The 57,671-nt window shown below is 64.1% G+C and carries 35 protein-coding genes and 1 other RNA gene (2 of these 36 cut by a window edge); 11 read left to right on the top strand and 25 right to left on the bottom strand.

What is annotated here, in order from left to right; all coding sequences use genetic code 11:
• Positions 1–1,019, bottom strand: the 5' portion of a protein-coding gene (locus ABQU90_RS10910; protein WP_323520962.1) for a GDSL-type esterase/lipase family protein. Its footprint begins 106 nt before the window's first position; only the first 1,019 of its 1,125 coding nucleotides appear in the window; the start codon lies at positions 1,017–1,019; its stop codon lies beyond the left edge, outside the window.
• Positions 1,020–1,031: 12 nt separating this feature from the next.
• On the opposite strand from ABQU90_RS10910, the gene ABQU90_RS10905 reads away from it, so the two are divergent.
• The gene (locus tag ABQU90_RS10905) at positions 1,032–1,244 is read left to right on the top strand and encodes a hypothetical protein (protein ID WP_349780857.1); all 213 of its coding nucleotides are present in this window, start codon (positions 1,032–1,034) and stop codon (positions 1,242–1,244) included.
• 521 nt (positions 1,245–1,765) lie between these two features.
• Here ABQU90_RS10905 and ABQU90_RS10900 read toward each other — a convergent pair.
• The 9 genes from ABQU90_RS10900 to ABQU90_RS10860 form a co-directional block, all read right to left on the bottom strand.
• Entirely contained in the window at positions 1,766–2,422 is a 657-nt protein-coding gene (locus ABQU90_RS10900; RefSeq protein ID WP_115552550.1) for an RpiB/LacA/LacB family sugar-phosphate isomerase, read from the bottom strand.
• Between the two features lie 285 nt (positions 2,423–2,707).
• Positions 2,708–3,463, bottom strand: coding sequence for a 2-dehydro-3-deoxy-D-gluconate 5-dehydrogenase KduD (kduD, locus tag ABQU90_RS10895; protein WP_055853846.1), 756 nt, complete (start codon positions 3,461–3,463; stop codon positions 2,708–2,710).
• Positions 3,464–3,644: 181 nt separating this feature from the next.
• A complete protein-coding gene (gene kduI, locus ABQU90_RS10890; RefSeq protein WP_055853850.1) occupies positions 3,645–4,499 on the bottom strand; it encodes a 5-dehydro-4-deoxy-D-glucuronate isomerase in 855 nt (284 codons plus the stop codon).
• Between the two features lie 639 nt (positions 4,500–5,138).
• Positions 5,139–6,197, bottom strand: a complete 1,059-nt coding sequence (locus ABQU90_RS10885) for a LacI family DNA-binding transcriptional regulator (protein WP_055853853.1) — start codon at positions 6,195–6,197, stop codon at positions 5,139–5,141.
• Positions 6,198–6,338: 141 nt separating this feature from the next.
• A complete protein-coding gene (locus ABQU90_RS10880; RefSeq protein WP_323520960.1) occupies positions 6,339–7,922 on the bottom strand; it encodes a family 43 glycosylhydrolase in 1,584 nt (527 codons plus the stop codon).
• Between the two features lie 99 nt (positions 7,923–8,021).
• Positions 8,022–9,305, bottom strand: coding sequence for a TRAP transporter large permease (locus ABQU90_RS10875; protein WP_055853858.1), 1,284 nt, complete (start codon positions 9,303–9,305; stop codon positions 8,022–8,024).
• Positions 9,305–9,826: a TRAP transporter small permease gene (locus tag ABQU90_RS10870; protein ID WP_161963779.1), complete on the bottom strand. Its 522-nt coding sequence runs from the start codon at positions 9,824–9,826 to the stop codon at positions 9,305–9,307. Before ABQU90_RS10870 ends, ABQU90_RS10875 begins: the two co-directional genes overlap by 1 nt.
• 10 nt (positions 9,827–9,836) lie before the next feature.
• Positions 9,837–10,835, bottom strand: coding sequence for a TRAP transporter substrate-binding protein (locus ABQU90_RS10865; protein WP_115526688.1), 999 nt, complete (start codon positions 10,833–10,835; stop codon positions 9,837–9,839).
• Positions 10,836–10,872: 37 nt separating this feature from the next.
• Positions 10,873–11,694, bottom strand: coding sequence for a 2-keto-4-pentenoate hydratase (locus ABQU90_RS10860; protein ID WP_323520959.1), 822 nt, complete (start codon positions 11,692–11,694; stop codon positions 10,873–10,875).
• A gap of 138 nt (positions 11,695–11,832) precedes the next feature.
• Between ABQU90_RS10860 and ABQU90_RS10855 the strand changes: the two genes are divergently transcribed.
• Together ABQU90_RS10855 and ABQU90_RS10850 are read left to right on the top strand one after the other, a co-directional pair.
• Positions 11,833–12,885, top strand: a complete 1,053-nt coding sequence (locus tag ABQU90_RS10855) for an alpha/beta hydrolase (protein ID WP_323520958.1) — start codon at positions 11,833–11,835, stop codon at positions 12,883–12,885.
• On the top strand, positions 12,882–14,501 hold the full coding sequence (locus ABQU90_RS10850) for a carboxylesterase/lipase family protein (RefSeq protein WP_323520957.1): 1,620 nt from the start codon (positions 12,882–12,884) through the stop codon (positions 14,499–14,501). The genes ABQU90_RS10855 and ABQU90_RS10850 overlap by 4 nt, the downstream gene beginning before the upstream one ends.
• Positions 14,502–14,651: 150 nt before the next feature.
• On the opposite strand, the gene ABQU90_RS10845 is transcribed toward ABQU90_RS10850, so the two are convergent.
• Positions 14,652–14,726: non-coding RNA, sX9 sRNA (locus ABQU90_RS10845), on the bottom strand.
• 82 nt (positions 14,727–14,808) lie between these two features.
• Here ABQU90_RS10845 and ABQU90_RS10840 point away from each other — a divergent pair.
• The 4 genes from ABQU90_RS10840 (at position 14,809) to ABQU90_RS10825 (ending at position 20,814) form a co-directional block, all read left to right on the top strand.
• Entirely contained in the window at positions 14,809–15,789 is a 981-nt protein-coding gene (locus tag ABQU90_RS10840) for a rhamnogalacturonan acetylesterase (protein WP_323520956.1), read from the top strand.
• Between the two features lie 250 nt (positions 15,790–16,039).
• On the top strand, positions 16,040–19,123 hold the full coding sequence (locus tag ABQU90_RS10835) for a TonB-dependent receptor (RefSeq protein ID WP_323521135.1): 3,084 nt from the start codon (positions 16,040–16,042) through the stop codon (positions 19,121–19,123).
• A gap of 108 nt (positions 19,124–19,231) precedes the next feature.
• Positions 19,232–19,807: an RNA polymerase sigma factor gene (locus ABQU90_RS10830; protein WP_055853873.1), complete on the top strand. Its 576-nt coding sequence runs from the start codon at positions 19,232–19,234 to the stop codon at positions 19,805–19,807.
• The gene (locus ABQU90_RS10825; RefSeq protein ID WP_323520955.1) at positions 19,804–20,814 is read left to right on the top strand and encodes a FecR family protein; all 1,011 of its coding nucleotides are present in this window, start codon (positions 19,804–19,806) and stop codon (positions 20,812–20,814) included. Before ABQU90_RS10830 ends, ABQU90_RS10825 begins: the two co-directional genes overlap by 4 nt.
• A gap of 409 nt (positions 20,815–21,223) precedes the next feature.
• Here the strand turns inward: ABQU90_RS10825 and ABQU90_RS10820 are convergent, their stop codons facing one another.
• The 12 genes from ABQU90_RS10820 to ABQU90_RS10765 form a co-directional block, all read right to left on the bottom strand.
• On the bottom strand, positions 21,224–24,049 hold the full coding sequence (locus ABQU90_RS10820; RefSeq protein WP_323520954.1) for a M16 family metallopeptidase: 2,826 nt from the start codon (positions 24,047–24,049) through the stop codon (positions 21,224–21,226).
• 211 nt (positions 24,050–24,260) lie between these two features.
• Positions 24,261–26,969 (bottom strand): M16 family metallopeptidase, encoded by a 2,709-nt coding sequence (locus ABQU90_RS10815; protein ID WP_323520953.1) that lies wholly within the window; start codon positions 26,967–26,969, stop codon positions 24,261–24,263.
• 158 nt (positions 26,970–27,127) lie between these two features.
• Entirely contained in the window at positions 27,128–27,502 is a 375-nt protein-coding gene (locus tag ABQU90_RS10810) for an STN domain-containing protein (protein ID WP_323520952.1), read from the bottom strand.
• A gap of 381 nt (positions 27,503–27,883) precedes the next feature.
• The gene (locus tag ABQU90_RS10805) at positions 27,884–28,045 is read right to left on the bottom strand and encodes a hypothetical protein (protein WP_430544350.1); all 162 of its coding nucleotides are present in this window, start codon (positions 28,043–28,045) and stop codon (positions 27,884–27,886) included.
• A 55-nt stretch (positions 28,046–28,100) separates the two neighbouring features.
• Positions 28,101–28,568: a metallophosphoesterase family protein gene (locus ABQU90_RS10800; RefSeq protein ID WP_323520951.1), complete on the bottom strand. Its 468-nt coding sequence runs from the start codon at positions 28,566–28,568 to the stop codon at positions 28,101–28,103.
• A 146-nt stretch (positions 28,569–28,714) separates the two neighbouring features.
• The gene (locus tag ABQU90_RS10795) at positions 28,715–30,277 is read right to left on the bottom strand and encodes a PepSY-associated TM helix domain-containing protein (protein WP_323520950.1); all 1,563 of its coding nucleotides are present in this window, start codon (positions 30,275–30,277) and stop codon (positions 28,715–28,717) included.
• On the bottom strand, positions 30,274–30,546 hold the full coding sequence (locus tag ABQU90_RS10790) for a hypothetical protein (protein ID WP_115514927.1): 273 nt from the start codon (positions 30,544–30,546) through the stop codon (positions 30,274–30,276). The genes ABQU90_RS10795 and ABQU90_RS10790 overlap by 4 nt, the downstream gene beginning before the upstream one ends.
• A complete protein-coding gene (locus ABQU90_RS10785) occupies positions 30,536–30,823 on the bottom strand; it encodes a hypothetical protein (RefSeq protein ID WP_407078645.1) in 288 nt (95 codons plus the stop codon). Before ABQU90_RS10785 ends, ABQU90_RS10790 begins: the two co-directional genes overlap by 11 nt.
• 316 nt (positions 30,824–31,139) lie before the next feature.
• Positions 31,140–33,323, bottom strand: a complete 2,184-nt coding sequence (gene glgB, locus ABQU90_RS10780; protein ID WP_323520949.1) for a 1,4-alpha-glucan branching protein GlgB — start codon at positions 33,321–33,323, stop codon at positions 31,140–31,142.
• Between the two features lie 11 nt (positions 33,324–33,334).
• Positions 33,335–36,685 carry a maltose alpha-D-glucosyltransferase gene (gene treS / locus ABQU90_RS10775; RefSeq protein WP_323520948.1) on the bottom strand — a complete coding sequence of 1,117 codons (3,351 nt, stop codon included), beginning with the start codon at positions 36,683–36,685 and terminating at the stop codon, positions 33,335–33,337.
• On the bottom strand, positions 36,682–39,795 hold the full coding sequence (locus ABQU90_RS10770) for a maltotransferase domain-containing protein (RefSeq protein ID WP_323520947.1): 3,114 nt from the start codon (positions 39,793–39,795) through the stop codon (positions 36,682–36,684). The genes treS and ABQU90_RS10770 overlap by 4 nt, the downstream gene beginning before the upstream one ends.
• Before the next feature lie 728 nt (positions 39,796–40,523).
• On the bottom strand, positions 40,524–40,703 hold the full coding sequence (locus ABQU90_RS10765; RefSeq protein ID WP_323520946.1) for a hypothetical protein: 180 nt from the start codon (positions 40,701–40,703) through the stop codon (positions 40,524–40,526).
• Positions 40,704–40,709: 6 nt separating this feature from the next.
• Here ABQU90_RS10765 and ABQU90_RS10760 point away from each other — a divergent pair, with 6 nt between their 5' ends.
• From ABQU90_RS10760 to ABQU90_RS10750, 3 genes are read left to right on the top strand one after another with little or no spacing between them, the layout of a single operon-like run.
• Positions 40,710–42,452, top strand: a complete 1,743-nt coding sequence (locus ABQU90_RS10760) for a ShlB/FhaC/HecB family hemolysin secretion/activation protein (RefSeq protein ID WP_323520945.1) — start codon at positions 40,710–40,712, stop codon at positions 42,450–42,452.
• A 22-nt stretch (positions 42,453–42,474) separates the two neighbouring features.
• Positions 42,475–55,149 (top strand): hemagglutinin repeat-containing protein, encoded by a 12,675-nt coding sequence (locus ABQU90_RS10755; RefSeq protein ID WP_323520944.1) that lies wholly within the window; start codon positions 42,475–42,477, stop codon positions 55,147–55,149.
• On the top strand, positions 55,136–55,738 hold the full coding sequence (locus tag ABQU90_RS10750) for a hypothetical protein (protein ID WP_323520943.1): 603 nt from the start codon (positions 55,136–55,138) through the stop codon (positions 55,736–55,738). Before ABQU90_RS10755 ends, ABQU90_RS10750 begins: the two co-directional genes overlap by 14 nt.
• A gap of 270 nt (positions 55,739–56,008) precedes the next feature.
• Here the strand turns inward: ABQU90_RS10750 and ABQU90_RS10745 are convergent.
• A protein-coding gene (locus tag ABQU90_RS10745; RefSeq protein WP_323520942.1) for an IS3 family transposase occupies positions 56,009–57,111 on the bottom strand; the annotation gives its coding sequence in 2 pieces (ribosomal slippage) (positions 56,009–56,853 and positions 56,853–57,111; 1,104 coding nt in all).
• Between the two features lie 39 nt (positions 57,112–57,150).
• On the opposite strand from ABQU90_RS10745, the gene ABQU90_RS10740 reads away from it, so the two are divergent.
• Positions 57,151–57,354 carry a hypothetical protein gene (locus ABQU90_RS10740; RefSeq protein WP_323521148.1) on the top strand — a complete coding sequence of 68 codons (204 nt, stop codon included), beginning with the start codon at positions 57,151–57,153 and terminating at the stop codon, positions 57,352–57,354.
• A gap of 95 nt (positions 57,355–57,449) precedes the next feature.
• Here ABQU90_RS10740 and ABQU90_RS10735 read toward each other — a convergent pair whose 3' ends face one another.
• Positions 57,450–57,671, bottom strand: partial view of a hypothetical protein gene (locus ABQU90_RS10735; RefSeq protein ID WP_323520941.1) — the final stretch only. The gene runs 837 nt beyond the window's last position; 222 of the gene's 1,059 nt are visible here — the last part of the coding sequence; its start codon lies off the right edge, out of view; the stop codon is at positions 57,450–57,452.

Below are 57,671 nucleotides of genomic sequence, written 5' to 3'. Positions count from 1 at the left end.
GCTGCGACGTCGTACTGCTTGCCATCCAGCGCGTACAGGCCACGGCCGCTGACGATGTAGTAGACCTCGTCCTTGTCGTGCAGATGCAGGCCGATGCCGGCACCTTTGTGCAGCACGCGTTTGCGCAGTACAAACTTCAACTCCGGCGCGTCTGCGAAAAAGGGATACGCCGTGGTGGGGCCGGCGCCGCCGTGCGGGCCGGGTTGTTCGCGGGCGAGATCGCGCTCGTGCACGACCAGCGACGGATGCGTCTGTGCGACGCGTTGCGCGGCGGTATCGGGGGCTGCGCCGCAATCGGCGTCGCGACGCAGCTGGGGTTTTAACTCAGGCTGTAGATGCACCCAGCCGTGCACGACCAGGCAGGCCACCGCGGTGGCACCGGCGCGGCTGAAATGGGTGCCATCTGCTTTGCCCTGTTCGGGGACGAACAGAAAGTACGGCTTGGCGGCTTGCTCGCCGAGTGCGCGAATCCAGTCGCTGGAACTGGCGTTGAGATCGATCAGGCCGACGTGTTGGTCGGCCGCCACTTGCTGCATGGCCAAGGTGTAGCGGCCATGCGTATCGAGCAATGCGCTGAAGTCGTAGAGCAGGCGTGCGGCCGGCGTGATCAGGATCGGCGTGGCGCCCTTCTCGCGCGCGGTGGCGATGTATTGGCGCAGGAACCGCACGTAGTCGCCTTGCGGGTCGGTATAGCGTGTGGAGTCTTCGCGTTTGGCATCGTTGTGTCCGAACTGGATCAGCAGGATGTCGCCACGTTGCAGCTGCTTGGCGATGGCGTCCAGGCGCCCTTCGGCGATGAAACTGCGGGTACTGCGGCCGCCTTTGGCGTGGTTGTGCACCTGCCACTGGGCGGGGTCGAACCATGCTTGCAACATCTGGCCCCAGCCGGCTTGCGGTGCGCGATCGGCGCCGTACTCGGCCGCGGTGGAATCGCCGGCGATAAAGATGCGATGGGGCGCAGCATGGGCATGGGCGATGCCAGTGCAGAGCAGCAGCATGGCGATGAGCAGTCGACGCATGAGGGGCTCCTGGTGAGTGCGGTGTTTGTTGTTGCTGTTGTTGCTGTTGTTGCTGCTGTTGTTGCTGCTGTTGTTGCTGCTGTTGTTGTTGCTGTTGTTGCTGTTGCTGTTGCTGTTGTTGCTGTTGTTGTTGCTGGTGTTGCTGCTGCTGTTGTTGCTTTTGGATCTGGTCTTGCTGCTATCTGCAGTGCGGTACCGACGTATGGCTGCACGCTTGATGCGTGATTTCGATGCGACTTGCATCCGTACTTCGCGCGTTGGCTGGATCCAGAACGGGTGACGTGATGCTTCGGTGGGTCATCCTCAACATCGGCACTTGCTGATTATTGAGCGGGTCCGATGCCTGCGCTTGACTGCCGGTTGGCTGCCTTCCGCCCTACCCGCGCCCCGAGCCGCGCTTGCGGCACGCGCGCCTATGGCGCGTAAGCCGTGCCTTCTCGCCTCGGTGGGAGAGGGGCTCGATGCATGCGCGCTTTCGATCAAATGCACGAGTGCTTGTGGACGAATGCACACTGCTTCTGCTCGCGTCCACGCACGCTCTCTGTTCGCAACGGATGCACTCACGCTTTTGGGCGCCTGCATCGGAGTCAGTCACAGCAGGGCGTGCAGTGACTGTCACCCACTGCTTGTCTCAGCAGTGGGTGACGCCGTGCGATGCATGACGCGTCAGCGACGTCTCAAGCACTCACCTTGCGGCGCATACCTGCTCCCGGTGCAGGAACACAGGCATGCGCATGCGGCTGCACTCAGGCAGCAGCGGCTTCGCTCTTGCCCAGCAGGCCGGCGACGAAGTTGCGGATCTCCGCATCCTGCGCATTGTCGAAGAAGCACTGCTGGAAGCGCTCGCCGCCGATGGCCTGCTTGATCAGTTCCGGGTCGATGGCGCGCAGGCCGTCGAGGTAGGACTTGGCGGTGGCCTGCTTGACCTGGGTCAGGATGCCGGCGTTGGCGGCCTGCGATTCGCGACGCTCGGCCGGGTAGCCCAGACCGCGCTCGCCGCTGAAGGCCTTTTCGAAGATGTAGCGCACGTTGATTTCCGCGCCCCAGCCGTAGCCCTTGGCGAATGCCAGCGACAGTGCGTTGCCGTTGTTGACCTGCGCAAACAGGTAGGCGTCGGTCGGCTCGATGCAGTAGCCGCAGAACACGCCCGGGTGAGCGTTGAGCGACATCAGCGCGCCCTGGCCGGTGCCGCAGCCGGCGACGACGAAGTCGACCGCCTTCGAGTTCAGCAGCAGGCTGGCGACGATGCCCAGATGGATGTAGGTCAGGCGGTGATCGTTGTCGCCGTCCATGCCGACGTTGAACACGTTGTGGCCTTGTTCGCCGGCGACGTCGTTGAGCTGCTGCAGGATCACCGGGTTCTTGGCGGCCTGACTAAACTCATTCATGAGTGCAATTTTCATGGGAATGCTCCGATTGGTTGGGGAAGAGTGGTTCGGAAAAAGGATGGAGGCTAGGGACTGCCGCGAGGTGCTTTCGATTGCGTTCCCATCCGGGGCTTTCGGCGCGAAACAAACAAGACGTGACCAAGACTCTGCGCACCCCTTGATGAGCGTCCCGGACGAGTTGCTGCCCTCATCCGCCCTGCGGGCACCTTCTCCCGCTCGCGGGAGAAGGACGTGGTATCGCGGGACACCAGGGGCGGCTGCGCGCGTCTGACAGTGCGCGCCATCGCCATGCGATCTGGATCAGCGCGCCAGCCAGCCGCCATCGACCGGGATGATGGCGCCGTTGACGTAGTCAGAGGCGCTGCTGGCCAGGAACACCGCGGTGCCGCCGAGATCGGCCGGCACGCCCCAGCGCGCGGCCGGGATGCGATCCAGGATCGACTTGTTGCGGTCTTCATCGGCACGCAGCTGCGCGGTGTTGTCGGTGGCCATGTAGCCCGGCGCGATGGCGTTGGTGGTCACGCCCTTGCTGGCCCATTCGTTGGCGAGCAGGCGGGTAATGCCGGCGATGCCCGACTTGCTGGCGGTGTACGAGGGCACGCGGATGCCGCCCTGGAACGACAGCATCGAGGCGATGTTGATGATCTTGCCGCGGCCCTGGGCGATGAAATGACGGCCAGCCGCCTGCGCCATGAAGAACGCCGACTTCAGGTTGACGTTGAGCACATCGTCCCAATCCTGCTCGCTGAAATCGACCGCGTCGGTGCGACGGATCAGGCCGGCGTTGTTGACCAAGATGTCCAACCCGCCCAGGCCGGCGATGGTGGCGTCGACGATGCGCTGCACCGGCTCGATGCTGATCAGGTTGGCTTCGATGGCGATAAAACGGCGGCCCAGCGCCTTGACCTTTTCTTCGGTCTCGGTGGGCGCCTGGATGCCGGCGGCGGCGATGTCCGCGCCCGCTTCGGCCAATGCCAGCGCGATGCCCTGGCCCAAGCCGGTGTTGGCACCGGTGACCAATGCGACCTTGCCTTCGAGACTGAACGGATTGCTCATTACCTTATCGCTCCTGCTGGGTGTGCCACGTTGTGATGAGTGAGCCGCGCGAGGCGCGGCAGAGTGCGTTTACGTTGTTTGAACTGGTGCTTCGCCAACGCCGCGTCGGGGCGCGCTGACGTTGCCAGCGCTTGCCTGGAAAAACGGCGTCGCTGGAGCGAACGATGGATCGAAACCGGGCTTACTTGAGCTGGCAGATGTCCAGCACGTGCATGTCGGTGTAATCCAGGTTTTCACCGCCCATCGCCCAGATGAAGGCGTAGTTGCTGGTGCCGGCGCCCATGTGGATGGACCACGGCGGCGACACCACCGCTTCGTTGTTCTGGATCACGATGTGACGCTGCGCTTCGGGCTCGCCCATGAAGTGATAGACGCGGTCGTTGGCGCCGAGGTCGAAATAGAAATACACCTCGCTGCGACGGTCGTGCAGATGCGGCGGCATGGTGTTCCAGACGCTGCCCGGCTTGAGTACGGTCAGGCCTAGCAGCAGCTGCGAGGACTGGCAGGTGGCCGGCACGATGTACTGGTAGATGGTGCGCTCGTTGCTGGTTTCCAGCGCGCCACGATCCAGCGCCACTGCATCCTTGATCGACAGCTGCTTGGTCTCGAAGCGCGCATGCGCCGGTGTCGAGGCCAAATAGAACTTGGCCGGGTTGGCGGCATCGTCCGAGGCGAAGCTGACATCGGTGCTGCCCATCGCCACGTACAGGCCGTCCTTGGGACCGAGCGTGTAGGCGGTGCCATCCACGGTCACGGTGCCGCTACCGGCGCCGACGTTGATGACGCCCAGTTCGCGGCGCTCCAGGAACGGGTGACCGGCGGCGGAGGCCGGCTCGGTCTGCTTGGGCAGTTCCAGCGCAGTGCCAAGCGGTGCGGCGCCACCGAGCACGAAGCGCTCGTAATGGGTGTATTTGAGCGTCACCGCACCATCGACGAACAGGCCGTCGAGCAGATACAGCTCGCGCAGGTCATCGTTGCTGGCGCCCTTGATGGCATCCGGGTGGGTGGCGTAGTGGGTCTTGCAGTACAGGGACATGCGCGATCTCCGTGGCAAGCGGGGGGAAGAGGGCTTGCTCCGTGGGTAGTCTACCGGCTCTGGTTAACCGGTGTCATTGCGCAGTGCACGATAGTGGGAGTGCGTAGGTCTGAGGGACTGCCTGCTTCCTTCTCCCACCGGGAGAAGGTGGCGCGCAGCGCCGGATGAGGGTGCGAGGCGACGCGCAGCGTTGGGGGCGCAGCTTGAGTGGCGAGTGTGTCTTACCGCGTTTTCAGCGCATGCCTCCGTTGTTCTCAGATGCCTGTCTGCCGCCGTGCCCTCACCCCAATCCCCGCTCCGCGCCCTGGCCCGCGCTTGCGGCGCGAGCGCTCCAAGGCACGCCCGACCGCGGCGCGCCTGCCGTGCCTTCTCGCCCCGCAAGCAGGAGAGGGGCTTTGATCCCTTCTCCCACCGGGAGAAGGTGGCGCGCAGCGCCGGATGAGGGTGCGAGGCGGCGCGCAGTGTTTGGAGGCGCGGCCTGAGTGGTAAGTGCTGCCTTCCCCCGCCTGCGGGGGAAGGTGCCCGAAGGGCGGATGGGGGCAAGCCGTTGGCAAGGCAGCTGTTCTCACCTTGACCGGCACAACGTCCTGCAAGGTGGAGCGGAAGGCCCGCGCCGCGTGGGATCGCGGCGCGCGGTGCTCAATCTTCCGGCGGTTGGCAGGAGTCGCGCACGATCAGATGCGGGCGCACGCTGGCGGTGGGCAATTGCGGGGCATTGTCGGGCTGGATCAGCATGGCCGCGGCGGTGCGGCCGGTATCGCGGGTGTGGCGACGCACCGAGGTCAGCGGTGGCCACAGGCGCGAGGCCAGCGAGCTGTCGTCGTAGCCGATCACCGAGAGCTGGCGCGGGATGTTGATGCCGGCGCGCAGGGCGACCTTGTAGATACCCGCAGCCATTTCATCGTTACCGGTGAAGATGGCGGTGGGGCGCTTCTTGCCCAGCAGCAGCTTTTCGGCGGCGGCCACGCCCGATTCGAAGGTGTAGCCGGCTTCGACGATACGCTCGGACGGCAGTTCGATGCCGCGCCGGGTCAGCGCGTCGGCAAATCCCGAGGTGCGTTCGATCGAGGAACGGTAGGCGCTGGGGCCGGTGACCAGGGCGATGTCGCGGTGGCCGAGCGAGAGCAGGTAGTCGGCCGCCTCGGCAGCGCCGTCGCGGTCGTGGGTGATCACCGTTTGCGAGGTGGTATCCAGCGCGACCGAGGCGATGCGGGTGTAGCGGCAGCCGATCTCGGCCAGCATATCGGCCAGCGCCTGATCTTCGGACGCGCGCGGCACCAGGATCACCCCGTGCAGCTTCTGCGCCTGGGCGAAACGACGTACGCCTTCGATGTAGCCGGGGCTACGGCTGTCGCAAGGGTGCACCACCAGCTCGAAACTGGAGCCGCGCAGCGCGTCCAGCGCGCCGTACTGCATGTCCACGATGTATTGCGCGGTGGGATTGTCGTAGACCATGCCGATCAGGAACGAGCGCCGGAACGCCAGCCCGCGCGCGAGCGGGTCGGGCGAGTAGCCAACCTCGCGCATCAACGCCTCGACCTTCTCACGGGTGTCCTGCCGCACCAGCGGCGAGTTGTTGATGATCCGCGAAACGGTCTTCTTGGACACGCCCGACATCCGTGCGATGTCGTTGATCGTGGCTACCTTGCCCTTCGGCAGGCCGGGCATTCCCTCTTCAGGCATCTTGCGGGCGGGCATAGCGGTCAACCAGTGAAGTTGATTGGATTCTACCGGCCAGACGGCCGGCAGACCTGAGCGAAGCCTGCCGCCACCCCGGACCCGCCGCGCAAGGCACGCCGCAGCGGCCATCGCGGCGGCGTGCCCAGCGATGCAGAACGGTCAGTCCAGGGCGCGGTAGCGGAAGTTGCGGAACTCCACCTGGCCCGGGCCGGCGGCATACAGCGCCGGCTTCAATGCCAGGAACTTGCCGGCCACGTTGTGGTGGTAGCCGGACACTTCCATCTGCACCGGGTACTTGGTCCACGTCTTGCCGTCGGTGCTGCTGTGGATGGTGACGATGTGGCGGTTGTTGGTGACCCGCAGCCACAAGGTGCCACCGGTAGCACTGGGGGCCAGCGTGCCGGGGCGTTCTTCGCCATAGCGGTGCATGACGAAGTTTTCGCCATTGCTGCCCACGCCGGCGTAGAGCTTGTCGCTGTAGAACAGCAGCGCCCCGCCCTGCCCGCCCGGTGCCACGGTCATCTGCACTTCGAACTGGTAGGCCTGGTCGGTGGCGATCACCGTCAGCGGCGAGGCGTTGCGCGGGGCGGTGCCCTTGCCCTGCAGGCGCAACACGCCATCGCCCACCTGCAGGCGCTTGGCTTCGTCGGCCGCCGGGTTGAAGAACGCCCACTGCGGGCCGAGCGTCTTGGCGCGGAAGTCGTCCGACAGCGCCAGGCCGTGGGCCAGCGCCTGGCCGCTGGGTTTTTTCAGCGGGGTGCCCAGATCGCCGCCCTTGGCGACGAACCAGCCGTCCGCGGTCCATTCGATCGGGTCCAGCAAGGCCTGCCGGCCCAACGTCCAGAAGCCGTGTTCGTAGCCGTGGTAGAGCATCCACCAGCGTTTGTCGGTGCCTTCCACCAGGGTCGCGTGGCCACGCGACCACCACGGCTCGTCGGCGCTCTTGGTGCGGGTGATCGGGTTGTTGGGCGCGTTCTGCCACGGACCGTGGATGGAGCGCGAACGCGCGGTGATCACCATGTGCCCGGTCGGCGGGCCGGCGGTGCCGCCCACGGCGGTGGTCATGTAGTACCAGCCGTTGTGGCGGGTGATCTTGGGGCCTTCCTGCGCGTAGCCTTCCACGTCCCAGCTTTCCGGGTACTTCCAGCCGTCGTAGACGTGCTTGGGCGTGCCGACCACGGTCAGGCCGTCGTCGGACAACTGCACGTAATCGCCGCCGCTGAGGAACAGATACCGCTTGCCGTCTTCGCCCACCGCATGACCGGGGTCGATGTACTTGCCCAGGCCGATGTCGACCGGTTTACTCCACGGGCCCTTGATGTCATCGGCCCACACCACGAAGTTGCTGCGCTCGGCCTGGTCGCCGCGACGGGCCGGGAAATAGATGTAATAGCGCTTGCCATGCTTGATCAGGTCCGGCGCCCAGATCGCACCGACGTTTTGAGTGATGGCGTGGCCCAGCGGCTGCCAGTTGACCAGATCGCGCGAATGCCAGATCGGCAGGCCCGGATACGCGTCGAACGAGGACAGCGTGAGGTAGTAATCGTCGCCGTCCTTGAGCACCGACGGGTCGGGATGATCGCCGGCCAGCACCGGGTTGAGGAAGGTGCCATTGCCTTGGTCGGCAATGCGCTGATGTTCGATACCGCGCTTCCAGTCGGCGGCCATGCTCAGGCCGGTGCACAGCACCAGCCCGGCGGCCAGCAGCCAACGCAAGCGCGCGGGTGTCATACGGTGACGCATGCTTTCTCCTTGTCCCCGTCGCGCGGGGCGATGCAGGGCCGGCGCCTAGATCGCCGGCTGCTGGATGAAGGCGGGAGACTCCCGCCAGCACCGACGCGCTTACGCGCGCAGTGCCCTCGGCAACCAGAGCGACAGCTCCGGGAAAAACGCCACGATCAACAGCACGCACAGCGCCGCCAGCCAGAACGGCCAGATGGTGCGCATGCTTTGGGCGATGGTGATCTGCCCGATGGAGGTGCCGATAAACAGCACCGACCCGATCGGCGGGGTGATCAGGCCAATACCGCCGGCCAGCACCATCACCAGACCGAAATGGATCGGGTCGATGCCGTAGGCCTTGACCACCGGCAGGAAGATCGGCGTGCAGATCAGGATCTTCGGTGCCAGGTCCATGAACATGCCCAGCAGCAGCAGCATCACCACGATCATCAGCAGCACGGTGTTCTTGCCGTCGGCCACCGACTGTAGCAGTTTCACCGCCGCTGCCGGCACCTGCAGATACGCCAGCAACCAGCCGAACACCGCCGCTGTGGCGATCACGAACAGGATCACGCCAGTGGTGCGGGCGGCATGCGTGACGGCGGCGAAGAACTCGGCCCAGCGCAGCTGGCGATATAGCAATGCCGTGACGATCAACGCGTAGACCACGGCGATCGCGGCGCTTTCCACCGCGGTAAAGATGCCGGCGCGGATTCCGATGAAGATCAACGCCACCAGGCCCAGGCCCGGCAATGCACCGAACAGGCGCAAGGCCACCGCACGCCAGCCGGGGAACGGCTCGGTGCCGTAGCCACGATGGCGCGCCACCACATAGCCGGTGACCATCATTGCCGCGGTCATCAGCAGCGCTGGGAAGATGCCGGCCGCAAACAGATCGGCAATCGACAGGCCGCCACCGGCCGCCGCCGAGAACAGGATCAGGTTGTGCGAGGGCGGCACCAACAGCGCCACCAACGCGGCGGTCATGCTCACGTTCACCGCGTAATCGCGGTCGTAACCGCGTTTGATCATCTGCGGAATCATGGTGCCGCCCACCGCCGACACGTCGGCGATGGCAGAGCCGGACACGCCACCGAAGAACAGCGACGACAGCACGCTGACCTGCCCCAGGCCACCGCGCACGCGCCCGACCAACGAGGACGCCAGCGCGATCAAGCGTTCGGAAATCCCGCCGCGCAGCATCAGCTCGCCGGCAAAGATAAACAGCGGAATCGCGATCAACGATGCCGAGCCGCTGCCTGCGGAAATCTGCTGCACCAGCACCACCGTGGGCAGATCCAGATACAGCAACGTGGCTAGTGCGGCCGCACCCAGTGCATAGGCGACCGGCACGCCGATCAGCAGCAGCACCACGAAGGTTCCCAACAACATGGCGATGCCCATCAGCGCACTCCTCCGGTGTGGATCGGGCGCAGCACACGCCACAACTTGTACAAGGCAAACACCACCATCAGCGCACCGCCAATGGACAGCGGCAGGTAGTTGATGCTCTGCGGCATCTGCGCGCCGGCCATCTTGATGTCCAGGCCATCGATCAGCAGCGCCGCACTCCACCACGCCAGCACGGCGCCGATGGCCATGATCATCAACGGGCGAATCAGATCGAACAGTTTGCGCACCAGCGGTGGCACGTGGTCGCCCAGCAGGTAGAAGCCGAAGTGGCGATTGGTGTGCACACCGGCGGCGGCCGCCAGGCTCAGCGCGGTGCTCAGCAGCAACAGCGTCACCGGCTCGGTCCAGCTCGGGGAATTGTTGAGCACATAGCGGGTGAATACCTGCCAGCCCTGCACAACCACCAGGCCAAGCAGCGCCAGCGACGCCACGCCAATGGCAATATCGGAAACGCGGTCCAGCGCGCGCTGCAACGGCGCGGCCGGGACGGCGACGGTCTCGGGTACGGTCATCGGGATACCTCTATGCGAAATCGCGGATGCGGCGGTACAGCGCTTCGATCTCCGGCTGCTTGCGGTATTCGGCCAGCAGTGGGGCGGCGGCGGCGCGGAACGCCGGCATGTCAACCTGGTTGAGCTTCACGCCGTAATCGATCACCTGCTTGCGTGCGACCACCTCCGAGGCATCCCAGAGGTTGCGCATCACCGGCACCGACGCGCGCGCCAGTTCCACCACCAGGCCGCGATCGGCCGGGCTGAGCGATTCGAAGCTCTTGCGCGACATCACCAGAATGTCCGGCGCGTAGGAATGCTCGCTCTGCGACCAGTAGTGCGCCGCTTCGAAATGACGGCTGGACTGGAAGCTGCGCATGTTGTTTTCCGCACCGTCGATCATGTGCGTTTCCATCGCCGAAAACGTCTCGCCCAACGACATTGGCGTAGGGTTGGCGCCCAGCATGCGCATCAGCTTGAGAAAGATGTCCGACGAGGCCACACGCAATTTCAGGCCCTTGAGATCTTCCGGGCGATGCAGCGGATGCTTGGTGTTGTAGAAGCAGCGCGCACCCGAATCGTAGATCGCAAGACCCACCAGATCGCGCTGTTCGAAGCTGCGCAGAACGCTGTCGCCGACATGGCCGTCGATGGCACGGCGCAGATGCGGCACCGAGTCGAACACGTACGGCAGGCACAGCGCCTGGGTCAGCGGAAAGGCGTTGTTCAACGCACCCGAATACACGCGGGTGATGTCGATGGCGCCGAAGCGCGCCATGTCGATCGCCTCCGACTCGCGGCCCAGCTGGCCGGAGTGGTACTGGCGCAGCTTGAGCCGGCCGTTGGTGCGCGCTTCGAGCTGTTTGCCGAACCACCGCACCGCCTCCACGGTGGGGTAATCGCCGACGTGGACGTCGGTGGCGGTGAGCAACTGCCCGCCGGGAATCGGTGTGGTGGCGCCAGCGCCCAGCCAAGGAGCGGCTGCGGCGGCGCCAAACCCGGCACCGAGGAAATGTCTGCGTGTGATCATTGGCGCCCTCCCAAGCGTCTGGTCACGGGGTCCACCGTTATTTGGCGGACACAGCCGTACAGGAAATGTCGCCGATGCCGGCGAAGCGAATCAGGGCACGCTGTCCCACTTCGATGTCATGGATACCGGTGGCATTGCCCGTGGCAATGAGATCACCGCGCTTGAGCGGACGCCTGCGCTGAGCCGAACGGCTGAGCGCAAATGCGTAGGCCGCGCGCAATCCGCCGGGCAGCGTGGTGGCGCCGCCGGTGCCGACGACCTGGTCGTCGATCAGGGTTTCGGCGCTCAGCGTGGCTTCGTCGCGGGCGAGCCAGTCGGTCACTTCCGGGCCCAGAATCAGCCCGTTGTTGTTGCCGAAATCGGAAATCACCACACGCGGGCCCAGTTTGTTGATGGTCGCCAGCGGGCTGCTGGCAATCTCCACGCCGATGAACAGCGTGGCTGGCAATTGTGCAGCCTGCTCCGGGGTGAAGTGGCTCTGCTCGGCCGGCGCGTCGGCGTCCAGACGCAGCACGTACTCGGCCTCGACCGCACCGAAGCCGCCTTCGTAGATCGGAAACTCGGTTGTTCCACCGGTAGCATTCCAGAGCTTCTGCGAGAAGATCGGGCCGAGCAGACGCTCATCGCCGGAGGCATCGCGGCGTTCGGCGGCGATATAGCCCACTTTCCAGCCGACCACGTGGTCGTGCCACTGGCTGATGGCGATGTCCTGCACCTGGTAAGCGGTGACCAGATCGTCGGGGATTTGCCCGGGAAAGTCGGGAAGCGAGGCCCCTGCACGGCGTGCCTCCACAAAGCGCTGGGCGATGTCGGACAGCGTGGATGTGGACGTTGGCGGGGTGGCGGCGTCGTTGCTCAAGGGTGACTCCCTGATAGGTGTTTTGTTGCACTGCCAATCGACAGCGGCACGGTGTGCTGTATATGGTAAACCGGTGTCATTGGCAATGTGCAGTGCGACATTGTGACCGCGATACCGAAGTGGCCCTGGGAGGGGTAGATGCAGCAGACACGCCAAAAACCTTGTGGAAACCGGGCATTGCAGGCCCTGCGCCGCTGCCTGGCAGTGACCGTCGCCGCCTTTGCACTGGCCAGTGTGCCGGCCTGGTCGGCAGAACGCGCCAGCGCCGATACCGCCGCCGAACAGGCCAGCCGGATCGCCCTCTGGCCGCAGCCAATGGCACCGGGAGACACGCCGTTGCCGCAGCCGCAGCGCATCGTGGACCGCAGCAGCGATGCCGCTCTGCCCGACCGCTATATCCAGAACATCGGCCAACCCTATCTGGTGGTCTACCGCCCCAAGCGGCCCAACGGCACCGCGCTGCTGGTCACGCCCGGCGGCGGCTATCAGCGCATCGTGCTGGACAACGAAGGTAGCGCGCTGGTGCCAAGCTTCGTCGACCAGGCCGGCATCACCTTGTTCGTGCTGCGCTACCGGCTGCCCGGCGAAGGCCACCCGAATGGCGCCGACGTGCCGCTGGCCGATGCGCAACGCGCGCTGCGGCTGATCCGTGCCAATGCGGGCCGCTACGGCATCGATGCGCAGCGGGTCGGGGTGATGGGGTTTTCGGCCGGCGGCCACGTCGCCGCCAGCCTGGACACGCGTTACGCCGCGCAGGTGTACCCGGCGCAGGACGCCGCCGATGCGCTGAGCGCGCGGCCGGACTTCGCGTTGCTGATCTACCCGGTGATCGACATGGACAGCGCCAATGCGCACATGGGCTCGCGCGAGCGCCTGCTCGGCAAAACGCCCAGCGCTGCGCAGGTGAGTGCGTATTCGCCGCAGTTGCACGTGGATGCGCACACCCCGCCGACATTTTTGCTGCACGCGCAGGACGACACCGTGGTGTCGGTGCGTAACAGCTTGCTGATGCACGACGCGTTGCTACGCGCCGGCGTGCCCAGCGAGCTGCATGTCTTTCCGCAGGGCGGGCATGGCTTCGGCACCGCGGCCACCACCGGGTTGACGGTGGCGGTGTGGCCGCAGCTGGCGCAGGCGTGGATTGCGCACGTCAGCAAGCCACCGGCTGCGGCGCAGGACGCGGCGCGATGACGGCGCCATCCACGCCCGACGTGCGCCGACGCACGCTGCTGCGCAGTGGATTGCTCGTCAGTGCTGCCGTCGCGTTACCCGGTGTCGCCAGTGCCGTAGCGCCACCACCGCGCGATGACAGCGCACCGCTGGCACAGGTGCGTAGCGGTGCACTGCGCGGGTATCGCGAGCAGGGCATCTGCGTGTTCAAGGGCATCCCGTACGGCGGCGACACCGCCGCGCGGCGCTTTCAGGCGCCCGTGCCAGAGACAGCGTGGAGCGGCGTGCGCGATGCCACCGGCTTCGGCGCCGCCGCCCCGCAACCCAAGGCCAGCGAACCCACCAGCGAGGACTGCCTGTTCCTCAATGTCTGGACGCCCGGCCTGCGCGATGGCGGCCGGCGGCCGATCCTGTTCTATATCCACGGCGGCGGCTACACCACCGGCTCCGGCAGCGACCCGCTGTACGACGGCGTGCGGCTGTGCCGGCGCGGCGATGTGGTGGTGATCACCGTCAACCACCGGCTCAACCTGTTCGGCTATCTGTCGCTGGCGCAGCTGGGCGATGCCAGCGTTGCCGATTCCGGGAATGCCGGGCAGCTGGATCTGATCCAGGCGCTGCAGTGGGTGCGCCAGCACGCGGCCGAATTCGGCGGCGATGCCGGCAATATCACCGTGTTCGGTCAATCCGGCGGCGGCGCCAAGATCGCCACGCTGATGGCCATGCCCGCCGCGCGCGGCCTGTTCCATCGCGCCTGGACCATGAGCGGGCAGCAGGTCACTGCGGCCGGGCCGCGCGCGGCCACCCAGCGTGCGCAATTGCTGCTGGAGGCGCTGAAGATTGCACCGGCCGATCTCGCACGCCTGCGCAGCGTACCGGTGGCGCAGCTGCTGGCCGCCGCGCAGGTGCGCGACCCGTCGCGGGTGGAAAACAGCGCGTTGTATTTCGGCCCGGTGCTGGATGCGCGCAACCTGCCGGTGCATCCGTTCTGGCCGACCGCGCCGTTGCAGTCGGCGACGATTCCGATGGTGATCGGCAATACCCGCGACGAGACGCGCGCGTTTCTCGGCAACGATGCGGCCAACTTCGCACTCACCTGGGACACGCTGCCGGCCAAGCTGGAAGCGCAGCAATACGTGGACCTGTTGCCGCAGGTGGTGATCGCCGAATACCGCCGCCTGTATCCGCACTACTCGCCATCGGAGGTGTTCTTTGCCGCCACCACCGCCGGGCGCTCGTGGCGCGGCGCGGTGGAAGAAGCCGAAGCGCGCGCACGCCAGGGCGCACCGACCTGGGTGTATCAACTGGACTGGGGCTCGCCGCTGGACGGCGGCAAGTTCGGCGCCTTCCACACGCTGGATATTCCGCTGGTGTTCGACACCATCGGCCAGCCCGGTTCGCGCACCGGCGACAGCGCCGATGCGCAGCGCATGGCCGACCAGATGAGCGCTGCGTTGATCGCGTTTGCGCGGCATGGCGAGCCCACGCATCGCGGCGCCCCCCGCTGGCGGCAGTATTCGTTGCAGCGCCGCGAGACCTTGCTGTTCGATGTGCCGAGCCGGATGGAAAACGACCCGCGCGGTGGCGAACGTCGGCTGTATCAGCAAGCGCCGTTTATCCAACGTGGCACGTTCTGAGCGCTTGTTCTATTGAGCGACGAACAGCACGTGGCAGGCAGTCGCCACTCGGATTCTTATGGCGTGTTCGCTACACCGGGTTCCGAGCGATACAGACCGACGCGGGCACCGGCCGCACGCTTGCTGCGATCGCGCAGCAGTATTTAGAGCGACCAATCAATCGTAGCGAGCAGGTGTCAGGTGCGCGTGGACGGCGCGGAGGAACCGGAGTGTCCGCGTGGTAATGCGCACCGCGCACCAGCTGCGCCTACTTGGCGGTGAGCACAGTCGGTTGGTTAGCCGCACTTATTCGATCTTGAGGTGATCCATGCGTAGGTACTCCGTTGCCCCATCCATGCTGCTGACTGCGCTGGCAGTTGCCTGCCTTGCGTTCGCTGATGCCACCGCTGGCGCCGTGGTCGACACGCCACTCGCCTCCACGGCATCCGCCACCAACAGCGCAAACAGCAGCGCACCGGCCGCGACACGGCCGCTTGCCGCCAGCAAGATCGTGCTGGTGGGCGATTCCACCACCGCCGTACAAGGCGGCTGGGGCCCGAGTTTCTGCGCGCAGCATGTGACCTCGTTCCTGAGCTGCCTCAACCTGGCACGCGGGGGACGCAGCACCTCCAACTATCGCGCCGAAGGCTCGTGGGACATCGCGCTCAAGGAGATGCGCAGCGGCGGCTATCGACAGGTGGTCGTGTTGATCCAGTTCGGTCACAACGATCAACCCGGCAAGCCGGGGCGGTCCACCGACTTGGCCAGCGAATTCCCGGCCAACCTGCGCCGCTACGTGGCCGAAGCGCGCGCCGCCGGCGCGGTGCCGGTGCTGGTGACGCCGTTGACGCGGCGGCAGTTCGAGGCCGGCCAGTTGGTGGATGACCTGGGCCCCTGGGCGCAGGCCACGCGTGCGGTCGCGCGCGAGCTGCAGGTGCCGCTAGTTGATCTGCATGCGCGCAGCCGCGCTCTGGTGCAGGGCATGGGGCCGGTACTGGCGATGCGGCTGGCGCAGCGTCCCGCCGAGCCGGCGCAGATCGTCGCCGCGCAATCGGGCACCACCATCGGCAAAACACCGGCGCAGACGGTTGCGCCATCTCCGGCGTCTGCGTCAACGTCGAAGAACACAGCCACGACCAACGCCGCTGCCACAGCGCAGGACAACGCCAGCGCCGAGCCGATGGGCCAGGCCAAACTCGCGTTCGACTACACCCATCTCGGCCCGGACGGCGCCGATCTGTTCGCCGCCATCGTGGCCGACGAGTTGGCGCAGCAGCTGCCTGCGCTGCGGCCGCTGTTGATTCCCTAGGGCGTGTCACGCAGTTGCCGACCGAGCGGCAACGCGGTAGTTGCAGACGAAATAGATAATTCGCATGCGATTGTCATGCGAATGTAAGGAAGTGTGATGGTGGTTCGTCGGGTCTAGTACGACTGCAACCGCACCTAGGTCAGCGGATGGTCCACGCGCGGCAAGGTTCCACTTCTCACTCGGGGCAAGACTCATGCGATCAGGTGTTCCCGTCGTACCTTACGTGGCCTGCGCCACGTGTGTGGCCGTCATGGTGGTGTCGGGCGCCGCAGCGGCCCAGTCGCACACCTTCGAGGTGGCGGCCCAGCCGGCGCAAAGCGGCATCCGCGCCTTCGGCCAACAAGCCGATGCACAGATCCTGATCAGCGAAAAAACCGCCGCAGCGGTCGACACCGCAGAAGTGAAAGGCACCTACGAGGTCGAGCATGGCCTGGACGTACTGCTGAGCGGCACCCGTCTCAGCTGGCAGCGCACCGGCCCCAACAGCTTCTCGATCGTGGAAAGGAAGTTCCGCGAAGACACCGTCGCCCTGCCCGAAATTACGGTGCAAGGACGCCGGGAGTGGACGCTCAACACGGGCATCAGCCGCTCCGAGGATGACAGTCAGCCCTTCGTGGTGATCGATGGCGAAACCATCCGACGCTCCGGTGCCCCCAATCTCGAAACGTTTCTGCGTAACCAGCTCAGCGTCAATGCATCGCCAGGCACCTCCGACCAGGGAGGCGCATTTGAGACCCGTAACGTCAGCTCTATCAATCTGCGTGGACTGGGCGAACGCGAAACGCTGATCCTGGTCGACGGGCGCCGCATCGCCGGCACCACCAACAGCGACGGCAGCCTGGGGCAGCCATCGCTGTCAGGCATTCCGATGGCGGCGATCGAGCGAATCGAGGTCCTGGCGTCCTCTGCTTCCGGCATCTACGGCAACGGTGCCACCGGCGGGGCGATCAACATCATCATGCGCCGCGATTACGCCGGCAGCGAACTGTCCAGCACCTACAACAACACGTTCGATGGCGGCGGATCAGGCCGGCGCTTCGATCTGACCGGCGGCCGCTCGCTGCAGGATGGACGCACCAACATCACCTTCAATGCAAGCTGGTCCACCGCCAGCCCGATCATGAATCGCGACCGCTCTGCGCTATTGCTGGACAGCAAACGCCGCGGACTTGCCAACAATCCCAACTACTACCGGTTCGCTTCGCCGCTGGGCAACACACCCAATATCCGCTCAACCGACACGCGCAACCCGCTGCAGCTGGATCCGGAATACGGCGGCGCCACCCTCCCCTCGTTCTATACCCACGTGCCAGATGGCTATCGCGGTTTGGCCCAGGACGGGGTGAACCCGCTGATTGCCAATACCGGCACCTATCAACTCGACTTGTCCACGACCGACGCACGCGACGGTGGCCAGCGCGAACTCATCTTCGGCACCGAACAACAGGCCGCCTCGATTGCGCTGCGTCATGACGTCACCGATTGGTTGAAGCTCTACGCAGAGGCCAGCATGACCCGTGCGGTCAGCAAGGCACGCCGCAACTCGATTCCCAACGATCTGGTGCTGGCCGCCGATGCGCCAAACAATCCGTTCGCGCAGGATGTCACGGTCACGGTGCCGTTTTCCGGGGGAAATTCCGTGGTCAACGAGAACATCGCGCAGACCTACCGCGGTGTGTTCGGCGCCATCATGCAGCTGCCCGCCAGCTGGCAGGCGGTGATCGATGTCTCGCGCAGCCAGAGCCGCTTGCGCAACGATGACTTCCCTACCGAGGTCGCCCAGGACACCCTCAACACGTTCCGCAACGGCGAACAGGACATCCTGCGCGACGTGCGACTTGCGCCCAATTTCAACTATGCCTACGAAAACGTGCCTTACGGATCCAGGCAGACGCCCACGCGCAACGACCTGACGGTCGCCTCGTTACGCCTGGCAGGCCCGATCCCGTTCAAGTTGCCGGGCGGCGAACCGACCGCCACGGTCAGCCTGGAGCGCACGCTGCAGAAGCAGGCCGAAAGCATGAACGCACAAAACAGCGCCACCCAGTCGTTGGTCAATATCTCGGCGCCCGGCCGCGAGCAGGTCGACTCGGCCTATGCCGAAATCAACCTGCCGTTGATTGGCAGCGACAACAAGATGCCGCTGGTACGCGAGCTGTTGTTGACCATCGCCGGCAGGTACGAGCGCTCCGAAGAGACCGGCTCACCCAATGCCAACTGCCTGTTCATAGACGGGCCGCTGCCGAGCCTGGACATTCGCTCGCTGTGTCCGCCGTCGCAGCCAGCCTCCAGTGCACGCAATGCCCATTTCAATCCAACCTACAGCGCGCGCTGGCGGATCATCGACAGCATCACCCTGCGCGGCTCCTATGCGACCGGCTATCTGACTCCCAAGCTCAACGAACTGCTCAAGATCAGCAATCCGTTGCTGGTCGTCAGTGCCACCGACCCGCAGCGTGGCAATGAGCAGATCGGATTGCCGAGCCCGCTCTTTCCTGGTTCCTACTACCTCACCGGCTTCAGTGGCGGCAATCCCGATGCCCGGCCGGAAACATCCAAGACCTTCACTGCGGGCATCATCGTGGAGCCCACGTTTGCAGACGGGCTGCGCATGTCGCTGGACTGGACCCGGATCACCAAACGCGACAACTACTACGATCCACTCGAACTGCTGACCCCGGATGGCAACCCGCAGGTGCAGCGTTCCTTCGAAAGCTTCCTGAGCCGCTACCCTGGTCGGGTCACCCGTGGGCCAGCATCGGACGGCTACGCAGTCGGGCCGATCGAGACCATCGACGCTTCGCTGGCCAATCTGGTTGGCTCGGCCAGCGAGTCCTACGATCTTGCGGCCAGTTATTCGCATGATCTGTTCGGCGGCCAGATCGGTGTCGGCCTCAACGCGACCTATGTGGATAGCTTGACCCAACAGAAGGTGCCCGGCGGTGCCAATACCAACTATGCCGGCGTCATCGGGGCCGACTTCTTGTCGCGCCTGAGCGGCATTGGTGGGCTCAGGTGGAAAGGATCCGGCCGAGTGGAATGGACCGGTACGCATCTGGGACTGTCCTGGCAAGCCAGATACTTCGACTCCTACCATCTCAACGAAACCAGGACGGTTGAATTCAGCCAGGGGGCGGCCAAGATCCCCAAACAGATCTACCACGACGTCTCCGGATCCTATGCATTTGCTGACGGCACCACGCTGCGTCTGGGCATCAACAATGTCCTCAACAAGCGCCCGCCGGTCGATTCGGTTTCGCCGGCACGGTATTACAGCACCTTCGGCGACCCGCGATTGGCAAGCTATTATCTGACGCTGATCAAGAGTTTCTGACGCGACAAGATTCATCAGGGGACGGGCCGCGCAGGATTCGACCTGGGGCCATTCGAGCGTATCGGCAGGTCATGCAGTGCGGAGAGTGTCGTAGACGAAACCCGTCCAATGAACGAACGCCGGTCGACGAGCGAGATCGAACGCACGCGGTTAACGCGCTGGGTGGCGAGGGAGATCGTGCCCCACGAGGCGGCGATCCGCAGCTGGCTGCGCCAGCGTGGTCTGAGCCCGGAGGATGTCGACGATCTGGTGCAGGAGGCATATGCCAAACTGGCCGGCCTGCGTCATGCCGAGCAGATCGACAGTCCGGGGGCTTATTTCTTTCAGACGGTGCGTTACCTGATGATCGATCAGATTCGACGCGCGCGCGTCGTGCGCATCGATGCGGTAGGACAGATTGCCGACCTGCCATGCCATGTCGACGAACTGGATCCCGAGCGCGTCACCAACGACAGACATGAGCTTGATCGTGTGCTTCGATTGATCGAAGCCCTGCCCGAGCGTTGCCGGGCAATCATCAAGATGCGCAAGATTCAGGGCTTGTCACAGCGCGATATCGCCGCCCAGTTGGGAGTCAGCGAAAGCATCGTGGAAAATGACGCGGTCAAGGGCATGTTGCTACTGACGCGGGCGCTGCAGAGCGACCCCGAACAGACGCAGCCGGTACGAAGGTGGCGAAAATGAGCACCCGTCAAAACGCGCAGGAGATCGAACAGGAGGCCATGCATTGGGTGCTGCGCCTGGATCGCGAGGGGCGCACGCCCGCAGTGTCCGAGGAACTGGACCAATGGCTGGTGGGGGATGTCCGCCGCCGCGGCGCCTTGCTCAAGGCCGAGGCAACCTGGTGCTCGCTGGACGCACTGGCAGAAACCAGCGATGCCGCTTTCCGCCACGTGCCATCGCCTGCACCGAAGTCCGCTCCGTCGCGGGCGCCGCGCCGTGCGCGCTGGCCCATGGTCGTCGGTGCATGCGCGGCAGTCGCCATCGCCGTTGTTGGTCTGTCGGTCCTGCTACCGCGCGGCGAGCAGTACCAGACGGCCATTGGCGAAGTCCGCCGGGTGCCGCTGGCCGACCGCTCGACCATGGCCATCAACACCGCCAGCAAGGTCAGGGTCGCCTATATCCAGGAACTGCGCGCCATCTCGCTAGAGCAGGGCGAAGCGTGGTTTCGGGTCGCAAAGAACAAGCAACGTCCGTTCGTGGTGTCGGCGGGGCCGGTCCGGGTCGAAGCAGTCGGCACCGCGTTTTCGGTGCGGCGGCACAGCGACGGTGCCGATGTCATGGTGACCGAGGGCGTCGTGCGCGTGTGGGTGGTGGGCGCCGAACCGCGCGCGGTGGCATTGTCCGCCGGCTCGGCGTTGTTCATTGCCGATACCGCCGACATTCGACAGGAGCCAGAGATCGCCGCGCCGGTCATCGAGCGCAAGCTGGCATGGCGTGCAGGCAGGCTGGATCTATCGGGAGAGACGCTGGCCGAAGCGGTTGCCGAATTCAATCGTTACAGTCCGACCCCGATTGTCGTCGCGCAACCGCAGGTCGCGCAAAAACGTCTGTTCGGCGTGTTTCGTCTGGACGATCCGGAAGGCTTCGCCCGCACGGCAGCCATCACGCTGGGCGCGTCGATCAAGCGCCGCGACCAGACCATCGTCATCACCGACGGCCGCGAAGTCGACCACCCCAACGCCCAGTAGTGCACCGGCTTGGCGTGAGAGACAGCACGGTCGCAGCGCCCGGATCGCGCTGATGCATTGGTGCGATCGCCCCACGCTGGCGCAACGGCCAACTCATGCGCGCATCGCACAGCCCGCCTCGGCGGCCCATCCACTGTCTCGCACCGCCATGCAATGACGGTGACGGTGACGGTGACGGTGACGGTCATCGCAACAGGCAACAGGACGCTCGCCGACGTGTCGTGGTGAATGGTGAGCACAGGTCGGCGCCGTCGATTCGACATGCCAACTGTGGTCGGTTCGCATGCACACCAACACCGCCACCCACCCATCGCTGCCCTGCGTGGGATGACGTGGCGTCGCCGTTCGAGGCATGCACCGACTGCTGCGGTGATCGCCGGCCGAGTCGGGCGGCGATCACCGGTGCGCATCAAGGTTGCGCAGCGACGTCCGAATCGGCAGGCACCAGTTTGATCGGCAGGCCGAGCGTTTCCAACTGCGGCCTGACCTTGGCCGCGTCGGCGACCACGACCCAGACCAGCTTGGACGGATCGACCACCGCCCCGATGGCCCCTCGGGCATCGGCGAGTGTGAGTGCGCGGTAGCGGCTGGTCTGACGGTTATCGTAATCGTCGGGGCGCTGGAAGATATCGTTGGAACGCATCGCATCGAGAATCGACTTGGAGGTTGCGAACTCGCCCGGTAGCGCATGCACGCGGCTGTCCACTGCCAACTCGAACTCGGCCTGGGTCATCGGCTGACTGCCCACATACGCCTGGATGATCTCGCGGATGGTGCTGATCGAGGCGCCGGTCTTGTCTGACTGCACCGGAGCGACGACGGAATAGCTGATCGAATGCGCCGGCGTGCGAAAGCCTGCGCGGACGCCGTACGTCCAGTTCTTGCGCTCGCGCAGGTCTGCATTGAGGCGGCTGAGGATGCCGCCACCCAGGGCATCGTTGGCCACTTCCAATGCGGTGAGCTCGTCGGTCCCTTTCAAGGCGGTGTACTGCCCGGCCAGAATCATCGCTTGCGCCGAGTCCGGGCGATCGATCAGCACAATCTGCGGCGCGGCAGGGCGCGGCGCTGCCGAGAAATCCTTCACTCCAGCCGTCCCGGTCGACCGCCAGTCGCCGAGGCTACGCTCGAGCATCGGCTGGATCTCGGCAAGCGGGCGTGCGCTGACCACAAACACCTTGGCCTTGTCAGGCCGAAACCAGGCACGCTGAAATGCAAGCAGATCACTGCGGCGCAATGCGGCAAGCACCTTTGCATCTCCGGTTCCCTTGTCTTTGGCGTAGGGCGATGCCGGGTTGATCAGTTGCAGCATGGCGGCGCTGCCAAGCGACTGTGGGTCGGTGGCCTCCTGCGCGATGCCAGCCAGCAAGGTTCTGCGCTGCAGTTCGATTTCGGCCGGGGCAAGCGCGGGATTGCGGGTCATGTCCGACAGCAGGTCGATCGCCGGTGCCAAATTACCGCCAGGCGCAACCACCGTCAGACTGGTCCGGTCTCTGGAGCTGCCGGTCGCGATTTGCGCACCCAACCGTTCCAGAGCGCTGGCAAATTCCTTCTGGCTGCGCGTACCGGTCCCCTGCTGCAACAGCGACAGCAGCAGATTCTGGGTACCGATTGCATCCTGCGGATCGGCCGCAATGCCTGCATCCAGTTCGATGGAGGCATAGCTCATCGGGCTGGAGCTGCGTTGCGCGTAGATCACTTCGATCCCGTTGGACAGTCGCGCGTGTTCGACCTTGGGAAAGGCCAGGTCGGTGAAGGTGCCGATCGCCGGTAACGGACCGCGCGTGCCGACCACCGCTGCAGCATCTTCGGTCTTTTTCGGTGCAGGCGCGCGCTCGCTGGCCTGCGACTCTTCGTAGCCCACGCGTGGACCCGGTGCCAAGGTCAATGCGTAGACCGGGCGAGCCAGCCATTGCGCTGCCGCAGCGCGCACCTGCGCTGGCGTCTGCGCGGCAAGCGCAACGGCGCGTTCTTTCAGATAGCCCGGCCCCTGATCCAGCAGGCTGCCGTCGGCCAGCGCGTAGCCACGACTGGAGACCGAATCCAGCCCGCTGATGGCGCTGGTGAGATCCATCGTGACGTAGCGCTGCAGCGCATCGACGCTGGGGCCGTCGCGCAGGAACGCTGCAACCACCTCATCCAGGCGTCGGCCTGCGCGTACCGGATCGACACCGTCAGCCACTTCGCCGGAGACGACGAACATGCCGCCTTGATCGTACAAATTGACGCTGGCAGCGGCACCGGTGAACAATTTTTCGCCACGGACCAGAACCTCCTGCAGCGGCGATGTCGCGAGCGCTCCCATCACGCCGGCGGCGGCTTCTAACGGGATCGAACGTGGATCGTTGCGTCCCGGAATCGTCCACACGCGGATGATCGATGTGGCCGAGACCCGATCTGTCATGGTCTCGTCCAGACGTTTGGGCAACGATGGAATCGGCGCGACCGGCCGCTGCGCGCGCGGGCCGGAGGGAATGTCGCCGAAGTACTTGACCATCAACTGGCGCGCGGTGGCCGTATCGATATCGCCGGCCAGCGTGACCGTGGCGTTGTTGGGGCCGTAGTGATTGCGAAACCATGCCTTGACGTCGTCGAGGGTGGCCGCATCCAGATCGGCCATCGAGCCGATGACGCTGTGACCATAGGGATGCCCGCTCGGAAACAGCCGCTCGGTCAGGCGATACTCGACCAAGCCACCGGGTTCGTTGTCGCCCTGGCGCTTCTCGTTCTTGACCACGCCACGCTGTTCATCGAGCCTGACCTGGGAGATCGCGCCGAGCAGATGTCCCATGCGATCGCTCTCCATGAACAACGCTCGTTCCAGCGCGGGCGTGGGCACGGTTTCGTAATAGCTGGTTTTGTCGCTCTGGGTCATGCCGTTCTGGGCGGTGGCACCGGCCACCTTGAGCGGAGCGAAGAAATCGCCAGGCGCGTTTTCGCTGCCGCTGAACATCAGGTGCTCGAACAAGTGCGCAAAGCCGCTGCGCCCCGCCGGCTCATGCTTGGCGCCAACGTCGTAGATGACGTTGACCGAGACCAGCTTGACGCTACGGTCGGTGTGCACGATCACCCGCAGGCCGTTGTCCAGGGTGAACGTTTCGAAGGGAATCTCCGCCGAGCGCACCAGCGCTGCGAGCGACGTCGGCGTAGGTGGCGCAGCAACCGCGCGTTGGGCGATACCGAACGCAATCACCGCAATGCCGGCGACGACGCAGGTTGTGACGTTTCTTGGGTTCATTGTGCAAGGATTCCCATGGCAAAAAGCGACGCTGCGTCGGACGACGCAGACGGCAACATTGCTTGTTAGACGAACCGTCGGGCCGCTTCCTTATCCGGCACGCAGGCAACACACAGCGTCCCGTCTCGCCAGGATCGCCGCAGGCCGACGTCGTGACAGCGCACCGGCGCAGTGCAGGCCCGGCGTGCCTTCTCACCCGGGCCTGCACGCATCACGGCGCTGTTGCGGCGGCAGCGGGGATGACCGTCACCGGAAGCCCGAGTTGGGCAAGCTGCGGCTCGACCTTGGCCGCGTCGCCGAGCACGACCCAGACGAACCTGTCCGGATCAATCGACTGCTGCAGCGCCGCCTGCGCCGTCTCGCGATCCAGGCGGCGATAGCGTTCGACCAACGTCGCTTGATATGCGTCGGCGCGGCCGAGCAAGCGATTCTCACGAATGGCATCCAGATAACTTTGTGCATCGCCATAGGCCACCGACAACTTCCTGATCTGGCCCTCGATGACAAAGTCGAATTCTTCGCGCGTCATTGGGCGTTTGCCCAGAAACTCGGACATCTCCCGGCGGATCGTGGCGATCGTCTCGCCGGTCTTGTCCTGTTGCACCGGCGCATTGACCAGGTAGCGGGTCGCCATCTTGAGGGTATCGAAGCGGCCATCGACGCCATAGCTCCACCCTTTGGTTTCGCGCAGCTCGGTATTCAATCGGCTCGAGAAACTCGCTCCGAGCGCGATGTTGGCCAGCGTGGCGTCGGACACACGCCCGCGATTGCGCGTCTCCACCGCCTGCCCGGCGAGGATCATCGACTGATCCGAATCCGGATTGTCGATCAGCACGATGCGCGGCGACGACGCCCTGGCGGGTCCAGGCAGGTCCTTGCGCCCCGGTGCGCCCTGCGAGCGCCAATCGCCGAAGCTGCGCTCGAGCAGCTGCTGCACGACCCCTGCTGGCAGATCGCTGCTGACGGAGATGCTGGTCTTGTCTGGCCGGAACCAGGCGTGGTGGAAGGCGATCAGATCCTCGCGACTGATCGCCTTCACCGCGTCCGCATCTTGCGGCCCCTGGTGACGGGTATAAGGCGAGTCGGCATCGATCAGCTGCAGCAAGGTGCGTCCCACTTGCATGAAGCCGTCCGTGTCGGCGGCAGCGATGCCGGCAATCATCTCGTCGCGCTGCTCCTGGATCCGGTTCGGGTCGAACGCGGGGAAGCGCAGCATGTCCGCCAGCAGCGTCAGCGCCGGCCGCAGGTTGGCGCTGGGCACCGACAGCTTGGCGGTGGTGCGGTCAGGGTCGGATTCCAGACTGGTAGATGCGCCAAGTCGGTCGCGCTGGATCGCAAGCGCATCGGCATTGCGCTTGGTGGTGCCCTTGTCCAGCAATCCCAGCACCATGGCGTGAGTGCCAGGCCGCTGCAGCGGATCGGCCACGACGCCGGCATCGACATCGATGGTGATCTGGGTGAACGGCACATCGCCGCTGCGCAGATACATCACCTCGATGCCGTTGCTCAGGCGCAGCTGCTGCGCCTGCGGAAAAGCGATGGCGCCGAACACACCTACTGGCGGCAGGCCACCGCGGGTTCCGGCAACCACCGGGTCGACAGGGGCCGCCACACGGCGTGCGGAAGGCACGGCGGCAGCCGCGAACGCCGCTGGCGCCCCTGGCAGGACCGTCAACGCGTACGCGGGCCGGCTGAGCCAGGTGGCTGCCGCTGCCTGCACGCGCTCTGGCGTTTGTGCGGCCAACGTCTGCAACTCGGTCTTGTAGAAGTCCGGCCCCTTGCCCAAGCGCAGCCCTTCGTTCACCACAGCGAGCTTGCTGGAGGGCGTCTGCAGCGCGGCGAGCTGCTGTGCGAGCTGGCGGGTGACATAGAGGTCTATGTCGTCGGCCGACACAGGGGTGGTCAGCATGCTGGCGATGGCGGCATCCAGCTGGCGGCTTGCCAGCACCGGATCCACCCCAGCAGCCACGCTGCCATCGATCATGACGATCCCCGAATGCACCGAGGTGTCCAGCGTGACCGCAAGCGCGCTGAAACTCTTTTCCTGCTGCACCAGCCGTTGCTTTAGGTAGGACGATCCCATTTGCGCCATCGTGGCCACCGCCACCTTGAGTGATGCAGCCACTGGATCGGCCTCGCCGGGAACGGCCCAGGCGCGGTAGAGGTGCGGTGTGGACACCCGATCCGTCAAGGTGTCTTCCAGCCGCCTGGGCAAGGTCGGTACCGGAGCGACCGGTGGCAGATTGGACGGGCCGGCCGGGATCGCGCCGAAATATTTCTCGACCAACCGCTTGGCGGTGTCAATGTCGATATCGCCGTCCATCGACAGGACCGCGTTATTGGGCCCGTAGTGGGCACGGAACCAGGCCTTGACGTCATCCAGTGTTGCCGCGTCCAGGTCAGCCATCGAGCCGAAGACCTCGTGCGCAGCGGGATGTCCCGGCGGATACAACCGCTCGCGCACGCGGTAGCGCACGATCGCCAGCGGCTTGCTGTCGGCCTGCCGCTTTTCGTTTTGCACCACGCCGCGCTGCTCGTCGAGCTTGGTTTGGGTGAGTGCGCCGAGCAGATACCCCATGCGGTCGCTTTCCAGAAATAGCGCCTGCTCCAACCCGGGGGTGGGCAGGCTTTCGTAATAGCTGGTGCGATCAGGCATCGTGACGCCGTTGAGTTCGGCACCCAGCCGCTGCAAGGGCAGTGCGTAGTCACCCGGCGCATTCTCGCTGCCGTTGAACATCAGATGCTCGAACAGGTGCGCAAATCCGGTTCGACCTGCAGGCTCGGACGTAGAGCCGACGTTGTAGTCGACGGTCAGCGTGACCATCTTGGCGCGGTGATCGGAATGCACGAAGACGCGCAAACCGTTCTGCAGCGTGAAACTCTGGTACGGAATATGGATCGCGCGTACAAGCTCCGCCAACGGCGCAGGTTCCTCCGAAGCCACACGTTCCGCATTGGTCGCCGTGGTCGCCGCTGGCAATGCGCTTGCTACTGCGCTGACGACGCTCGATACCAATGCCAGCCCAAGCAGGCCAACGTACAAGCGAGCGGAAAAAGTCCTTTTTGTCGCAGACGTTCTCATAACGATGTCCCTGGTCGTGCCACTTGATGGACCGGTGCCGAAGCTCCTGCAGGCTGCATGGAATGCGATTGCGCGGCACCGGACGCCTGCTCGGCAAGCACGATCGAGTAGGTCCCTGGCCCGGTCTTGAGCCAGCGCAACCCGCTGTGGCGCAACAGGACCGTCAATGCCGACTCGATCGGGTAGGCCCCTTTCAGGCTACTGGTACGGCGTGCGGCAACCGCGTCCTGCGAAACCAGAATTTGCACTGTCGTGGCCTGCCGTGAGAAAGCAGCGATCCCGCTGGCGGCAGTTTGCGCGGGAACATCGAAGCGCCAGATCTCTGCCGGCCCAGTCGCTGCCGCCGTCAGCAGCAATGACAGCAGCGGCACAGCGCACACTTTCTTCCAGCACATGTCGTTCCCTTGCAAAGCGGCCCGCGCGGCATGCCTGGACCTCATACCTCAAGGACGAAGCACAGCGACGCTTCCTTATGTGCACATCCTGCAGGCAACCATGCGACGGTGCAGCCGCTGCTGAGGTGCCCTGAGCGGTGCGGTGCGGTGTCGATTGGCTCCGCGCCTGTGCCTGTGCCAGTGCCTGCGCAAAAATGGCGAGCGCCGTGCAGAATTAACACAGCGCATCGCTGACCAACACGACCAAGCCCAGCGCACGCTGGCGTCTGGCGGCCGATCGGCACGCGTGGTCGCAGCCTCGCCCTGGCCTGCCGGCAATACCGATCAAGCACGGGTCGACCGCAGTGATCAGATCCGTCAGGCCGCGCGCGGCGCCGACGCATCGGCTTCAATCACCTGCGCGTGCTTGAGCTCTTCCCACAGCGCTGCGGGAATCGCCGCCCGCATCGAGGCCGCATTCGCCTGCGCCTGCGCCTGCTCATCATCTTCGGATAGCACAGCAGCAGACCGGTTGAGCATGCGCGTGCTGCCATAGCCCTCGCCAATCCGTCACTCGTTGCAGTCGCCCATGGAATCAATGCGGCTCGAACACCTGCAATGCCGCGCGTGGCGGTCCATTACCCAACCACAACGTTGCCACACTGATCGGCAACCTGAAACGACGCGGACCGGCACTGCCCGGATTGATGTACAGCACGCCATCGCGCGTCTGGATCGAGGGCTTGTGCGAATGCCCGCTGACGATGACATCTGCCGCCACGCCCGGTGCCAGCGTTTTCAGATTATGCAGCACATGGAGGCGCACGCCATCGATCAGCAGATCCAGCGTCTGCGGCAAACCCGCGGCCCACGGCTTGTCGTCGATATTGCCGGCGATTGCATGCAACGGTGCCAGTGCCTGCAGCGCGACAAGAATCTCCGGCTTGCCCACATCGCCGGCATGGATGATCGCCGCGGAGCCCTGCAGCGCAGCCACGGCTTCGGGCCGCAGTACGCCATGCGTGTCGGAAATCAGGCCAATGCGTAAGGCGGTAGCCATCATCGGCTGGGTGTGAAGGTGGGGGGCGATGAGGATGCACTGCTGGATGATGCCGTCGCGTCAACATGCCAGTTTGTCGAGCCAGCAGCATGGTCAGCAACCAAACGTTCCGCCGCAGATGTCCGCCGGCAGACCGTGGCGGCCGGGCATCAATCGGCGCGGTGTATTGCGCGCGCTTTCCAGGCCCAGACGCTGCTGGGATCGCCCTGCAGTCCGCGCCGCTTGCTCGCACGCGCAAGTTGCCAGTACGCCCATGCCAACACCAATGCAATCAGGTCCGCGACCAGTGCCGTCGCATCCTGCCACGGCAGCATCACACCGTGCGCCGATAAGCAGCTGGCCAGTGGAATCAGCGCCGTCAATCCAGCGCAAGCCAGCAACACCTCGTACGCACCACGTGCAGTGGGGCGGATCAGCGCCCACACCAGCACGGCGGCAAAGACCGCGTAGTACACGCTGCGTTCCTGCCCCTGCGGCAACACGCGCGCGGCGATAAACAACGCAGAGATGCCGGCGACACTGCCCAGGCAGATGCCTACGGTGAGGCGCGCCATGGCATGGGTACGACGCGGTTGCGCAAGTTGGCGGCGCTTGCGGCGGGTTTCGATCCACAACAGGTTGCCGCTGTAGAACAGGAATGCGCCGCCCAGGCCCAGCAGGAAATACAGCCAGCGCACCGGGGCATGCCCGAAGTTGCCGAAGTGCAACGCCTGCAGCCCACGTAACGCGGCGGTGCCGGGCGACATGGTGGCGGGTGCCAGCACGCGCAGCACCTGGCCCGTGGTAGCGTCCAGCGCAACACCGCCCAGCGTGTTGAGCCGGCGTTGGTCGTGATGGCCATAGACCTCCACCCGCGCGTTGGCATCGCCGGCATCGTGGAAGGCCAGGCTCTCCGGCACAAAGCCCGGGCTGGCGGCACGTGCGGTGTCCAGCAGGGCCGCAATCGGCAGCAGCGGTGCAGTGCGCTTGGCTGGCGCCACATGCGGTGCGAGCTCGAAATCCGGCTCCAGGATCTGCATCAACTTGCCGTCGAACACCAGAAACTGAAATGGCGCCAGCAGCAACACACCCAGACACAACACTGCGCCGGACCAGGCAAAGATCACATGGAACGGCAGCGACAACATGCCAACCAGGTTGTGTGCGTCCTGCCACAGGCGCTTGAGGTTGGCACCGATCCGCAGCGCAAACAGATCCTTGAAGAACACTGGGGCATACAGCACCACGCCACTGACCAACGCCAGCCCGTACAACACGCTCACCACGCCGAACAGATAGGTCCCGGCCACTCGCGGCAGGCCAGCAGTGAAGTGCAGGTCGTAGAGGAAATCGGCAAAGCCCACGCGCTGCGGCAGCTCCAGCAGGCCGCCATCCGGTGCTGCCTGGTATTGGCGCATGCCGCCGCTGGCATCGGCCTGCGCGCCATACCAGTACAGCCGTGGAATCGGCCCGTGCTCGCCCGGCAACAGCAGCAGGAACGATTCGGCCACCTGCGGATGCGTGGCGATGACGGTGTCCAGCAATGACTGCGCGGCGGCAACCGGGTCGGCAGGCGCCGTCTCCTCGACCACCGGCGCAGGCTGCCAGGCGCTGAGCTCATGCGTAAACACGGTGATCGCACCTGCATAAAACGCAATGAACAAGGCCATGCCGGCCAGCAGACCCATCCAGCTGTGTACCGACAAAAACAGACGTAGCGTCGCGGCCTTCATGCCTGCAGCTCCGTCCAGCCCAGCGCCTTGACGGCGGCCAGCGCGAGGTAGCACAGCACCGTCAGCCCACCCAGCCACAGCCAGGCACGCGCAGCGCTACGAAACGCGAATGGCCAGGCCATTGCGCCGATCCACACCGGAAACATCAGCAGCAACCATGCCAGCGTGTAGGACTGGCGCGGCCCCGGTAGCAACAACGCGCATAGCCCCACCGCCGCAACCGCCAACGGCAACCCCAGCACCACCGACGCCAGCCATCTAGCCCACATGCCGCACCTGCCTGCGTTGCGCACGCGCGTACTGCCACATGTCCACACACGGCAGCACGATGGCTGCCAGCATCAGGGTGGTGAGCGCGGCAAAGATGCCAGCCCAAAGTCCCAGGGCCGTGCTGGCGCACACCAGCGAGAGTGCGAACAAACCGCAACCGCCAAGACGCAGCGCACGCACCAAGGGTGCACGTGATTGCCACACGCGTTGATGGCTGGTTGCCAGATAAAACGCGGTCGCCGCGCCTGCAGCGGCAAGCAAATACGCGCAGGTCATCAGCCAGATCATGCGACCACCCGCTTGCACACAGCTGCGCATGCGCCTGGCTTGGCGATCGCGGCAATGCGCAGCCAGTCAGCTTGCCCAACCGGGCGCCACTGCGCGCCGCGCAGCACGCTGGCGGACGTGCGCGCACGCACGGCAGGTCTGGGTACAACAACATCGTTCAACACACGCACGCGCGACTCCCGTAAAGACGGTCCACGGAAGGCATGGCGGCGGCTGTGCCCAGCCACCCTCCCCGGGCGGCATGAGGCGCGAATTTAGCAGGTGCTCCATCGCCGGACCAGTCGTCCGGCGATGGGCGGGTGCATCACCCGTGCGGCGTGAGCACGATGACGCCCAGCGGCGGCAACAGCAGCGGCAACGACTGGGCGTGGCCGTGCATGGATTGCTGCTCGGCGGTCACGCTGCCACCGTTGCCCAGGTTGGCACCGCCATAGATGCCGGCATCGCTGTTGAACACTTCGCGCCATTGGCCGCCCTGCGGTACGCCGATGCGATACCCGTGCTGCACCACCGGGGTGAAGTTGATCACCACCAAGACCGGCGCATCGCCGCGTTTGCCCTTGCGCAGGAACGCGAGCACGCTGTTGGCCGCGTCATCGCCGACGACCCAGGCAAACCCGGATGGATCGTCGTCGTATGCGTGCAATGCCGGGTATTGCACATACAGCCGATTCAAATCGCGCACCAGTGTTTGCACACCGCGATGGCGCGGGTCGTCGAGCAAGTGCCACGGAATGCCGCCGTCGTGATTCCATTCGGTGGGCTGGCCGAACTCGCAGCCCATGAACAGCAACTTGCGCCCGGGGTGGGTGAACATGAAACCCAGATACGCACGCAGATTGGCAAACCGCTGCCAGTCGTCGCCCGGCATGCGGCCCAGCAACGAGCCCTTGCCGTGCACCACTTCGTCGTGCGAGATCGGCAACACGAAGCGCTCCGAATACGCATAGACCATGCTGAAAGTCAGCTCGCCGTGGTGGTAGCGGCGGTAGATCGGGTCCAGCCCCGCGTAATGCAGGGTATCGTGCATCCAGCCCATGTTCCACTTGTAGTGAAAGCCCAGGCCGCCATGCGCGACATCGGCGGTGACGCCGGGAAACGCGGTGGATTCTTCGGCAATCATCACCGCACCCGGGGTGTGCTCGCGCACCACGTCGTTGAGCCGGCGCAGGAACGCGATGGTTTCGTAATTCTCGCGTCCGCCATGGATATTGGGCACCCACTCGCCGGCATTGCGGCTGTAGTCGCGATACAGCATCGACGCCACCGCATCCACGCGCAGCCCGTCGACGTGGAAGCGCTGCAGGAACTCCAGCGCGCTGGCGATCAGAAACCCGGACACCTCGCGGCGGCCGTGGTTGTAGATCAGCGTATTCCAGTCGCGATGGAAGCCTTCGCGCGGGTCGGCGTGTTCGTACAGCGCGGTGCCGTCGAAATGCGCCAGGCCGTGCGCGTCGGTGGGAAAGTGCGCCGGCACCCAATCGACGATGACGCCGATGCCTTCGCGGTGGCAGCGATCGACAAAGCGCGCAAAGCCATCGGGCGAGCCAAAGCGCGCGGTCGGTGCGAACAAGCCCAAGGGTTGATAGCCCCATGAGCCGCCGAACGGATGCTCGGTCACCGGCATCAATTCGACGTGGGTGAAACCCATGTCGGCCACATACGGGATCAGCCGGTCGGCCAGACCATCCCAGTCCAGGTCCACGCCTTCTTCGCGCAGCCAGGAGCCGGCATGGATCTCGTAGACGCTCATCGGCGCGTCGTGCGCCTGGCGGCGCGCACGCGTAGCCATCCAGCCGTCGTCGCTCCACTGGTGCGGCGTAGGGTCGGCCACGATCGAGGCGGTGCCGGGTGCAAGCTCGGCGCGACGCGCGACCGGATCGGCCTTGGCCGGCAGCTCGTGCCCATGCGGGCCACGTAGCTGATATTTGTAATGCGCGCCGGGGCCGACATCGGGCACGAACAGCTCCCATACGCCGGACTGGTGACGCAGCCGCATCGGGTGACGGCGCGCGTCCCAGCTATTGAAGTCGCCCACCACCGCCACGCGCGAGGCATTGGGCGCCCACACCGCAAAGCGCGTGCCGCGCACGCCGTCTACCTCGACCACGTTCGCGCCCAGCGCATCGGCCAATTGCAGGTGGTGGCCTTCGCTGATCAGATGCAGGTCGAAGTCGCTGAGCTGCGGCCCGAACGCGTACGGGTCGGCCGTCTCCTGCTCGCCCCCGGGCCAGCCGATACGCAGCCGATACGCACCTTGTGCGGGCAACTCACCGGCAAACAGGCCGGCTTCCGGGCCGGCCTCCAAGGCAATCGTCTGCCCGTCGTCGAGCACGGCGCTGACATGGCTGGCGCCCGGCAGGTAGGTGCGCAGCAAGCGCCCTGCGTCGGTCGGGTGCACGCCCAACACGGCGAACGCATCTCCGTGTCGCGCTTCGGCCAGGGCGCGTACCACGCCGGGGTCCCATCGATTGGTCACTGCTGTCATCCCTCCACTCATCATGTGTCTCCTGCACCGGCGCGTGCGCGTTGCAGGATGCGTCGCAAGCCTTCAATCGGCACCATCAACCAGCCCGGGCGATTGGCTGCTTCGTAACGCACTTCGTAACAGGCCTTCTCCACCAGGAACAACAAGGTGGCTGCGTTGAACGCCGCCGGCGCAATCCACGGATGGGCGCTGGCGTCGAGCACGGCATGGTAAGCGTCCAGGAAGGCCTGCGTGGAGCGGCGGCGGAACTGCGCCAGGAATTCATCCAGGTGCGTGTCCACACCGACGCCTGCGCGTGCGGCGGTGCCTTCTTCGCCGCGTGCCGAAACCTCGCTGGCGTAATCGAGCGAGCGCAGGAAACCGGCCACATCGCGCAACGGGCTGGCCTTGGCGCGACGCTCGGCCAGCGGCTTGGCCGGCTCGCCTTCGAAGTCGATCAACACCACATCATCGAAGGCCACCAGGATCTGGCCCAGGTGGAAATCGCCATGCACGCGAGTTAACAGCGAATCGGCCAGCACGCTCGGCGCCTTGGCCAGCAAGCTGTCCAGCTGCGGGCGCTCGGCGAGTACCGCTTCCAGTGCCTCGCGCTCGGTCGCGTCCTCGCTCCCCGACAAGCGCGCGTTGACCATCTCCCACATCTCTTCGACCTGGCGCGCCACACCGGCCACCACATCGTTGGCCGTCGGCAGATCGATCCGCTGCGGTGCGAAGTCCGCATCGTCGGTGGCGCGCGACAAGGCCTCGTGCAACTCGGCCAGGCGCTTGCCAACCACAGCCGCAAACGCGTCGTAGCCAGCAATGGCCTCGGCGCGCGACTCGTCGGTTTGCGCGGTGGCGTATTCGTCGAAGCTGCGCGCCAGATGGTCCAGCGTCCAGCGCCAGGCATCGCCCTGGTTGCGGATAAAGCCCTGCAGCAGCGCAATGGTGGTGATGGTGCCCTGCCCGTCGACGCGGCTGACGCTGCCCAGCAGCGGCGCTGCATTGGCGTAGCCCAGCTCGGTCAGGCGGCGGCCGATTTCGATTTCCGGGTTCGCACCGATTGCCACATGCCGCAATAGCTTGAACACCGCCTTGTCGGCGACCACCAGCGAGCTGTTGCTCTGTTCGGCCGACAACCAACGGATGTCCGGATCAGCGGGGATCTCCAGCTTGGCCAGCACCGGCGTCGCTTCGAAGCGCACCTGGCCTTGCTGCGAAGGATCGTCGCCATCGCAGAAGTCCAGCGTCGCATTGGTCCGCAAGGCATCGATCACACCGCGCACCATCGGCTTGAGCGCAAACGCATCGGTGAGATAGCCCACCTCGCGCCCTTGCCGCACGCGCGCCAGAGCCAGCTGTTCGGCCAGAGTGCTGGGTTGGTCGCGCTCCCACACGATGCCGATCGGCAGCATGTACGAGGCGTGGTGGCCGTCTTCCAGCTCCACGTCCAGCTCCAGCAAACTCATTGGCTCATCGCCCGGCAATGGCGTGCGGCGCGAGATGCGCACGCTGCGCAGCGCCTGATCCTTGGCCGAGAACCAGCGCCGCGCCGACAGCCACGCCGGCAGGATTTCACCTTCCAGGGTGGGCAGATGCGGCAGCAGCGCGTTGCTTTCGTCGGTGTCGCTGCGCAGCACCAGGGTGCGGTAGTCGGGCAACGGTACCGGGCTGGGCACATGCCAATCGGGCAAGGTGCCTTCGCTGACCAGCTGAAACGCGTAGAAGCCGAACGGCGGCACCGTGAGCAGATAAGTCAGCCGGCCGATTGGCGGGAAGCTGCCTCCGCCGATGATGTCCACCGGCACGCGGCCTTCGAACTCGGACAGATCCAGTTCCACCGCCTGCAATGTGTGCGACAGGTTGGCCACGCACAGCACGGTTTCGTCCTGATAGCAGCGCAGATACGCCAGCATGCGGCGATTGCCCGGATACAAAAAGCGCAGCACGCCTCGGCCGAACGCCTGGTAGCGCTTGCGCACGCTGAGGATGCGGCGGGTCCAGGTCAGCAGCGAATGCTGGTCGCGGATCTGCGCTTCCACATTCACCGCCTGAAAGCCGTACAGCGGGTCCATCACCGGCGGCAGCACCAGCTGTGCCGGGTCGGCGCGCGAGAAACCGCCATTGCGGTCGACCGACCATTGCATCGGGGTGCGCACGCCATCGCGGTCACCCAGATGGATGTTGTCGCCCATGCCGATCTCATCGCCGTAATACAGCACCGGCGTGCCCGGCATGGTCAGCAACAAGGAGGTCATCAATTCGATACGGCGGCGGTCGCGCTCAAGCAGCGGCGCCAGGCGGCGACGGATGCCCAGATTGATGCGTGCGCGACGGTCCGAGGCGTAGGTCTGCCACAGATAATCGCGCTCCGAATCGGTGACCATTTCCAGCGTCAACTCATCGTGGTTGCGCAGGAAGATCGCCCACTGGCAGCTCTCCGGAATCTCCGGGGTCTGCCGCATGATGTCGGTGATGGGGAAGCGGTCTTCGCGCGCGATCGCCATGTACATGCGCGGCATCAGCGGGAAGTGGAACGCCATATGGCATTCGTCGGCGTTCTGGCCGAAGTATTGCTGAGTGTCTTCCGGCCACATATTGGCTTCGGCCAGCAGCATGCGGTCCGGGTATTCGGCATCCAGGGTGGCGCGGATCTTGCGCAGGATGGCGTGGGTCTCGGGGAGATTTTCGTTGGAGGTACCGGAGCGCTCGATCAGGTACGGCACCGCGTCCAGGCGCAGGCCATCCACACCGCGATCCAGCCAGAAGCGCATCACTTCCAGCACCGCTTCTAGCACCGCGGGGTTGTCGAAATTCAGGTCTGGTTGATGCGAATAGAACCGATGCCAGAAGTATTGGCCGGCCACCGGGTCCCAGGTCCAGTTGGACTTTTCGGTGTCGCAAAAAATGATGCGCGTCCCTTCGTACTCCTGATCGGTATCCGACCACACGTAGAAGTCGCGCTCCGGCGAGCCGGCCGGCGCGTTGCGTGCACGTTGGAACCACGCATGCTGATCGGAGGTGTGGTTGATCACCAGCTCGGTGACCACACGGATGCCGCGCGCATGCGCCTGCGCCACCAGCTGTTCGAAGTCGGCGATGGTGCCGTAGTCCGGATGCACCGCCATGTACTCGGCGATGTCGTAACCGTCGTCGCGGCGCGGGCTCGGGTAGAACGGCAGCAACCAGATGGTGTCCACGCCGAGTTCGGCGATGTAATCCAGCTTGGAAATCAGTCCCGGAAAATCGCCGATGCCATCGTCGTTGGAGTCGAAGAACGACTTGACGTGCACCTGATAGATAATCGCGTCCTTGTACCAAAGCTGATCTGCGATCACCGCCGATTGTTCTGCGTCGGCCTGTAAAGCGGGAACTGCATTCATGCGACCTCTCCTGCGCGGATGCGCCATAACGCGAACGGTCGCGCTGCCTCTACACGGATGTGCTGGTGTTTGCCTTGCCACTCGAACCGATGCCCGTCCCACAGATCTTCCACCGCAACGGTGGCGTGATCGGGCAAGCCAAGTTCCCACAACGGGATTTCGATATCCGCCTCCTGGCCGGCATGCGGGTCCAGGTTGATCGCCACCAGCACCATGCTGCGGCTACGGGACAGATACCCGGCATCCAGGAACTTGCCGAAATACAGCACCTGGTCGTTATGCGCCTGATAGAAGCGCGTCCCCAGATGCGATTGCAGTTCCGGATGCATGCGGCGCAGCTGGTTGAAACGGGTGATCTCATCGACGATGTCGCCGGGCGCGCGCTCGGGCCACGCACGCAACTGGAATTTCTCCGAGTCCAGATACTCTTCCTTGCCCGGTGCCAGCGGCGTGGCCTCGCACAGTTCGAAGCCCTGGTACATGCCCCACAACCCGGACAACGTCGTCGCCAATGCAGCGCGGATCAGATGCCCGTTGCGCCCGCTGGCCTGCAGGAACAGCGGATTGATGTCCGGCGTATTGACGAAGAAGTGCGGGCGGAAGCACTCGCGCGGCACGCCTTCGTTCAACTCTTCCACATAGTCCTGCAGTTCGTGCTTGTGGTTGCGCCAGGTGAAATAGGTATACGACTGCGAGAAGCCGCACTTGGCCAAGCGGTACATCATCTTCGGCCGGGTAAAGGCTTCGGACAGGAACACCACGTCGGGACGACGCCCGCGCACATCGGCAATCAACCACTCCCAGAACGGGAACGGCTTGGTGTGCGGGTTGTCCACCCGAAACAGCGTGACGCCTTCATTGACCCAGAACAGCACTGCGTCGCGCAGCGTGTTCCACAAGTCCGGCACCGCGCCGCTGGCGTAGAAATCGACGTTGACGATGTCCTGGTATTTCTTCGGCGGATTTTCCGCATACGGGATGGAACCGTCCGCGCGCCAGGTGAACCAGTCCTTGTGATCGCGTAGCCACGGATGGTCCGGCGCACACTGGATCGCAAAATCCAGCGCCACTTCCAGACCATGCGCACGCGCGGCCTGGATCAATCGACGGAAACCCTCCAGCCCACCGAGCTCGGCATGCACCTCGGTGTGGCCACCGTCGGTGGCGCCGATCGCGTACGGGCTGCCCGGCTCGCCATCGACGGCGGTGACCGAGTTGTTGCGCCCCTTGCGGTTCTTCGCCCCGATCGGGTGGATCGGCGGCATGTACAGCACATCGAAGTGCATCGCGCGGATATGCGCCAGGCGTTCGATCACATCGTCAAAGGTGCCGTGCCGCGCCACATCGCCGCTTTGCGAGCGCGGGAACAGCTCGTACCAGCTGGCAAAGTGCGCCGCGCGACGTTCCGATTCCACCCGGTAGGTCACCGGCGTCTCGGAGCGGAACGGCTTGTCGTCGGCCAGTGCCATCGCCTGCGCTGTATCCGGCTCCAGCACGATGGCCAGCTGCTGCAGCGGCTCGCTCTGCGCACCGATGCGGGTGAGCAGGGCCTGCAAACGCTCGGCCAACGCACCGGTGCTGCGTGCATGCGCGGCCTGCACCACGGCCACCGCTTCCTGCACGTCTACCGGCAACACCGTGTTGGCCGCGCGCTTCTTTTCCAGATCCGCATGCAAGGTGGCGAAGACATCGCGCCAGCCTTCCACACGGAATTCGTAGGTGCCGATGCGCTCCAGCGGGAACTCCGCGCGCCACCGGTCGTTGCCCAGCGCACGCATCGGCGCGCTGGACCAGGTCTTGGCATCGGCCGGCCGCCACAGCACCGCCACCGCGATGCGGTCGTGCCCGTCGCAGAACGCATCAGCTTCCACACAGATGCGGTCGCCCACCGTGCGTTTGACCGGGAAGCGGCCGTTATCGACCGAGGGCGTCACCGATTCGATGCACACCCGCGGCCAGGCAGCTGCGGTCTGCGCACGCGGCCGCATGCGCGGCACCGCCAGCACATGGCGTGCCGGCACGCTGCGGTATACGCGCACCTCGCCCGGTTCCAATGCGTCGAGCGTTGCGCCGGACAAGGTGCGGCCATCCTCGACCACCAACGCCTCGGCATCGCCAAGCAGCCGCAACAGATCCGATGCCGGCACCGGCACCACATGCCGCGTATCGCCATTGATCAATAACAAGGCGGGTAAACCGCCCAACGGCTCGACCGCAACCGCGGTCAGGCCGGTGGATTCGCGGAGCAGCGGGCGCAGCCGCATGCCGGCATTGCTGGTCGGCAACCCATCGGCCGCGCGAATCGACTGCGGCAAGGCATCCAGCTGCGCATCGTCCAGCAACCAGGCGCCACCCAGGGCCAGCGCCAGCTGCCAGTGCTGCTCGGGCGATGCCGCACGCTTGCCATCGGGCGCATCGAGCACAGCAATGACCTGCGATGCCAGCGCACGCAGCGCAGTGTCTTCATCGAAGAACCAACTGCCGCGCCCGTCCCACCACGCCAGCGACGAAAACGCCGCATCGAAGCCGGCACCGGACAACTGCTGCAAGGCTTCCAGACCCAACCCGGGCGTCCACGCCGCAAACACCACCTCCGGCGCCTGCGCATGCACGCGCGCGATCAACTCGCGCCAGCGCTGCACCGGCACCTGTTGCGGCTGCAATAGCCGGAAACCGCCAACGCCCTGCCCGACCCACTCCAGCAAGCGCGCACTCCACCACTCCACCAGCGCCGCACCTTCCTGCGCATAAGCAAAGCGCGCCTCGGCCACCTCCGGCGTGGCGCGCGGCTGGCGCGGGTCCGGCACCGCCGTGCTGCGCGCACGAAACCACTGCGGGTTGTCACGCACCACCGCGCTGGCGCCACCGATTTCATCCAGGCGCACATCGATCAACAGCTTCACGCCCGCGCGGTGCGCCGCCTGCGCCGCCTCGCGCAGATGGCCGTCGTGGGCATCGGCACCAGCCGCCGGCTCGATCAACCGACCTTCCGCATCGCGCGCGAAAGGCGCCGCCATCACCACGTAGTCGCAGCCCGCCTCGCGGGCCGCACTGCAGCGCTGCTCCAGCCCGGCAGATGAAGACGTCTCATTGAGAACACAGATCCGCATGACGCCTCCTCAGCAGACCACGGCGCGCGAACGCACCGTGACGATTGGGGACATATCGCACGCGTCATGTCGCCACGCCGCAGCGACTCGCGGAGGAAGCGCCGGTCCAACACCCGCCTGGATCACGCCTTGCCGCCCCGACCCCTGCCAGCGCGACGCCCGACCGACCCTGCTACCTGTGACTGCACTCATGCGCAACTCCGCAACGATTCTTGACCCATGCAGTCAAACACTCCCACTGCGAATTTCATGTGTCGGTCGAATTGACGAAAATCAAACAAGCGCGGCGGTGAGGGTGAGATGGCACGAGAACACGCCGTGGTGGAGGTCGGGTGCATCGCTGACGGTGGTGCAAGACAACCTGTAGGCATAGACAGGCTGGTTGACGTGTCATCTGCGCGACAACATCCACCGCGACATTTGATTCACATCGATGCCGTGTGGGTGTCGTCTTGGCTTGCTGGTAACCCCGGTCATGCAGTCGAGGCGATGAAGCGCTGACGCGCTGCCGCTACCGATGCAAGTCAAAGCAAGATCAAATCACATGCAACGAAACTAAAAATGATGGCTAACACGATCAGACATTCGAGCGGATCAGCCTGAATATCTAACCGACAACAGCAATTAACCTGCAGTCGCCGGAACTCATGAGTTCACGCGTTCGATTTAAAGAAATAAATTCCGATATTTCTTTTTATAAATTTAATAAATGGATATTCTGATAAAAATCAATTTGCTGAAAAAACGGCCAAATCGCTAATTTCAATAGCGAAATTTGTTTCTCCTCGTATCACGATCTGCGATAGAAGGTCAGGATTTTTCCTACAGGCAAGCTCTTCCGTTTGCATTAAAATCTCGTTAGGGGCGGCGCGGAAGCGCCGGTAGTCGTTATCGAGTCGGGCGGTCATCTGCACATGGATTCAGGCAAAAAAGGAACGGCACGCATGCGTGCCACGTGGTGTATTGCGCTTTTTGCGGGCACGGCAGCCCAGGTCTCTGCGCAACAGATCGTCGATCCCGCCGCGCAGGAGTTGTTGCGGCAGCAGGAGCGCGAGCGCGTTCTGCGCGAGCAACAGGAGGCGCGGCCGGATGTTCGCCTGAAACGCGCCCCGGACGATGGCGTCGAGCGTCTTCCAACCAATGAATCGCCGTGCTTTCGGATCGAGCGCATCGTGCTCGATGGGCAGGCTGCAGATGAATTCCGTTGGTCATTGAAAGCTGCCAACCCTCGGCAAGACCCCGCAATTGGTCGTTGCCTGGGCACCGACGGCATCAACCTGGTAATGAAACGTGTGCAGAACGCGGTCATTGCACGCGGCTATGTGACCACGCGCGTGCTAGCCGCGCCGCAGGATCTCACCGGCGGCACCCTGACGTTGTCGCTGGTCCCCGGGCGTGTGCATACCGCCCGCTTCAGCGACCCGGCATCCGCACGTGCAGCGATCGCCAATGCTGTGCCTGCACGTCGCGGCGATCTGCTCAATCTGCGCGACATCGAGCAGGGACTGGAGAACTTTCAGCGTGTGCCGACCGTGGTTGCCGACATCCAGATCGCTCCTGCCGAAGGTCAGGGAACCGGCCCGGGAGAGAGCGACCTGGCCATTGCGTGGCAACAGCGGTCACGTGTGCGCACCAGCCTGAGCCTGGACGACGCCGGCAGCGACGCCACCGGCAAACTGCAGGCAAACGGAACACTGTCGCTCGACAATCCCCTGGGCCTCAACGAGTTGTTCTACGTCAGCCTCGGCAAGGGCGTGTTCAATGGTGCCGGCAAAGACACCGATAGCTGGACGGTGCACTACGACGTTCCCTACGACTACTGGCTGTTTGGCGTCACCGCCAGCGCATACGACTACAGCCAGGCAGTGGCCGGCGCGATCGAGACTTATGATTACAGCGGGCGCAGTCGCACTGCCGAAGCGCGCATCGATCGCCTGCTATTTCGCAATGCCACGATCAAATTCGGGGCGTATGGGCGTGGCTGGTGGCGACAGTCCACCAGCGCCATCGACGACACCGAAATCGAAGTGCAACGGCGGCGCACCGCCGGCTGGGAAGTTGGCCTGAACCACCGCCAGTTCCTTGGCAAAGTCACCCTGGATGCAAGCGTTGCGTATCGACGCGGCACCGGTGCGTTCGATGCATTGCGCGCTCCGGAAGAACTTGCACGCGCATTCGACCCGTCGATTCCGCTCGAAGGCACCTCGCGCATGAAACTCATCATCGCCGATGCCCAGCTGACGGTGCCGTTCCAACTTGGCTCTCAACGTCTGCGTTACAGCGCCTCCTGGCGTGCGCAGTGGAACCGCACCCCACTGGCGCCGCAGGACCGCTTTGCGATCGGTGGGCGCTTCACCGTGCGCGGGTTCGATGGCGAATTGACGCTCAGCGGCGACCGTGGCTGGTCGCTACGCAATGACCTCAGCCTGGCACTCGGTGGCGGGCTAGAAACGTATCTGGGCGCCGATTACGGCCACATCGGTGGGCAATCCGCGCGCTTTCAGAGCGGCGACCATCTGGCCGGCATGAGCCTGGGCCTGCGCGGAGGATGGCAACACGTCTCCGTGGACGGGTTCGTCGGCGCCCCGTTGGAAAAACCCGCGAACTTCCCGACTGACTACACCACGTTCGGCTTCAGCCTGTCCTGGCGCTACTAAACATTCCACAAGGATTAGTGACATGAATCGCGTCTACCGTCTGGTCTTCAATCGCGCGCTGCGCGTGTGGCAAGTGGCATCCGAGTTGGTCCGTGCACCGGGTGGCAGCACGGGTGTTGCCGCTACGCGCGCGCACAGGCTCACGATGGAGCCACTGCAGTTTGCGATGTTGTGCGCGCTCGGCTTGGTCGGTGTCATCGACCTTGCTCAGGCACAGTCGGCTGGCCGTATCGTGGCCGATCCAGCCGCGCCAGGTGGCGAGCGCCCGACGGTCCTGACCGCTCCCAATGGCGTGCCGATGGTCAACATCACCACGCCGTCGGCCGCAGGCGTGTCGCGCAATCGCTATTCGCAGTTCGACGTTGGCCGCGAAGGCGCCATCCTCAACAATGCCCGGGGACAGACACAGACCCAAATGGGCGGCTGGGTGCAGGGCAACCCGTGGTTGGCCACCGGCAGCGCCAGGGTGATTCTCAATGAGGTCAACGGGCCGGCAAGCCGGCTCAATGGCTACGTGGAAGTCGCCGGGCCTCGCGCAGAAGTGATCATTGCCAATCCGTCCGGCATCCAGGTCGACGGTGGCGGGTTCCTCAACGCCAGCCGGGTGACGCTGACTACCGGCACACCCATCCTCTCCGGCGGGGCGCTGGAAGGCTACCGTGTGACCGGCGGCGCTATCCATGTGGGCGGTGCGGGCCTGGACACCAGCGGCGCGGATTACACCGATCTGATCACCCGCTCGCTGCAGGTCAATGCCGGCATCTGGGCAAATCAGTTGCAGGCGAGCCTGGGCAACAACGTGGTCAGTGCCGACCAGGCACGCATCGCGCCGCAGGCCGCCACCGGTCAGGCACCCACCTTCGCACTGGACGTCGGCGCGCTGGGCGGCATGTTTGCCAACAAGATCTGGCTGGTCGGCAACGAACGCGGCGTCGGCGTGCGCAATGCCGGCAACATCGGCGCGCAAGCCGGCGAACTGGTCGTCACGGTAGATGGCCGGCTGGAAAACACCGGTGCCTTGCAATCGCGGCAAGACACGCGCATCACCGCAACTGGCGGTATCGCCAATGCCGGCACGCTGAGCGCCACGCGCGAATTGCGCGCGTCCACAGTGGCCGATCTGGACAACAGCGGTGGCGTGCTCAATGCGCAACGGCTGCAGATCGATGCGGCTGCATTACGTAACCAGAACGGCACTATCGAGCAGACCGGCGTGCAGGCACTGGCATTGAATGCCGGCAGTGTGCGTAACCGTGCCGATGGCAGCATCGGCGCAATCGCCGCCGTCGCGCCAAGCGACGGTGCAACGCCCGGCACCGGTGGCGACAACGGCGACAACGGCGGCAACGGCAACAACGGCAGCACCGACGGTGGAAACGGCGGTACACCGCCTCCCGTCAGCGTGCCGACGCCTGGCATCGTGACGCTTGCCGCAGGCGCGCTGACCGTCTCCGGCCTGATGGACAACGATGGTGGCCGCATCAACGGCGGCGGCTCGGTGTCGCTGTCGGCTGCAAATGGGCTGGACAACAGTGGCGGGCGGTTGGGCGTGTCCGCACTCAGCGCACGCGGCGACCTGAGCAATCGCGCCGGTACGCTCGCCGTCTATGGCGATGCCGATCTGCAGCTTGGCGCCTTGGTCAACGACCAGGGCCGCCTCACGGTGGCCAATACACTCGGCCTGGACACACAGGCGCTGAGCAACCGAGGCGGTGAACTGCGTCATGCCGGCGGTGCGGCGAGCGCCTGGCAGGTGCGCGGGCTGCTGGATAACCAGGGCGGTGTAATTTCCAGTAATGCGGCAGCGCTACAACTCAGCGCACAGGCATTGGTCAATGCGCAGGGCCGCATCGAACACGCCGGAACGCAAGGTCTGACATTGTCGGCGCAGGACTGGTCCGGTGCCGGCGGCAGCATCGCCACACCGGGCGCGCTCACCTGGCGCGCAGGTGCGGTGGATCACCGCAATGCCACGGTGAGCACCACACAGCTCGACCTGCAGGCAACCAGCGTCGATAACCGTGGTGGCGCGCTGCTCTCGACCGGCATTCAACCGGCGACGTTGCAAGTACGCGACCGCCTCGACAACGGCGATGGCGGCACCATTGCCAGCAATGGCGATCTGCGTCTTCGCGCTGGCACGTTGGGCAACGCGGGTGGCCAGATTCAGCAGGCCGGTAGCGGCATGCTGACCATCGATACCACCGCACTCGAGGGCCGCGCAGGACGCCTGATCAGCAACGGTGGGCTGGCGATCAATGGCGGGCGCATCGATCTTACGCAAGGCGTCACGTCCGCCCAGCAGATTGGCATCGCTGCGGACACGCTCAGTAACGCGGGCGGCCGTCTGACATCGCTGGGCGATCAAGCGCTGCGACTGACCGTGCGCGACAGCCTGGACAATCGCGATGGCAATCTTGCCAGCAATGCAGGCATCAACATCGTTGCAGGCTCCGTCGATAACCAGCGTGGCGCGATCCTGGCGGCAGGCAGCGAACAGGCCGCCCTGGTCGTGGGCGGCACATTGGACAACAGCGCCGGAACGATTTCCGGCAATGGCGCGGTGCAGCTGCAAGCCGGCAGCGTGATCAATCGCGGCGGCACGGTCGTTGCAGCCAATGGCGCTGCATTGCAGGTCACTGCAAGCAATCTGCTGGACAACAGCCAGGGCGGCCGCCTCGCCGCCAGTGGCAACCTCACCGCACGTGCGTCCACGCTGGACAACCGTGGCGGCGCCATCGAACACGCCGGTACCGGCACCTTGAACGTCGACGCCGATACGCTCCAGGGCGCAGGCGGTAAATTGCTCAGCCTGGGAACGCTGCAGCTGGACGGCGGCGACCTCGCTCTTGGCGCCGGCAGCACCACCCAGGCCGAGCGCATCGTTGTCGATGCCGGCAACCTCAGCACCGCAGGCGGCCAGCTGAGTGCGACCGGTACCGATGCGTTGCGCCTCACCCTGACCGGTGCGCTCAACAACGATGGCGGCGCTATCGCCGGCAACGGCGCGTTCGCCGTGCAGGCAGCGGCGCTGTCCAACCGCGGCGGAACCCTGGTGGCCGCTGGAAGCGCCGGCGGCCGTCTCGACATCAGCGGGCAACTGGACAATGCAAACGGCCGCATTGCCAGCAACGGCAGCACCCTGCACATCGGTGCAGATCGGCTGATCAATCAGGACGGAACGCTCAGCCACTCCGGCACCGGTGGTCTGGAGATCGCTGTCACACGGCTGGACGGCAGCAAGGGCACCATCGTGACCGGCGGCGCGCTGTCGGTGGCAGCAACCGCGATCGATCACCGTGACGCAGCCATCGGCGCAGACAGCGTGGAGCTGCAGGCACAGACCCTGGACAACCGCGGCGGACGCATCGTCGCCAGTGGCAGCACCGCGAGCACTCTCCGCGCCACTGTAGTGAACAATGCCGGCGGCACCGTTGCAGGCAATGGCGACCTGTCGCTGACCAGCGATGTGCTGGACAACACACGAGGCACGATCCAGCACGCAGGTAGCGGCCAACTGCAGATCGATGCACAGACACTTGCCGGCAACGCGGGCAAGCTGATCAGCAACGGTAGCTTGCACGTGACCGGCCAGAGCACCGATCTACGCAATGCCACCACCTCTGCACGCACCATTGCAGTGGACACCGGCAACCTCACCACCGCAGGCGGCCAACTGTCGGCAAGCGGCGACCAGCAGCTGCGGCTGAGCGTTGGCAACACGCTCGACAACACCGGCGGCACCATCGGCGGCAACGGTGTGCTGGCAATCGGCGCACAGACGCTCATCAATACCCAGGGGATGCTGCAGGCCGCAGGTACCGGGCAGTCCACGCTGAACATCGACCAGGCCTTGCACAACCAGCGGGGCAAGATCCTGCTGGCCGGTGATGGGCGCGTCGCCGCTGCAAGCATCGACAACCAGGCCGGTACCTTGCACGCAGCAGGCGGCGTGTTGCGGGTGGACGTGGAGGGACTACTCGACAATCGCAGCCAGGGCGTGGTGTCCAGTACAGCTCAACTCGTCCTGGATGCCGGCACCCTCGATAACGCGACCGGCAACGTCGTCGCCGGTACCGACCTCACGCTCGTCACCGATAACGCCATCGGCAACAACGGCGGCGCCATCCAGGCGACCAACGCACTGCGCCTGGAAGCTGCCGGTCTTTCCAACCGCGCCGGCAACATCATTGGTGGCAGCGCGGTGGTCGATACGCGGGCGCAGCTGCTGGACAACGTCGGCGGCACCATCGGCAGCCAGGTCGGCACGCTGGAGATTCGCAGCGGCGCACTCAAAAACGCCGGTGGTCGACTGCAGTCGCAAGCAGCCTTGTTGCTGCAAACCAATGGCCAAGCGATTACCAATACCGGCTCCGGCAGCAATGGCGGCATTCTCGCCAGCGGCCGTCTGCAGGTAGATGGCGGTGCATTGGATAACCGTGGCGGTGCGGTGTTTGCGCAAGGCGATGCACGCCTGACGGTCGCCAGCGTCGATAACAGCGCCGCCGGGGCCTTGAGCGCCGCAGGCAATTTCGCGCTCACCAGCACGAGCATGAATAACGTCGGCGGCCGACTGCAGGCGGGGCAGAACGTCGACCTGACCTTGAACGGTGCGCTCGACAACCAAGCGGGCCTGGTCGCTGCAGGCAACGTACTGACCTTGCATGCGTCCACCGTGGATAACCGCAACACGCGCGGCACCGGCGCACTGGGTCTGCAGGCTGGGCAGTTGCAGCTGCAGGCGCAATCGCTGGACAACCGCCAAGGACAAGTCATCACCGACGCTGCAGGCAACCTGCAACTGACGTCATCGCTCAACAATGCAGGCGGCCAGATTTCCTCTGGCGGCAGCCTGGACATGCGTGCCGATGCAGTCGCCAACAGCGCCGGCCTGCTGCGGTCGGACGGTAACCAGAGCGTGACCGCACGCAACCTCAGCGGCGACGGGCAACTGCAGTCGCAGAGCAATCTCACCCTCAGCTTGCGCGAAGGCCTGACCAACACCGGCGAGATGAGCGCCAACGGCACCCTGGCCATCCAGACCGATGGAGACTTGTCCAATCAAGGCATCCTGCGTGCAGGCAATCTCGACCTGGCTGCGCGCAACGTCGACAACGCCGCCAATGGCGAGATCAGCAGCCAGGGCATCACGCACATCAAGAGCGGCGGCCAGCTGGTCAACCGCGGGCTGATCGATGGCGCGGTGACCCACCTGGAAGCTGCTACGGTGGACAACGTCGGCACCGGACGCGTGTATGGCGACCACGTCGCAATCGCCGCCGGTCTGCTGCAGAACCGTGCCGAAACCATTGCCGGCGTCAGCCGCGTGGCCACGGTGGCCGCACGCGAGCGCCTGGACCTGGGCGTGGGTCAACTGACCAATACCGATCGTGGCCTGATCTATAGCGATGGCGATGCCGCCATTGGCGGCAGCCTGGATGGCAATCGCCTGGCCACCGGCGTGGCACGGCAGATCGACAACCTGGGCTCTGTGATCGACGTAGCCGGCGATCTCGATCTGCAAGCGACCATAGTCAACAATATTCGCCAGAACGTGGTGGTGACTCAAACCACCACCACGCTGGCGCCGGTGCGCCTGGATCAGCCGACCTGGCGCAACAACGGCGAGAACGACACTTCCAATATTCGTTCGACCAGCAATTACGCGGCCCTCGAGATCTACTATCTCAGTCCTGACGATATTCTTGAGGACACGCCCTACACCACCCCGGATGGCTACCAGGTGCGGCGTGCGGTCATTCGCGTCACGCCACAAACCAGCGCTTATTTCTTCGCACGCGGCGGCATGTATCAAGCCACGGGCGAGCGATCGCGCCTGAATTCGCAATCGGGCACGCTGACCATCTACTACACCGGCCGCCAGGACAACCAGGTCAATCCGGACCAGGTGACCGCGGGCGCGGACGACCCGTTCCGCGAGCTGTCGCAGATCCAGCCCGGCTCGCCCGCGTTTCGCTATAACAGCGACACCTTGCAGTACTCCAACGCCTACGGCACCTGCACCACCAATTGCGTGCAGCTATGGGCGCAGTTCGCCTACACCGATCCCGATCAGATCCTGATGAATCCGCAGGGCACCGGTGGCGGCAGGCTCAATGACAACGAGCGTTATCGCATGGCCACCCGTACCGTGGTCGAAGATGTATTGCAGCCGGGTGCAGGACCAGAGGCGGTCATCCAGGCCGGCGGCACCCTGCGGATCGGCACCGATGCGTTACGCAACGAATACGCACGCATCGCCGCTGGCGGCGATCTGGCGATCACCGGGCTGACGCAGACCGCCAGTATCACCAACCTCGCTTACACCCTGTTCCGCACACATAGCTTCAGCAACGTCACCACCGCCTACAACGGCACCACCCGGAGCTGGAGCAATCCCTCCATCTCCGAGCAGATTGGCCAGATCGGGAGCCAGCTCACCAGCGGCGGCACGCTGAGCATCGATGTCGGCGATGTGAGCAACCTCAACCAGGGTCGCGACGCACCCAACGTGCGCGATGGCGCAGCAGTTGCCAACCTCAATATTCGCGGGTCGCAAGCAGCGCCCACCGGCACCGGCATGGGTGGCATTGCCGGCCCGGGTGGCGTGGCGACAAATGCCGCCGACCGCGCGCTGGCGGCGGCAACGCAGACCGCAGGACAGAGCGGCGCCGGCAACGTCGGCGGCGTCGGGAGCAGCGGCCCGGTGACGGGCGCACGTGTGGTCGATGCGGCCGGCGGCTCGCCGGACCGTATCGCAATGGGCACGCCCAATACCCGCGCACCCAGCGGCAGCCTGTTCACGCTCAGGCCCGCCAGCGGCAACTACCTGGTCGAAACCGACCCGCAGTTCGCCGATTACCGCAGCTGGCTGGGCTCGGACTATCTGCTCAATCAGATGGGGTATTCCGCCGATGCGGTGCAAAAGCGCCTGGGCGATGGCTTCTACGAGCAAAAGCTGGTGCGCGAGCAGATTGGCCAACTCACTGGCCGGCGTTTTCTGGAAGGCTACAAGAGCGACGAAGCCCAGTACCAGGCATTGCTGGATGCCGGCGCCACCGTCGGCAAGGCCTGGAACCTACGTCCGGGCGTAGCACTGACCGACGCGCAGATGGCCCAGCTCACCAGCGACATCGTCTGGTTGGTAGAGCAGACCGTCACCCTGCCCGATGGCAGCACCACCACCGCGCTCGTACCGCAGGTGTACTTGCGGTTGCGCCCCGGCGACCTCGATGCCGGCGGCGCGCTGCTAGCCGGTGCCAACGTCGACGTCACCCTGGCCGGTGGCCTGAAAAACACCGGCACCATTGCCGGCCGTCAGCTGGTGTCCATCGATGCCGGCCGCATCGAGCACCTGGGCGGCAGCATCAGCGGCGACCAGGTGGGGCTGCGCTCGGCCAGCGACATCCGCATCGAAGGCGCCAGCGTCAGTGCAGTGGATGCGCTGAGCGTGCAGGCGGTCGGCGACATCACCGTTGCCTCCACCGTGGAAACACTCAGCGGCGGCGGCTATCACCAGTACACCACCACCCAACTTGAGCGTGTGGCCGGCCTGTATGTCACCGGCACCAACGGCAACGGCGTGTTGTCGGTGGTGGCAGGCCGCGACGTCAACCTGCAGGCCGCGCAGATTCGCAACGCCGGCACCGACGGCGTCACCCAACTGGTGGCAGGCAACAACCTCAACCTCAGCACGCAGACGCTCTCCAACACCACCGACACCACCGCCAACGGCCGCAACTTCCAGCGCAGCAGCGAGACCACCCACCTCGGCACAACCGTGCAGGGCGCGGGCAGTGTGGTGCTGGCGGCCGGTAACGATCTCACTCTCACCGCCGCGCAAGTCGGCGCCGGCAAGACCCTGGCTCTGCAGGCCGGGCGCGACATCAACAGCGTCGCGGCGGTGGACAGCAGTTCCAGCGATCGCAGCACGGTCACCAAGAGCAACTCGCTGGCCACCTCGACCTACGACGAAACCGTGCGCGGCACCCAGCTCGGTGCCGGCGGCGATATCGTCATGCAGGCCGGCCGCGACCTCACCCTGGCCTCCACCGCAGCGGCCAGCCAGACCGGCGGCATCGCGCTTGCGGCCGGCAACGACATCAAGCTACTCGCCACGCAGGAGCAGCATGATGCGGTGGTGGATAAGGAAACGCGCAAGAAGAGCACCTTCTCCAACGAAAAGACCACCACCCACGACGAGTGGCACGACAGTTTTGCCGTCGGTTCATCGCTCAGCGGCAAGTCCGTCAACATGGTGGCCGGCAACGACCTTGCCGTGGTGGGTTCGACAGTGCTCGCGCAGGACAACGTGCGTCTGGCGGCAGGCAACAATGTCACCATCGAGTCGGCGCAGGACACCAGCAGCGAAGCGCACAGCGTTCGCCAGAAGAAGTCCGGTTTGACCGGCAGCTCTGGTGGTGGCGTAGCGAGCGTCGGCTATTCGAAGTCCAGCAGCGACAGCCAGCAGTCCACACGCTCGGTCACCCAAGTTGCCTCTTCGGTCGGTTCAACGGACGGCAATCTCGTCATCAGCGCGGGCAACCAACTGACCATTGCCGCCTCGGACATCGGTGCCGGCAAGGACCTGACGCTGGCAGCCAAGGACATCGCCCTGCTGGCACGCCAGGACACGGTCGAGTCGCAATCCAGTCAGTCGAGTAAATCCAGCGGATTCTCGGTGGGCGTGACCTACGACCCGGGTGCCTCGTACCGCAGCGCACGCGATTCGACCACCAAGAACATGGTCGATACCGGCTCGACCATGAGCAAGATCAGTCGTGATGCCGAAGGTGCAGCGGCCGGCACCATGGCCGCCATCACCCCGGTGGTGATCCAGGCCAGCAGCCACCGCTCCAATGCATCGCAAAACGAGAGCACCAGCGACGCGCGCGTCAGCCAGTTGGCGGCCGGCGGCAACCTGACTCTGCTCGCCAGTGATGGCTCGATCACCAGCCAGGGCACGCAAATGTCTGCGGAGGGCAATGCGCTGCTGCTCGCCAGCAAGGACATCGTGTTCGATGTCGCGCACAACACCCAGTCCAGTGGTAACGCCAGTAACGGCAAGGGCTGGGGCTTCAACAATGCCGCCGGCTTGCCGTACGGCAACTACAACCAGCAAGGCACCGGCAACGGGCAGACCGACACCATCACCGGCACGCAATTGTCGGTGGGCGGCAATGCCAGCCTGACCACTACTCAAAGCGACATCACCCTGACGGCGAGCAACATTGCCGCGCAGGGCAATGTGAGCCTGCGCGCAGCGGGCGATCTGACCATCCAAAGTGGCCAGGACATCCTGGGCAATACCAATCAGTCCACCAGCAAGGGCATCGGCACGGTGGTCATTTCCGACACCGAGCGCTTTGCCGGCTACAACAAGAAGAACCACTTCGACGACAACGCCCAGGTCGCGCAGGTGGCCAGCACTGTCGGCAGCCTGGGCGGCAATGTGAGCCTGACCGCTGGCGGTACGTACACCCAGTCGGCCAGCAACGTGGTCGCGGCCAAGGACGTGGACATCACCGCAGCCTCGATCCAGCTGCTGACCGCCAACCAGAGCAGCTCCGCCTCGCAGAAGGACGACGACCTGAAGATCGGCGCGTTCGCGCGCATCAAATCCCCGCTGATCGATCTGATCAACAATGTGGACGATGCGCGTCAATCGGATGGACGGCTCAGTACCATGCAGAACATGGCCGCTGCGGCCAATGCCTATCAAAGCGTCAAGGCCGCCAAGAGCGGCACGATCCTGAGCATCGAGGCCGGCGTCGGCTTTGCCACCAGCGAAAGCAGCTTCAATAGCAATAGTCAGACATCGCTTGGCTCCACCATCACCGGTGGCGGCAATGTCAGCCTGAAAACCACCGAAGGCGACCTGCATATCGTGCAGGGCAACCTCAAAGCCGGCGGCACGCTGAGCCTGGATTCGGCGCGGGACCTGGTGTTGGAAGCAGGCCAATCTGTTGGCTCCGAGCAAAGCAAGGGCAGCAATGCCGGCTTCGAAGTCGGGGTCGGTGCGCAGATCGGTGCGCAAACCGGTGTGTATGCCTATGTGCAGGCCAGCGCCGGTAGCCACAACTCGAACGCGCAAAGCACGACCTGGGAAAACACCCAGCTAGCGGGCAAGAACGTCGTGCTGACCTCCAAGGGCGACACGACGCTGCGCGGTGCCGTGGTGACGGCGGATCGGATCGATGCGAATGTCGGCGGGGACCTGACGATCGAGTCGCTGCAAGACGTGTCTCACGTACAGTCCAAGGAGAGCAGCGTTGGCGGCCGTGTCCAGGTCTCTTTCGGCACCGCATGGGATGCCAGTGGCTATGCGAACGCTGCCAAGGCGAACGGCAATTACCTGGGCGTGGGCCAGCAGTCGGGTCTGTTCGCGGGCGATGGCGGCTATCACGTCACCGCCGGCAACGTGAATCTGATCGGTGGTGCGATCACCAGCACCAATGCCAACAACAGCGAGCTGACGGCCGATTCACTGACCTTCACCGATCTGAAGAATCGGATGGACTACAGCACCGCGTCGGCGACGATCAGCGGTGGCATCGGAAGCACAGGCGAAGGCGCGACCGATGCCGACGGCAATCCCACCCAGCCGAGCGCGGGCGATCAGTTCAGGAATATCGGCCACAACATCGTCAACGGTAACTACGGTGAGGCGAACTACAGCAGCTTCAATCCCGGCATTCCGGTCATGCAGAGCGGCAGCGACACCACGCTGACCCGCGCGACGCTGACCGAAGGCAACATCAAGATCGGCGGCAAGACCACCACGGCAGCAGCGACCGGTATCAACACCGATGCCAGCGCTGCCCATGAAGCGGTAGCGGCGCTGCCGGACGTGCGCAAGATCCTGGGTGAGCAGCAGGCATTGGCGGCGGCGACCGGCACAGTGATGACCACCGCCAAGGAGATTGGCGATGACATTGCTGCCGCAGCAGAACGCAAGGCCGGTCAGGCGGCGAATGATTACATCAGCCAATTGAAAGGCGATGACGCCACGCAATTTGCTGGGTTGAGCGCTGCCGATCAGCAAAAAGTGCTGTTGCAGAACAGTTCCGACTATCGTGCCGCCTACGAATCCAAGCAGCAGTGGGGCACTGGTGGCGACTACAGCCGTGCACTGCAAGCGGTCACCACCGTCGTGGTGGGCGGCGTCTCCGGCCAAGGCGCCGGCCAGGTCGCCAGCAACGCATTGGCACCGTACGCGGCGCAGCTGATCGGCAGGACCTTCGACCAGAACCATGGCAGCAATCCAAACGTCGCATTGCAGTTGGTGTCGCATGCGGTGCTTGGCGCAGTACTTGCCGAGGTAAACGGCGCATCCATGACAGGCGGCGCGTTGGCAGGGGCCGGTGGTGAGTTGGCGGCAAAGTACTTGACCCAAACCCTGTACGGCGATGATCCCCGTGCCATCGACCCGGTAACCGGTAAGTTCAATCCGAACCTGCTGCCGGAACAGGACAAGCAGATGCTGGTGGCTCTGTCGCAGGCGGTTGGGGCGATTGCTGGTGGATTAGCTGGTGGCGATTTACGGAACGCAGCGTTAGGGGCAGCCATTGCGGGCAATGCGGTTGAAAATAATCGAATGCTGGCCGACGTAGAAGTTAACAGAATCAAGACGCTCGCAAATGGAGATTCACAGAAAGAAGCTCGCCTTACCATTGCAGCCTGTGCATTGGTGAAATGCTCTGCTCAATATGCGGAGGGTAGCGAAGAAAAGAAATTCTGGGCTGCTGTTGAAGAAAAAGGCACAACATCTGAATATGCTCAGGAGCGCATTCTTCTAGAAAGCCAAACAGATAAGAACTATGGCAGTCTTTTAGCATCAAAGACAGGAAGAGCGCCAACTCAGAATATTTTTGATTACGGCTTCTCAGACTATGTGGCGGATGGTGCTACCAAGTTGGATAATGAAAATGGAAATCCATTTGCCCGTCTCGGAGGCTTACTGCAGGCAACCGGCGGCATTACTGCGATTGCGTCAGGTAGCGCAGGGTGTTTGGAAACTGGCGCATCTTGCTTGCTCGTTCCTTGGGGCATAGATCAGACGATAGCTGGTACAAGGACGATCGCTACTGGCGAATGGACTCCTACGCTCGGAGGCATGCTCCTTAGCAAGGCAGGACTACCCACTCCATATGCAGAAGCACTTTATTCATTAGTAGGAATTGCACCCCTCGGAGTTAGTCACCTTCCCGTAAAAAAAATAGGTAGTGCTACTGCTGCCATTGACTCTGCAGACGATCTGCGCCAACTCAATTCAACAAAATATTTTAGAGTTGAAGGCGGCGGTTCAGGGAATGCCACTAGCCAGCAAAGAGTCACGGCAAATCCTGATGGCAGTATTACAATCAATCCCGGCTGCATAGGTCAACTTTGCGTGAGCGTTGGCAACAGCGATCATGCAGTTTACTATCTCACCCAAAAGCGACCTGACGGATCAGTTGTGGTCTTTGAAGTTGACAATTTTCTCCATGAGAGAATAATGAAAGAAGTTGTGCCCCAAAAGCCCATTCCTGGGGTTCCAAGAGATCAGTCAGCTCCGAAGTTAGTTGATCCGAGTAAACCCGGCACTGCGCTAGAGCTGCCAAGGATGTGGGAGCCATTACTTGAAAAGCACTCCAGCAGGGCGCGCATTTATTCACAGTCTGAATTTTTGAAGGAATTTGGAAATGATTCTAAATGACGAAGTGTGCGAAAAATTATGGGATGGAACTCTGAGCATTTGCTTCTTTGTCTCAGACGGACAATTCCTTTGGGTTTTAGATGGAAAGGAGAATTTTTCTCTAGATGGCGAGAAGGATTACAAGGCATACTTGGGCCGAGGATATATAACGAATGATCAATATGAAGCTGCATGTAGAGATTTTCGCGGAGGTGCATTAAAGCTAAATTCAAGTAATTTTCATCAGTACTTGAATAACAGCTCCGCAAAAATCGTCCCAATAGAAGAACTAAGGAAATTTTTCCTCAGCTCTTGCATAGAAACAGATATTCTACTTGACAAAGTGGAGGGGTATTATTTATTTGGCGATGAAATTTCCCCTGAAATTTATTTAAAAATAAACCACCTTGCGTCTAAGCTGCCAAATTTTTATATAAATTTTGACCGGCGCGTTTATATGCATTTAGACGGAGTGCGGCTTCACGAAGATCTGGCGTATGACGATTGGTCATCAAAGAATGGGGATTTTAGCTTTCTTATTCCTGATAATCAGAGGTATTGGATGAAAAACTCCAGGGATTACTGGAAAATAAAGTCATTCTCCTGCTAGTGTTCCGTTTCGTTGGGCGACCAGCAGGCGATAGCGGCGGCGACCGGCACGGTGGTGAGTACAGTCAAGCAAATTGACGATGACATTGCAGCGGCCGTAGAAAAAAGGCCATCGAAGCGGAGTACATCGAAGGCCTTGATAACGGAGGACAAGGTAAACGCCTTCAACGCGTTAACGGCCGATCAGCGTCGTGACGTATTCACGCAGAGCAACCCGGAGTACAGCGCCGCTTCCGACGCGACGTCCCCCCGCCCTGCGTAGCGGTCGGGTTTAGAGTCCAGGGTTGATGATATCGGTGTTTGCTAAATGTTGGGCATAAGCAGCCGGCGTCATCCCGCCGATTGCCTTCTTGGGTCGTTCCTCGTTGTATTCGCGTCGCCAGCGTTCGATCTCGGTGCGCGCATGCAGCAGTGTTGGGAACCAGTGTTCGTTGAGGCATTCGTCGCGTAGCCGGCCGTTGAAGGATTCGACGTAGGCGTTCTGGTTCGGTTTGCCTGGCTGGATGAGCCGCAACTGCACGCCACGGGCACGTGCCCAGACGACCATGGCCTTGCCGCAAAACTCCTTGCCGTTGTCGGTACGGATGACCTGAGGCAAACCACGACTGAGGGCCAGCCGGTCCAGCACCCGCGTCACGCCATGGCCCGAGATTGCACGCTCCACCTCAATGGCCACTGCTTCGTGTGTCGCGTCGTCCACGATCACCAGACACTTGATCACCCGGCCTTTGGCGGTACGGTCGAAGACGAAGTCCATCGACCACACCTGGTTGGCCCGCGCCGGCCGAAGCAGCGGCTGGCGCTCGCCCACCGGTACTTTTTTCCGCTTGCGGCGACGGACTTGTAGCTGCTGCTCGCGGTACAACCGCTCGACCCGCTTGTAGTTCACCAAGCGTCCTTCCTGTCGCAGTTTGAGATAGATCATTCCCACGCCATAACGGCGATGGCGATGCGCCAACGCACCGATACGTTCGCGCAGTTCGACGTTGCGATCTTCGCGCGGGCGATAACGCAGTGCACTGGCGCTCATGCCGATCACTGCCAACGCATGACGCTCGCTAGCACCACGCCCGATCCACTCGCGCACCAGCGTACGACGTGCCGGTGCGCTCACCACTTTTTTCGCAGTGCATCCTTGATCAAGTCGTTCTCGAATAGCTGCTCGGCTAGCAACTTCTTCAGTCGCGTGTTCTCGGCCTCAAGGTCCTTGAGCCGCTTGGCATCGGGTACGCTCATCCCGCCGAACTTGCTGCGCCACAGATAATAGGAAGCCTCGCTGAAGCCATGCTGCCGGCAAAGGTCCTTGATGGCCACGCCCGCTTCAGCCTCGCGCAGGAAGCCGATGATCTGCTCTTCGGAAAAACGCTTCTTCACGTCCAATCTCCTCGGGATAGGGAATTGGACTCCAAACTGATGCGCTACTCAAAATTGGGGGGACGTCGAGTCACCGCACGCAGCACGCCGAACGGCAACCGCCTGGAGGTCAGCGAAGACGACTGCACGGTGCGCCTGCAGCTGCTAGGCGAGCTATTGATCGTGGCGAACAACCTGCAATGCGGCGGCGCGAACGTGAGTTTCAGCGGGGTGTATCGGCAGGATCATGCACGACGTCCTTGAGCCGCTTGCATTCCTGTCTTCTGGTGCGGCTCGCCCGCTTACTCTGCGACACGTTGCAGGATACTTTGCGCACGATCCAGCAGTTGCATGCTCTATTAGTCGAGAACCTCTTCATAAGAATTGGTGCCAAGCCTTCGGATGTCGACGAAGCTAAGGTCCTCTTCTGGAGTTTCCACCGTGATCAACCGCTCTGTACCATCTTTATCGTGATATACGCCGGTTTCTACCGAAAAGGTGGGGTTCCATGATATCTCGTATATTGGCAGCGCCTGGCCTAAACGGTAACGTATAGCAAAAATAGCCAGCGGCTTCTGCTT

Source organism: Xanthomonas sp. WHRI 10207 (assembly GCF_040202975.1).
Taxonomy (GTDB): domain Bacteria; phylum Pseudomonadota; class Gammaproteobacteria; order Xanthomonadales; family Xanthomonadaceae; genus Xanthomonas.
Note: the sequence above shows the minus strand (reverse complement) of the source record. Positions and strands in the feature narration are given on the sequence as shown.

Excerpts from the sequence above, each read along its gene's own strand:
- ABQU90_RS10900 (WP_115552550.1), bottom strand. The coding sequence starts at position 2,422 with ATGAAAATTGCACTCATGAATGAGTTTAGTCAGGCCGCCAAGAACCCG.
- kduD (WP_055853846.1), bottom strand. The coding sequence starts at position 3,463 with ATGAGCAATCCGTTCAGTCTCGAAGGCAAGGTCGCATTGGTCACCGGT.
- kduI (WP_055853850.1), bottom strand. The coding sequence starts at position 4,499 with ATGTCCCTGTACTGCAAGACCCACTACGCCACCCACCCGGATGCCATC.
- ABQU90_RS10885 (WP_055853853.1), bottom strand. The coding sequence starts at position 6,197 with ATGCCCGCCCGCAAGATGCCTGAAGAGGGAATGCCCGGCCTGCCGAAG.
- ABQU90_RS10880 (WP_323520960.1), bottom strand. The coding sequence starts at position 7,922 with ATGCGTCACCGTATGACACCCGCGCGCTTGCGTTGGCTGCTGGCCGCC.
- ABQU90_RS10875 (WP_055853858.1), bottom strand. The coding sequence starts at position 9,305 with ATGGGCATCGCCATGTTGTTGGGAACCTTCGTGGTGCTGCTGCTGATC.
- ABQU90_RS10870 (WP_161963779.1), bottom strand. The coding sequence starts at position 9,826 with ATGACCGTACCCGAGACCGTCGCCGTCCCGGCCGCGCCGTTGCAGCGC.
- ABQU90_RS10865 (WP_115526688.1), bottom strand. The coding sequence starts at position 10,835 with ATGATCACACGCAGACATTTCCTCGGTGCCGGGTTTGGCGCCGCCGCA.
- ABQU90_RS10855 (WP_323520958.1), top strand. The coding sequence starts at position 11,833 with ATGCAGCAGACACGCCAAAAACCTTGTGGAAACCGGGCATTGCAGGCC.
- ABQU90_RS10850 (WP_323520957.1), top strand. The coding sequence starts at position 12,882 with ATGACGGCGCCATCCACGCCCGACGTGCGCCGACGCACGCTGCTGCGC.
- ABQU90_RS10840 (WP_323520956.1), top strand. The coding sequence starts at position 14,809 with ATGCGTAGGTACTCCGTTGCCCCATCCATGCTGCTGACTGCGCTGGCA.
- ABQU90_RS10835 (WP_323521135.1), top strand. The coding sequence starts at position 16,040 with ATGGTGGTGTCGGGCGCCGCAGCGGCCCAGTCGCACACCTTCGAGGTG.
- ABQU90_RS10830 (WP_055853873.1), top strand. The coding sequence starts at position 19,232 with ATGAACGAACGCCGGTCGACGAGCGAGATCGAACGCACGCGGTTAACG.
- ABQU90_RS10825 (WP_323520955.1), top strand. The coding sequence starts at position 19,804 with ATGAGCACCCGTCAAAACGCGCAGGAGATCGAACAGGAGGCCATGCAT.
- ABQU90_RS10820 (WP_323520954.1), bottom strand. The coding sequence starts at position 24,049 with ATGAACCCAAGAAACGTCACAACCTGCGTCGTCGCCGGCATTGCGGTG.
- ABQU90_RS10805 (WP_430544350.1), bottom strand. The coding sequence starts at position 28,045 with ATGCTCAACCGGTCTGCTGCTGTGCTATCCGAAGATGATGAGCAGGCG.
- ABQU90_RS10800 (WP_323520951.1), bottom strand. The coding sequence starts at position 28,568 with ATGATGGCTACCGCCTTACGCATTGGCCTGATTTCCGACACGCATGGC.
- ABQU90_RS10795 (WP_323520950.1), bottom strand. The coding sequence starts at position 30,277 with ATGAAGGCCGCGACGCTACGTCTGTTTTTGTCGGTACACAGCTGGATG.
- ABQU90_RS10790 (WP_115514927.1), bottom strand. The coding sequence starts at position 30,546 with ATGTGGGCTAGATGGCTGGCGTCGGTGGTGCTGGGGTTGCCGTTGGCG.
- ABQU90_RS10785 (WP_407078645.1), bottom strand. The coding sequence starts at position 30,823 with ATGACCTGCGCGTATTTGCTTGCCGCTGCAGGCGCGGCGACCGCGTTT.
- glgB (WP_323520949.1), bottom strand. The coding sequence starts at position 33,323 with ATGACAGCAGTGACCAATCGATGGGACCCCGGCGTGGTACGCGCCCTG.
- treS (WP_323520948.1), bottom strand. The coding sequence starts at position 36,685 with ATGAATGCAGTTCCCGCTTTACAGGCCGACGCAGAACAATCGGCGGTG.
- ABQU90_RS10770 (WP_323520947.1), bottom strand. The coding sequence starts at position 39,795 with ATGCGGATCTGTGTTCTCAATGAGACGTCTTCATCTGCCGGGCTGGAG.
- ABQU90_RS10765 (WP_323520946.1), bottom strand. The coding sequence starts at position 40,703 with ATGACCGCCCGACTCGATAACGACTACCGGCGCTTCCGCGCCGCCCCT.
- ABQU90_RS10760 (WP_323520945.1), top strand. The coding sequence starts at position 40,710 with ATGGATTCAGGCAAAAAAGGAACGGCACGCATGCGTGCCACGTGGTGT.
- ABQU90_RS10755 (WP_323520944.1), top strand. The coding sequence starts at position 42,475 with ATGAATCGCGTCTACCGTCTGGTCTTCAATCGCGCGCTGCGCGTGTGG.
- ABQU90_RS10750 (WP_323520943.1), top strand. The coding sequence starts at position 55,136 with ATGATTCTAAATGACGAAGTGTGCGAAAAATTATGGGATGGAACTCTG.
- ABQU90_RS10740 (WP_323521148.1), top strand. The coding sequence starts at position 57,151 with ATGCGCTACTCAAAATTGGGGGGACGTCGAGTCACCGCACGCAGCACG.